The organism is Nonomuraea sp. NPDC050663 (assembly GCF_044456985.1).
Lineage (GTDB): Bacteria > Actinomycetota > Actinomycetes > Streptosporangiales > Streptosporangiaceae > Nonomuraea.
Genome location: NZ_JBITGL010000003.1, coordinates 537,381 through 595,051 on the forward strand (window position 1 = coordinate 537,381; position 57,671 = coordinate 595,051).

42 protein-coding genes (2 of these 42 cut by a window edge) are annotated in these 57,671 nt (G+C 72.3%); 26 read left to right on the forward strand and 16 right to left on the reverse strand.

Annotation, left to right across the window (positions count from 1 at the left end):
- Positions 1-4,077 carry the 5' portion of an amino acid adenylation domain-containing protein gene (locus ACIBH1_RS11475; protein ID WP_397313596.1) on the reverse strand. 804 nt of this gene lie to the left of the window's left edge, so 4,077 of the gene's 4,881 nt are visible here — the first part of the coding sequence; the start codon lies at positions 4,075-4,077; the stop codon falls past the left edge of the window.
- A 171-nt stretch (positions 4,078-4,248) separates the two neighbouring features.
- Between ACIBH1_RS11475 and ACIBH1_RS11480 the strand changes: the two genes are divergently transcribed.
- From ACIBH1_RS11480 to ACIBH1_RS11490, 3 genes are all read left to right on the forward strand, one after another.
- Positions 4,249-4,698 carry a hemerythrin domain-containing protein gene (locus ACIBH1_RS11480; protein ID WP_397313597.1) on the forward strand — a complete coding sequence of 150 codons (450 nt, stop codon included), beginning with the start codon at positions 4,249-4,251 and terminating at the stop codon, positions 4,696-4,698.
- A gap of 110 nt (positions 4,699-4,808) precedes the next feature.
- Positions 4,809-5,213 (forward strand): hypothetical protein, encoded by a 405-nt coding sequence (locus tag ACIBH1_RS11485; protein WP_397313598.1) that lies wholly within the window; start codon positions 4,809-4,811, stop codon positions 5,211-5,213.
- A 57-nt stretch (positions 5,214-5,270) separates the two neighbouring features.
- Entirely contained in the window at positions 5,271-6,398 is a 1,128-nt protein-coding gene (locus ACIBH1_RS11490) for a serine hydrolase domain-containing protein (protein ID WP_397313599.1), read from the forward strand.
- On the opposite strand, the gene ACIBH1_RS11495 is transcribed toward ACIBH1_RS11490, so the two are convergent.
- On the reverse strand, positions 6,370-7,008 hold the full coding sequence (locus ACIBH1_RS11495; RefSeq protein ID WP_397313600.1) for a TetR/AcrR family transcriptional regulator: 639 nt from the start codon (positions 7,006-7,008) through the stop codon (positions 6,370-6,372). The two genes, ACIBH1_RS11490 and ACIBH1_RS11495, sit on opposite strands and share 29 nt — an antisense overlap.
- A 27-nt stretch (positions 7,009-7,035) precedes the next feature.
- Between ACIBH1_RS11495 and ACIBH1_RS11500 the strand changes: the two genes are divergently transcribed.
- Together ACIBH1_RS11500 and ACIBH1_RS11505 are read left to right on the forward strand one after the other, a co-directional pair.
- On the forward strand, positions 7,036-7,653 hold the full coding sequence (locus tag ACIBH1_RS11500; protein ID WP_397313601.1) for a maleylpyruvate isomerase family mycothiol-dependent enzyme: 618 nt from the start codon (positions 7,036-7,038) through the stop codon (positions 7,651-7,653).
- A 123-nt stretch (positions 7,654-7,776) separates the two neighbouring features.
- Positions 7,777-8,013 carry a hypothetical protein gene (locus tag ACIBH1_RS11505; RefSeq protein ID WP_397313602.1) on the forward strand — a complete coding sequence of 79 codons (237 nt, stop codon included), beginning with the start codon at positions 7,777-7,779 and terminating at the stop codon, positions 8,011-8,013.
- Here ACIBH1_RS11505 and ACIBH1_RS11510 read toward each other — a convergent pair.
- Complete coding sequence (locus ACIBH1_RS11510; protein WP_397313603.1) at positions 7,958-8,383, reverse strand: nuclear transport factor 2 family protein; 426 nt, start codon at positions 8,381-8,383, stop codon at positions 7,958-7,960. The genes ACIBH1_RS11505 and ACIBH1_RS11510 overlap by 56 nt on opposite strands.
- A 95-nt stretch (positions 8,384-8,478) precedes the next feature.
- Between ACIBH1_RS11510 and ACIBH1_RS11515 the strand changes: the two genes are divergently transcribed.
- Positions 8,479-9,189 (forward strand): 3-keto-5-aminohexanoate cleavage protein, encoded by a 711-nt coding sequence (locus tag ACIBH1_RS11515; RefSeq protein WP_397313604.1) that lies wholly within the window; start codon positions 8,479-8,481, stop codon positions 9,187-9,189.
- Here ACIBH1_RS11515 and ACIBH1_RS11520 read toward each other — a convergent pair.
- Positions 9,179-10,489, reverse strand: a complete 1,311-nt coding sequence (locus ACIBH1_RS11520) for an MFS transporter (protein WP_397313605.1) — start codon at positions 10,487-10,489, stop codon at positions 9,179-9,181. The two genes, ACIBH1_RS11515 and ACIBH1_RS11520, sit on opposite strands and share 11 nt — an antisense overlap.
- A 161-nt stretch (positions 10,490-10,650) precedes the next feature.
- Positions 10,651-11,025: a MerR family transcriptional regulator gene (locus ACIBH1_RS11525; protein WP_397313606.1), complete on the reverse strand. Its 375-nt coding sequence runs from the start codon at positions 11,023-11,025 to the stop codon at positions 10,651-10,653.
- Positions 11,026-11,097: 72 nt separating this feature from the next.
- Between ACIBH1_RS11525 and ACIBH1_RS11530 the strand changes: the two genes are divergently transcribed.
- A complete protein-coding gene (locus ACIBH1_RS11530; protein WP_397313607.1) occupies positions 11,098-11,727 on the forward strand; it encodes an SDR family NAD(P)-dependent oxidoreductase in 630 nt (209 codons plus the stop codon).
- A gap of 12 nt (positions 11,728-11,739) precedes the next feature.
- Here ACIBH1_RS11530 and ACIBH1_RS11535 read toward each other — a convergent pair whose 3' ends face one another.
- The 4 genes from ACIBH1_RS11535 to ACIBH1_RS11550 form a co-directional block, all read right to left on the reverse strand.
- A complete protein-coding gene (locus tag ACIBH1_RS11535; protein ID WP_397313608.1) occupies positions 11,740-12,765 on the reverse strand; it encodes a LacI family DNA-binding transcriptional regulator in 1,026 nt (341 codons plus the stop codon).
- 62 nt (positions 12,766-12,827) lie between these two features.
- Positions 12,828-15,392 carry a glycoside hydrolase family 3 C-terminal domain-containing protein gene (locus tag ACIBH1_RS11540; protein WP_397313609.1) on the reverse strand — a complete coding sequence of 855 codons (2,565 nt, stop codon included), beginning with the start codon at positions 15,390-15,392 and terminating at the stop codon, positions 12,828-12,830.
- Positions 15,393-15,402: 10 nt separating this feature from the next.
- Positions 15,403-16,065: a DUF305 domain-containing protein gene (locus tag ACIBH1_RS11545; protein ID WP_397313610.1), complete on the reverse strand. Its 663-nt coding sequence runs from the start codon at positions 16,063-16,065 to the stop codon at positions 15,403-15,405.
- Positions 16,065-17,381: a DUF1996 domain-containing protein gene (locus tag ACIBH1_RS11550; RefSeq protein ID WP_397313611.1), complete on the reverse strand. Its 1,317-nt coding sequence runs from the start codon at positions 17,379-17,381 to the stop codon at positions 16,065-16,067. The genes ACIBH1_RS11545 and ACIBH1_RS11550 overlap by 1 nt, the downstream gene beginning before the upstream one ends.
- Positions 17,382-17,625: 244 nt before the next feature.
- Between ACIBH1_RS11550 and ACIBH1_RS11555 the strand changes: the two genes are divergently transcribed.
- The gene (locus ACIBH1_RS11555; RefSeq protein ID WP_397313613.1) at positions 17,626-21,024 is read left to right on the forward strand and encodes a discoidin domain-containing protein; all 3,399 of its coding nucleotides are present in this window, start codon (positions 17,626-17,628) and stop codon (positions 21,022-21,024) included.
- The gene (locus tag ACIBH1_RS11560; protein WP_397313614.1) at positions 21,021-23,150 is read left to right on the forward strand and encodes a discoidin domain-containing protein; all 2,130 of its coding nucleotides are present in this window, start codon (positions 21,021-21,023) and stop codon (positions 23,148-23,150) included. The genes ACIBH1_RS11555 and ACIBH1_RS11560 overlap by 4 nt, the downstream gene beginning before the upstream one ends.
- A gap of 56 nt (positions 23,151-23,206) precedes the next feature.
- Here the strand turns inward: ACIBH1_RS11560 and ACIBH1_RS11565 are convergent, their stop codons facing one another.
- Positions 23,207-26,983, reverse strand: a complete 3,777-nt coding sequence (locus ACIBH1_RS11565; protein WP_397313615.1) for an NB-ARC domain-containing protein — start codon at positions 26,981-26,983, stop codon at positions 23,207-23,209.
- A gap of 482 nt (positions 26,984-27,465) precedes the next feature.
- Here ACIBH1_RS11565 and ACIBH1_RS11570 point away from each other — a divergent pair, with 482 nt between their 5' ends.
- The 4 genes from ACIBH1_RS11570 to ACIBH1_RS11585 are packed head-to-tail and all read left to right on the forward strand — an operon-like array spanning position 27,466 to position 30,966.
- On the forward strand, positions 27,466-28,608 hold the full coding sequence (locus tag ACIBH1_RS11570; protein WP_397313616.1) for a DUF418 domain-containing protein: 1,143 nt from the start codon (positions 27,466-27,468) through the stop codon (positions 28,606-28,608).
- 10 nt (positions 28,609-28,618) lie between these two features.
- On the forward strand, positions 28,619-29,839 hold the full coding sequence (locus ACIBH1_RS11575) for a sensor histidine kinase (RefSeq protein ID WP_397313617.1): 1,221 nt from the start codon (positions 28,619-28,621) through the stop codon (positions 29,837-29,839).
- Positions 29,836-30,468: a response regulator gene (locus ACIBH1_RS11580; RefSeq protein ID WP_397313618.1), complete on the forward strand. Its 633-nt coding sequence runs from the start codon at positions 29,836-29,838 to the stop codon at positions 30,466-30,468. The genes ACIBH1_RS11575 and ACIBH1_RS11580 overlap by 4 nt, the downstream gene beginning before the upstream one ends.
- 42 nt (positions 30,469-30,510) lie before the next feature.
- Positions 30,511-30,966 (forward strand): hypothetical protein, encoded by a 456-nt coding sequence (locus ACIBH1_RS11585; protein ID WP_397313619.1) that lies wholly within the window; start codon positions 30,511-30,513, stop codon positions 30,964-30,966.
- Here the strand turns inward: ACIBH1_RS11585 and ACIBH1_RS11590 are convergent.
- Positions 30,963-32,132 carry a hypothetical protein gene (locus tag ACIBH1_RS11590; protein WP_397313621.1) on the reverse strand — a complete coding sequence of 390 codons (1,170 nt, stop codon included), beginning with the start codon at positions 32,130-32,132 and terminating at the stop codon, positions 30,963-30,965. The genes ACIBH1_RS11585 and ACIBH1_RS11590 overlap by 4 nt on opposite strands.
- Positions 32,133-32,435: 303 nt before the next feature.
- Positions 32,436-32,888, reverse strand: coding sequence for an iron chaperone (locus tag ACIBH1_RS11595; protein ID WP_397313622.1), 453 nt, complete (start codon positions 32,886-32,888; stop codon positions 32,436-32,438).
- 160 nt (positions 32,889-33,048) lie between these two features.
- Here ACIBH1_RS11595 and ACIBH1_RS11600 point away from each other — a divergent pair, with 160 nt between their 5' ends.
- The 7 genes from ACIBH1_RS11600 (at position 33,049) to ACIBH1_RS11630 (ending at position 45,798) form a co-directional block, all read left to right on the forward strand.
- The gene (locus ACIBH1_RS11600; protein WP_397313623.1) at positions 33,049-33,741 is read left to right on the forward strand and encodes an ABC transporter ATP-binding protein; all 693 of its coding nucleotides are present in this window, start codon (positions 33,049-33,051) and stop codon (positions 33,739-33,741) included.
- The gene (locus ACIBH1_RS11605) at positions 33,741-36,179 is read left to right on the forward strand and encodes an FtsX-like permease family protein (protein WP_397313624.1); all 2,439 of its coding nucleotides are present in this window, start codon (positions 33,741-33,743) and stop codon (positions 36,177-36,179) included. Before ACIBH1_RS11600 ends, ACIBH1_RS11605 begins: the two co-directional genes overlap by 1 nt.
- A gap of 48 nt (positions 36,180-36,227) precedes the next feature.
- Positions 36,228-37,229, forward strand: a complete 1,002-nt coding sequence (locus ACIBH1_RS11610; protein WP_397313625.1) for a BtrH N-terminal domain-containing protein — start codon at positions 36,228-36,230, stop codon at positions 37,227-37,229.
- 151 nt (positions 37,230-37,380) lie between these two features.
- The gene (locus ACIBH1_RS11615) at positions 37,381-38,301 is read left to right on the forward strand and encodes a sulfotransferase domain-containing protein (protein WP_397313626.1); all 921 of its coding nucleotides are present in this window, start codon (positions 37,381-37,383) and stop codon (positions 38,299-38,301) included.
- Positions 38,302-38,305: 4 nt separating this feature from the next.
- On the forward strand, positions 38,306-39,466 hold the full coding sequence (locus tag ACIBH1_RS11620) for a peptidogalycan biosysnthesis protein (RefSeq protein ID WP_397313627.1): 1,161 nt from the start codon (positions 38,306-38,308) through the stop codon (positions 39,464-39,466).
- Positions 39,467-39,491: 25 nt separating this feature from the next.
- Positions 39,492-41,159, forward strand: coding sequence for a non-ribosomal peptide synthetase (locus ACIBH1_RS11625; protein WP_397313628.1), 1,668 nt, complete (start codon positions 39,492-39,494; stop codon positions 41,157-41,159).
- The gene (locus tag ACIBH1_RS11630) at positions 41,143-45,798 is read left to right on the forward strand and encodes an SDR family NAD(P)-dependent oxidoreductase (protein ID WP_397313629.1); all 4,656 of its coding nucleotides are present in this window, start codon (positions 41,143-41,145) and stop codon (positions 45,796-45,798) included. Before ACIBH1_RS11625 ends, ACIBH1_RS11630 begins: the two co-directional genes overlap by 17 nt.
- Here ACIBH1_RS11630 and ACIBH1_RS11635 read toward each other — a convergent pair.
- Positions 45,779-46,477, reverse strand: coding sequence for a thioesterase II family protein (locus tag ACIBH1_RS11635; RefSeq protein WP_397313630.1), 699 nt, complete (start codon positions 46,475-46,477; stop codon positions 45,779-45,781). The genes ACIBH1_RS11630 and ACIBH1_RS11635 overlap by 20 nt on opposite strands.
- A gap of 93 nt (positions 46,478-46,570) precedes the next feature.
- Here ACIBH1_RS11635 and ACIBH1_RS11640 point away from each other — a divergent pair, with 93 nt between their 5' ends.
- A complete protein-coding gene (locus tag ACIBH1_RS11640; protein ID WP_397313631.1) occupies positions 46,571-47,293 on the forward strand; it encodes a sulfite exporter TauE/SafE family protein in 723 nt (240 codons plus the stop codon).
- A gap of 3 nt (positions 47,294-47,296) precedes the next feature.
- Here ACIBH1_RS11640 and ACIBH1_RS11645 read toward each other — a convergent pair whose 3' ends face one another.
- The gene (locus ACIBH1_RS11645; protein WP_397313632.1) at positions 47,297-48,208 is read right to left on the reverse strand and encodes an acyl-CoA desaturase; all 912 of its coding nucleotides are present in this window, start codon (positions 48,206-48,208) and stop codon (positions 47,297-47,299) included.
- A 144-nt stretch (positions 48,209-48,352) separates the two neighbouring features.
- On the opposite strand from ACIBH1_RS11645, the gene ACIBH1_RS11650 reads away from it, so the two are divergent.
- From ACIBH1_RS11650 to ACIBH1_RS11665, 4 genes are read left to right on the forward strand one after another with little or no spacing between them, the layout of a single operon-like run.
- Positions 48,353-49,633, forward strand: a complete 1,281-nt coding sequence (locus ACIBH1_RS11650; RefSeq protein ID WP_397313633.1) for a cytochrome P450 — start codon at positions 48,353-48,355, stop codon at positions 49,631-49,633.
- Positions 49,630-51,204: a peroxidase family protein gene (locus tag ACIBH1_RS11655; RefSeq protein ID WP_397313634.1), complete on the forward strand. Its 1,575-nt coding sequence runs from the start codon at positions 49,630-49,632 to the stop codon at positions 51,202-51,204. The genes ACIBH1_RS11650 and ACIBH1_RS11655 overlap by 4 nt, the downstream gene beginning before the upstream one ends.
- A complete protein-coding gene (locus ACIBH1_RS11660) occupies positions 51,201-53,354 on the forward strand; it encodes a hypothetical protein (protein WP_397313635.1) in 2,154 nt (717 codons plus the stop codon). The genes ACIBH1_RS11655 and ACIBH1_RS11660 overlap by 4 nt, the downstream gene beginning before the upstream one ends.
- Positions 53,355-53,369: 15 nt before the next feature.
- Complete coding sequence (locus ACIBH1_RS11665; RefSeq protein WP_397313636.1) at positions 53,370-53,588, forward strand: hypothetical protein; 219 nt, start codon at positions 53,370-53,372, stop codon at positions 53,586-53,588.
- 9 nt (positions 53,589-53,597) lie between these two features.
- Here ACIBH1_RS11665 and ACIBH1_RS11670 read toward each other — a convergent pair whose 3' ends face one another.
- Complete coding sequence (locus ACIBH1_RS11670; protein ID WP_397313637.1) at positions 53,598-56,060, reverse strand: MMPL family transporter; 2,463 nt, start codon at positions 56,058-56,060, stop codon at positions 53,598-53,600.
- A 140-nt stretch (positions 56,061-56,200) separates the two neighbouring features.
- Here ACIBH1_RS11670 and ACIBH1_RS11675 point away from each other — a divergent pair, with 140 nt between their 5' ends.
- Positions 56,201-56,875 (forward strand): TetR/AcrR family transcriptional regulator, encoded by a 675-nt coding sequence (locus tag ACIBH1_RS11675; RefSeq protein WP_397313932.1) that lies wholly within the window; start codon positions 56,201-56,203, stop codon positions 56,873-56,875.
- A 346-nt stretch (positions 56,876-57,221) separates the two neighbouring features.
- Here the strand turns inward: ACIBH1_RS11675 and ACIBH1_RS11680 are convergent, their stop codons facing one another.
- On the reverse strand, positions 57,222-57,671 hold the end of the coding sequence (locus ACIBH1_RS11680) for a hypothetical protein (RefSeq protein WP_397313638.1). 1,002 nt of this gene lie beyond the right edge of the window; 450 of the gene's 1,452 nt are visible here — the last part of the coding sequence; its start codon lies off the right edge, out of view; the stop codon is at positions 57,222-57,224.

Consider the following 57,671-nt stretch of genomic DNA (forward strand, 5'->3'; position numbering starts at 1 on the left):
GCCGTCGTCCATCGGACCGTCGAGGAGGGCGAGCGTGGAGTAGATCGTGGTCTCGGTCGGGCCGTAGGCGTTCCACAACCGCCGCACCCGCGGCAGGAGGTCGCGGGCGAGCGCGGGGTCGAGCGCCTCACCCATACTCAGCACCTGCACCGGCGAGCCCGCCCAGCCTGCGGCCATCAGCATTCTGAGGGTCGTCGGCGTCGCGGTCATCAGGGTCGCGCCCGACGCCTCGATCCTCCTGGCGATGGCGTGGCCGTCGATCGCGCCGTCGCGGTCGAGCAGCTCCAGGCGCAGGCCGCAGGACAGCCCCACCCAGAAGTCGAAGCCGAAGACGTCGAAGGAGAACGGGGTCAGACCCAGCATCACGTCGCCGGGCCGGATGTCCACGGCCTCGCGGACGGCGGCGACCAGCGCCGCCAGGTTGGCATGGGTGACCTCCACGCCCTTGGGGCGGCCGGTCGAGCCCGAGGTGTAGAGCACGTAGGCGAGGCCGTCGGGCCTCGTGGCGATGTCTTCGGCGGTGGCGTCCGGGAGGGTGTCGACGTCGATCACCTCGACGCCCAGGCCCGCCGCCACCGCCCGCGTCTCCGCCGTCGCCAGCACCACCCGGGCGCCTGAGTCGTCGACCTGGAAACGCAGGCGCTCGGCCGGGTGCTCGGGATCGAGCGGCACGTAAGCGGCAGCGGCCCTGGCGATGCCGAGCACGGCCATGGTGAGCCTGCGGTCGCGCGGCAGGCACACGCCGACGACGACCTCGCCGCTCGGATCGGCCGGAGTCGCGCCGGCCGAGCCCGCTCGCGCGCGCCCAGCATGCTCGGCCAGCGCGTGGGCGACGCGGGCCGAGCCTCGGGCCAGCTCGCCGTACGTCAGCGTGGCCGTCCCGTCGTCGACGGCGATCGTGTCCGCGTGCCGTACGGCATGCGCCAGCACGGCGTGCACCGCGGTCGGCGGCACGTCGGCGGGCAGGGCAGGGCCCGTGCCCAGCTCCAGCAACGCGGCCCGCTCCTCCGCGCCCACCAGGTCGAACCCGGACAGCGGCCGGTCGGGCGCGCCGGGCACCTGCTCGACCAGGCGCACGAACCGCTCGGCGAGTTCCTCGGCCGCCGGCCGCCCGAACAGGTCCTCGTCGTACTCGACCTGCACCTCCATGCCGCGCGAGCCGGCGTTGACGAACACCGTGCACGGCGCCTGCGCGCCGCCGCCGCTCAGCTCGCCGAGCAGCTCGACCCCGCCGACGCGCACCGGCACGGCGGGCGGCTGCAGGGAGAGCACCACTGGCGTGAGCATCGCCCCGCGAGGCCGTTCGACTCCGGACACCGCGAGCCGCTCGTGCGCGGGCAGCGCCATGTGGTCCATGGCGCGGGCGGTGGCCGCGGCCGCCCGCGCGATCGCGTCGCGGACGGGCAGATCGTGGTCGAGGCGCAGCCGTACGGGCAGGGCGTCCACCAGCGGTCCGACCAGGCTGTCGAGGCCCGGCCTGGCCCGGTCGGCGACCGCCGCTCCGAGAAGGACGTCCGCCCGGTCGGTCTGGGCGGCCGTCAGCAGCCCCAGGACGGTCAGGTAGACGGAGAACGGCGTGGTGCCGCAGGCCGCGGCCAGTGCGCCGACGGCGGCGGCGGCCCGCTCGGGCAGCGGCAGCGTGACGCGCCCGCCCCTGCCCCGTCCCGGGCCGTCGGCGGCGGACAGCACCTCGTACGGAGGAGCGGCTCCGGCCAGTTCGTCGGTCCAGAAGGCGCGCAAGGGCTCCAGCCCGGCGAGGGCCTGCTGCTCGGCAAGCGCGACGTCGCCCACCTGGAAGGCGGGGGCGCCGGTGGCGGACGCGTGCTCCGCGCCCGGGATGTGGTGGGCGAGCTCGGCCATGAGCAGGCCGATCGACCAGCCGTCGAACGCCGTGTGGTCGCTCGACACCAGCAGGTCGGCGCTGCCGTCGCCCATCCAGAGCAGTTCGGCGCGCAGCAACGGCGTGTCCGCGGTCAGGTCGAACCCGGCCACGGGCAGGGCCCTGACGTAGGCCTCCTGCTCGGCGGCGTCCATCGACCGCAGATCGTGCACCGTTACGGGGACGGGCTCCGGGGCCAGCACCGATGCTTCCGGGGTGCCTCCTGGGCCGGGGACGATGACGCTGCGCAGCACCTCGTGCTCGGCCACGAGCCGGTCGAGGGCCCGCTGGACGGGATCGGGCGTGTCGATGCCGTGCACGCGCAGCCGTATCGCGATCGCCGTGGCGGTGCTGCTCTGGCCGACCTCGCGCAGCAGCCACATGCCGTGCTGGGCGGCGGTGAGGGGATAGCGGGTGCGGCCGTGGTGGCGGGTGAGCGCGGTGGCGGCGGCGGGTTCCAAGGAGGGTCCCGCGGAGGTGACGTAGTCGGCCAGCTCGGCGACGGTGGGGCGGCCGAGGAAGGCGGTGAGGGGGACGCGGACGCCCAGGTCCGTCTCGATGCGGGCGCAGGCCTGGGCGGCGGCCATGGAGTGCCCGCCGAGGTCGAGGAAGTGGTCGTGGAGGCCGACGGGATCCGGCCTGCCGAGCACGCCGGCGACGATGCCGGCCAGGTCCTGCTCGATCGCGGTGCGAGGCGGCGAACCGGGCGCGGTGGAGGGCGCAGGGTCCTGGGCGAGCCGGGCGTCAGGCCACGGGTCGAGGTCCATCGCGGCCAGCCGAGCGCGGTCGATCTTGCCGGTGGGGCCGAGCGGTAACCGCTCCATGACGACGACCCGGGCGGGCACCATATGGTCCGGCAACCGCTCCCGCACCCACCCCCGTAACCCGGCAGGCGTGGCGTCCCCCTCCACGTACGCCACCAGCCGCCGGACCCCGGTGTGGTCGGCGCGGGCGAGGACGGCCGCGTTGCGCACCAGCGGGTGCGCCGCCAGCGCGGCCCTGACCTCGCCGAGTTCGACCCGGAATCCCGCGACCTTCACCTGGTCGTCGTCACGTCCGGCGTAGACGAGGACCCCGCCCTCGATCCGGGCCTGATCCCCGGTCCGATAGTGGCGCTCACCCTCGCTGACGACGAACCGGGACGCCGTGAGCTCGGCCCGGTCGAGGTAGCCGCGTCCGACGAGCGGCCCCGACACCCACAACTCGCCCGTCTCCCCGTCGGCCACGCGACGGCCGTCGGGGCCGCGCACCGACAGCACCGAACCGGCGTGTCCGAGCCCGATCGGGGGCTCCCCGGCGGAGTCGCGGGTGACGTCGTGAGAACCGCAGGTCACGGTGCATTCGGTTGGACCGTATACGTTTACAACGCGGCGCACGCCCGGGTTCGCGTAGATCCGCTCCACCAAGGCCCGAGTCAGCGGCTCGCCCCCTGACACGACGGTCCGCACCCCGGCGGGCAGCGGCTGGGCCAGCAGCGAGACCAGCGCCGAGGGCGCGCCGTACACGGTGGTGACCTCGTCGCGCGCGGGCAGCGTGGGCAGGGCGAGCAGGTTGTCGGCGAGGATCACCGTGCCGCCGCAGATGAGCGGCAGGAACAGCTGGCTGACCGAGGGGTCGAAGCAGATCGAGGTGGCCGCCAGCATGCCCGCGACCTCGTCGGCGAAGAAGCCGGTCTCGGCCGTCAGCAGGGCCATGAGGTTGCGGTGCTCGATGACCACGCCCTTGGGCAGGCCGGTCGAGCCCGACGTGTACATGATGTAGGCGGCGTCGCCGCCGGCGCCGGGCACGTCGGGCGCGTGCGGGGCGGGCGCCGAGTCGTGGGCGAGCACGGCGGGAGTGTCCGCGCCGCGCAGGACGCCGCGCCGCGCCACGTCGGCGGAGGTGATCAGGAGCTTGGCGCCGGAGTCCCGGGCGATGTAGTTGAGCCGCTCGGCGGGATAGGCGGGATCGAGCGGCACGTAGGCCGCGCCCGCCTTCCAGACGCCCAGGAGCGCCGCGAGCATCGTCGCGTCGCGGTCCAGGCAGACGCCCACGGCCGCCTCCCGGCCCGCCCCGTGGCGGCCCAGGTCGTGGGCGATGCCGTTGGCGAGGTGGTCGAGCTCGGCGTAGGTGAGGCGGGTGGTCCCCGCCACGACGGCGGTGCGTTCTGGGGTGTGACGCACCTGCTGTGCAAAGGCCTCGTGGACCCGTAACGCCATAGAGGTCTCCTCATCGATCACATATGACGCCGGTCAGCGTGCCATGATCCCGAGAAGAACGTGATGAGTTGTCGGGTTGCATTACCGTAACGTCATAGGTCAAGTCACCCCCCCGGCACGGCACCGCCGTCGCTCCGTGGCTTCCGCATCACCCGCTGCGATGATGATCGGGTGTGCGACTACTGCGGCTGCCGCGAGATGCCCCTGCTCAAAGAGTTCATCGCCGAGCACGAAGCCATCTACGACACCGCCAGTGACATCCGCCGCGCGCTCGACCACGGCGAACCGGCCGCCGAGCTCGTCGGCCGCCTGCGCGCCCTGTTGGCCCCGCACTTCGTCGCCGAGGAGGACGGCCTGTTCCAGGTCATGGCGGGCCAGGAGGAGTACGCGGGCTACGTCGCGGCGCTCGTGGACGAGCACCGCGAGCTCGACGCGTTCCTGGCCGCCGCCGACCTGAACCGCGAGGACGACCGTACGACGATGCGCCAGGCCGTCGCCCACCTGTGGGAGCACATCCGCAAGGAGGAGGACGGCCTCTTCCCCGCCTCGGTCTCGGCGCTGTCGGCCGCCGAGTGGGACGTGGCGTTCGAGGCGTGGGAGCGGGTGCACCCCGAGCGCTGACACCGCCCCCGGGTGGTGTCAGCGACGTGTCAGGAAGCCGTGGGCGCCGTATCAGGGCGGCCGTCGATCGTAGAGCCATCGACGGAACACCCCTGAAGGAGCGCCCCGGCATGAACACCCTCAACGAGCAGGACCAGATCACCCTGCGGATCGCCGCCTGGGGCGCCGTTTCGCTGATGTCCGCGGCCGGCATCGCCGGTTCGGCCCACAAGGTCGCCACTCACGGCGCCCTGGCGCTGTCGGCGGCGACCGGCCAGGTCGGCCACGTGCTGGCCAAGGCGCCCAAGAGCAAGGACCTGAAGTACAAGACCGTGGCCGAGCTCGCCGATCGCGTGCTGCCTGCCCTTTCCGACTCCATGTCCCTGCTGAAGGCCCACAATCCGGCCGAGGCCGACAACTTCCGCAGCACCGTGATCGTCGCCGTCGACGCGGCGGCCGGTGCGAGCAACGGGCAGCCGAGCCCCGCGTTGACCGAGATGGCCCGCAAGATCACCGCTGCCCTCGACCTCGCCTGACATTTCCCCTGAGACCCCTGGAGACGATCAATCATGAAGGCCAAGACGTTCCGGCGAATGACGGTCCCCTTCCTTGCGGCAGGCCTGCTGGCCACCGCGGTCACGGCGCCCGCCGCGGCTGCCGACCGCCCCGAGCTGCGACAGAACCTGCAGGAGTGGATCGACGCCGGCTTCACCGGCATCCAGCTGCGGGTCCGTGACGAGCAGGGCGAATGGACCGGCAGCGCGGGCGTGCGCAAGCTCGGCGCCTCCGCCAAGCCGCCGACCAACGGGTCGTTCTGGACGGGCAGCGTGACCAAGACCGTCGTCGCCACCGTGGTGCTGCAGCTGGTGGCCGAGAACAGGTTCGCCCTGGACTCCCCGGTGAGCGACCACCTGCCGGAGTTCGGCCTCGACCCGCGGATCACCGTGCGGATGTTGCTGCAGCACACCAGCGGGCTGTTCAACTACACCGGCGACCTGGGCCCCGACGGCACGTGGATGCCCGGCATCACCGCCTCGGGCGACGCCTGGGTGGCGGAGAGGTTCCGCGGCTACACGCCGGAGGAGCTGGTACGGCTCGCGCTGTCGAAGCCGCCGAGGTTCGAGCCGGGAGCCGGGCAGGAGTACTCCAACACCAACTACACGCTGGCCCAGCTGCTGATCGAGAAGGTCACCGGGCGGCCCTACGCCGACGAGCTGCGGGACCGGATCCTGCGGCCGCTGGGCATGCGCGACACCATGGTGCCGGGTGACCGCACGCAGCTGCCCGGCCCGCACGCCCACGGCTATTACCGCGTCCAGGGCAAGGTGGTCGACATCTCCCGCCAGAACCTCTCCCTGCTGACCGGCGCCGGCGACCTGATCACCACCACCAAGGACCAGGCCACCTTCATCTCCGCGCTGAACGGCGGCAGGCTCCTGCCCGCCGCGCTGCTCGACGAGATGCGCAAGCCGTACGGCAAGCTCGGCTACGGCCTGGGCCTGTTCGTGCAGGACCTCGGCCCGGGATGCGGCACCGTCTACCAGCACAACGGCAGCCCGCCCCACGGCTACGGGGCGCTGATGTACAGCTCGCCCGACGGGAAGAAGACCCTGACCGCCTCGGTGACCTGGGTGGACGAGTCACCGGCCCGCGGCGCGGCCCAGCACTTCCAGCGGCTGCTCACGAGCCTGGTCACGCAGGTGTACTGCGACGCCCGCTGACGGCGCCGTACCTCGCGAGGAAGAGCTCGACTCCCTCGGTGACCAGCCGCTCGGCGAGGTCACCGGGGAGGGCGGAGCCGATGGTGCCGGCGATCAGGTGCGGGTAGATCGTGAGCGAGAAGAACTGCACGACGGCCACCTCGCGGTCGGCGATCTCCAGCCGGCCGCGCTCGCACAGGTCGCCGAGGGCCTCGCCCAGGTCGGCCGCCGACCGGGCGGGGCCGCGCGTCAGGTAGGCCTCGCCGAGCTCGGGGAAACGTCGCAGCTCGGCGGTGACGAGGTTGCGCAGGGCCAGCCGCGACGGGTCGGTGGCGGCCTCCACCAGCGCGCGGGCCAGGTGCAGCAGCGCCTCGCGCGCGTCCGCGGTCTCGGCGAGGCGGGCGCGCAGCTCGGCCATCGTGGTGTGGGCCTCGCCCATGGCCTGGCCGACGACCTCGGTGAACAGCTCCTCCTTGCTGCCGAAGTGGTTGTAGACGGTCACCTTCGACACGCCCGCGCGCGAGGCGATGAGGTCCATCCCGGCGTCGAAGCCCTCCGAGACGAACAGCTCGCGCGCGGCGGCGACGATGGCCTGGCGGCTGCGCTCGGCGCGCTTACCCGTTGGCGTCATAGCTGTACTGTACAGTACAGTTCAGGTATGAACACGATCTGGGACGTCGTCCACACCGAACGCGCGGCACTCATCAGCGACCTCGAGCACCTGCCCGCCGAGCGATGGGCCACCCCGTCGCTGTGCCCGGGCTGGGACGTGCACGACGTGCTCGCCCACCTCGTCGACGACGCCAAGACCACCTGGCCCGGCTTCGTGCTCCGGCTGGCGGCCGCCCGGTTCGACTTCGACCGCTACAACAGCGACGGCCTGGCGCGCGAACGGCGCGACGACCCCGGCGCGACGCTCGCCGCCTTCGAGGCGGTCTCGCGACGCACCACCAGCGCGCCCGCGCCGAAGGCCACCCGCCTCGTCGAGGCGTTCGTGCACGGCGAGGACATCCGCCGCCCCCTCAGCCTGGACAGGGCCTACCCGGCCGAACACGTCGCCGCGGCCCTGCGCCACCAGCTCGCCACCGGCGTGGGCATGGGCGGCGGCAAGGAACGCGCCGCCGGGCTGCGCCTGATCGCCACCGACACCTCGTTCGACGCGGGGGAGGGCCAGGAGGTGCGCGGCACCGCCCTGGCGCTCCTGCTCGCCGTGTCTGGCAGGCCCGTCGCCGCCGACGAGCTCACCGGACCCGGCCTCACCGCGCTGACGCGATGAACGCACCGATCACGGCGGCCAGCTCGGGCCCGGCATCCTCCTGCAGGAAATGCCCGGCCCCGGCGATCACCGGATGCTCCAGCCCTCTCGCGCCCGGGATCCGGCAGGGACAAGGTGGCGCGCGTGCTGGCGGCGAGCGCCGGACGGTCGCGGGTCGCCGTCGATCTGCACTATCGCCAGGTCAACGGCGACCCGTCGGTGGTGCTGTTCACCGACGGGACCCCCCTCGCCGTCATGGTGCTCGACCTGGAGGCCGACGGGGAGCACGTGCGCGACATCTACGTGGTGAGCAATCCCGACAAGCTCACTTCCCTGGACGATCCTCGTCGAGAAGACGGACCTCGTAGACCCGCTCGGTGAAGCGCCAGCCGCCGGCGGTGCGCGCGTACCGGTCGTGGTAGATGGCGAAGTTGCGGTGCCACTGGCCGTCGCGTGTCTTGATCACCTCCTGCATGTAGGCGCGGCCGGTCGCGGTGTCGCCGTCCAGCTGGATCGAGCCGGGATGGGTCTGCTGCACGAAAAGCTCGACGAACGCGTCCCGCCGCTCCCGCCAGGCGCGCATCTGCTCGTGGCCGACGAGGTCGACCGGCACGTTGGGCATGCGTAGCGCGCCGTCCGGGGTGAAAAGCGCTGCCAAGCGGTCGAAGTCGCCCATCGTCGCGGCGTCGGTGAACTCGCCGCGCAGCGCCTCGATCTCGACGCGGTCGGCGATGAGCTGGAAATCGGTCATCGTGGATCTCCAAGGTCGGTGGGAAAGACGGTCAGCTCTTCGACGACGCAGCCCGCCGAATGGTGAGGCGGCCCGGTTCTGGGAAGGTCTCGGGCATGTTGCAGGTCTGCCTGAACGGCGCGCGGGACCGCGCCGAGCACGAGCACCTTCCCCTGACGCCCGCCGAGCTGGCCGCGGCGGCGAAGGAGGCGGTCGCGGCCGGAGCCGAGGACATCCACCTCCACCCGAAGGACCACGGCGGAGCCGACACCATGGAGCCGGGTCACGTCGCCGCCGCCGTCACGGCGGTCCGCTCCGCCGTACCCGGCATCCCCGTCGGCGTGACCACCGGCGCGTGGACCGGCGCGGACCGGGCCGGCCACGTGCGGGCCTGGAGCGTGCTGCCCGACCACGCGTCGGTCAACTGGCACGAGGACGGCGCCGCCGAACTCGCCGACACGCTGCTGGAGCGGGGCGTCGGCATCGAGGCCGGGATCTTCTCCGGCACCGACGCGGTCGAGCGGTTCCTGGCCTGGCCGCGCGCCGACCGGGTGCTGCGCGTGCTGGCCGAGATCACCGACACCGACCCCGTCACCGCCCTCGACGCCGCCGCCGAGCTGGTCGAGCAGCTGGTCGCGCGCTCGCACGCACCGATCCTGCTCCACGGCGAGGACGGCGCGGCCTGGGCCGTCCTCGCCATGGCGGCCACCCGCGGCATGCCGGTCAGGATCGGCCTCGAAGACACCCTGCGCCTGCCCGACGGCAGCCCGGCACCGGGCAACGCCGCCCTCGTCGAAGCCGCCCGCCACCTGCTGGCTAGTCTCTGACGGCCTGCCTGACGATGACGGCCGCCGTCAGGCACATCGCCCCGGCCACCGCGAGACCCGGCGCCGGACCCAGCGCCGTCATCACGCCGGTCGCGGCGGCCAGGGTGAAGGTCTCCAGGCTCATCCGGGTCGTGCTGAACAGCGCCGCCCCGGCTCCGCCCCGGTGCGAAGGCACGTGCTTCAGCGCCTGGCCGTCGGGCACGCCCTCGGTCAGGCCCAGGCAGAACCCGATCGCCGCCGCCGCGGCGAGCAGGGCGGCCGGGTGATCGGTGAACTGGAGCACGGCCGCCGTGACGGCGCAGGCGAACAGCGCCACCGTCACCAGCTGCCTGGCCCAGCGCCGCGCGAGCCTGGCCGCGACCAGCGGCAGCAACGTCGACGGCACGGTCAGCAGGCTGAGCATGACCGCCGCCTGGCCCGGCCCCATGCCGCGCGCGGAGGCGAGCTGGGGCAACACGGTCAGTCCGACGACCAGGATGCCCATGAACGCGCCCGTCGCCACGCCGTACGCGCGGTAGGCGGGGATGCGCAGCAGGTCCATGGGGATCGCCGGCTCGGCGGCGCGCCGTTCCACGCGGACCAGGACGACGCCGCAGACCGCGGCGACCACGACGAGGCCGACCGGCGCCCACCACCCGATGCCGGGACCGAGCCCGATCCCGAGCGCTGTGACCAGCGCGGCCACGACCACGCCGAACAACACCGCGCCCGCCAGGTCGAACCGTCCCAGCGGTCCGGGACTGCGCAGGCCGGGCAGGCCGAGCGTGCCCACGGCCGCCAGGGCGGCGACGACCCCGGGCACGACGAAGACCAGGGACCAGCCGCCGACGGCCATGAGCCCCTGGGCGACGACCGGCCCGAGGGCCAGGCTGGTGCCGAGCACGGCGCCGGTGTAGCCGAACACCTGGCGGCGTTCCTCCGGCGGGTAGACGGCCAGGATCATCGCGGAACCGCCCGCCGCGCACATGGCGGCGCCGATCCCGCCCACCGTGCGCAACGCCACCAGCGACGGCAGGTCCGGCGCGAACGCCGACGCCACCCCGGTGACGGCGACCAGGAGGTTGCCCGCGGCGAAGAAGCGGGTGCGTGAGGTGCGGTCGGCGATGGCGCCCGCCAGCAGCAGCGCCGCGGCGAACAGGCCGTTGTAGGCCAGGGCGAGCCACGGGCCGAGGGCGTCAGAGCCGGGCAGCGCGGCGGTCACGGCGGGGACGACGGCCGTCGCACCGGTGATCGCGAGCGGGAAGACGACATGGGAGATCAGGACGGCGAGCAGGACACGCCGGCGCTGACCGGAAGACAAGACGAACAAGGAAGCGCTCCGGAACAGGGGAGTCCGAGCGCCGCAAGGGCGCTCCTGGCCATGGGCTCAGGAGCGACGACGAAGCCTGGTGTTATGCGCCGCCGCCGCTCTCAGCGACGGCGCACCCTGTCCGCTTTGGGCACGGGCACACCCTAACGGAATCACCCTGCTCGGGCGAACGAGTTCAAGGCGCTCGCCAGCAGCCCGTCCAGGGCGCGCTGGGAGGCCTGCAGTTCGGCGATGGTCGCGGCGATCCTGCCGCGTTCGCGCGTGAGCTGCTCCACCAGGCCGGGGCAGGGCGTGGGCACCGCCCGGCCGCCGTCGTCGTGCACGCAGTGCAGCAGCCTGCCGATCGCCACCGTCGGCAGCCCGGCCTCCAGGAGCAGGCGGATGTGCCGCACCGCCACCACGTCGGACTCGGCGTAGTCGCGGTAGCCGTTCGCCTGCCGTACCGGCGTGAGCAGGCCCTGCTCCTCGTAGTAGCGCAGCAGCCGCCGGCTCACGCCGGACCGCTCGGACAGGTCGCCGATGCGCACGGGTTCCTCCAGTTGACCTTCACATGGATGTGACGCCCTAGCCTCCGTGGCAACACGAAGGAGGAGTCGCTTATGTCCGGAGTAGTCATCATCGGTGCGGGCCCCGGGATCGGGCAGGCGGTGGCGCGCCGGTTCGCCCGCGAAGGCCTGCCCGTGGCGCTCGTCGCGCGCAGCCAGGAGACCCTGAGGTCGGCCGTGCCCGGCGCGCTGACCGCCACCGCCGACGCGGGCGACGAGAAGGCCCTGACCGCGGCGCTCGACACGATCGCGGCCGAGCACGGCGTGCCCGACGCGGTCGTCTACAACGCGGCGGTGATCCGCCCCGACCGGCCCGCCGACCTGACACTCGACGACCACCTCGGCAGGTGGGCGGTCAACGTCGGCGGCGCGATCGTCACGGCCGCGCGGCTGCTGCCCGCCATGGCCGGGCGGGGGCGCGGCAGCTTCCTGGTCACCGGCGGCATGCCGGAGCCGAAGGCCGCCTACCTCAGCCTCTCGCTCGGCAAGGCGGGGATCCGCACGCTCGTGACCGCCCTGCACGAGGAGTACGGCCCGGCGGGGGTGCACGCGGCGAGCATCACAGTCGGCGGCGTGGTCGCCCCCGGGACCGCGTTCGACCCTGACGACATCGCCGAGCACTACTGGCGCCTGCACCTCCAGCCCCGCGCCGCCTGGGAACACGAGGTGAGGATCGGCTGCTGAACCCCTGAACCGTCACGCCGACGCGCGCATGATCAGGGCGGGCTCGAAGATCACCGACGTCGGCGCCCGCCCTGGCTCGTGCACGTGCTCCAGCAGCAGCCGCCCCATCTCGGCCGCCATGTCCTCGACCGGATGCCTGATCGTCGTCAGGAGCGGGCGGCAGGCCGTGGCGGCGCTGCTGTCGTCGAAGCCGATCACCGCCACGTCGCCGGGCACCGACCGGCCGTGATGGCGCAGGGCGTGCAGCGCACCCTGAGCCATCAGGTCGTTGGCGACGAACACCCCGTCGAGATCGGGGCGCTCGTCCAGCAGGCGCTCCATGGCCTGCTCGCCGCTGTCGTAGGTGAAGCCGCCCTCGCTGTGCGGGACGAACGCGTGCCCGTGCCTGGCCATCGCGTCCTGGAACCCGGCCAGCCGCGCCTGCGCCGCAGGCACGTCGAGCGGGCCGCAGATGGTCGCGACCCGCCGCCTGCCCAGCTCGACCAGGCGATCTGCGGCCAGGGCGGCGCCCGCCCTGTGGTCGACGTCGACATAGCTGATCGGCACCGGGCGCGCCGGCCTGGCGAACAGCACCGCGGGCACTCCCGCCTCCACCAGCTGCGCGGGCAGCGGGTCGGCGGCGTGCGTGGAGACCAGCAACGCGCCGTCGGCGTCGCCCTGCCGCAGGTAGGACACCACCTCCGCACGGCTGGCGTCGCTCTCGGCGAACATCAGCACCGGATGGATGCCGCGCGGGCGCAGGAAGCTGATGATCCCGCTGACGACGCGGCCGAAGAACGGGTCGGTCAGGATCGGGCTCGGCGCCGAGTCGTCGCCCGCTCCCGACAACACCAGGGCCACCGCGCCCGTGCGCCGGGTGACCAGCGAGCGGGCGGCCCGGTTGGGGACGTAGCCGGTCGTGGCGATGGCCTGGCGAACGGTCTCCTGGATCGCGGGATCGACGTTGCGGATCCCGTTGATCACGCGAGAGACGGTCGCGCGGGAGACACCGGCGACGCGCGCGACGTCCTCGAGTGTGGGAGAGGCCCCTTGTTTCACCCGCTTTTTATAACACGCTGAAGGGAGAGCGCTCTCCTCGGTGTATGAGACCGTTATTGCCGCTAGCCGTACGACACGGTCATCAGCGCCTCCAGCGGCAGGTCCGCCGCCGACCGGCCCGCCCGCACCCGCACCTCGCCCTCGGCCGTGCACCAGGCGCCCGCCCAATGCTGGAACGCCCGCGCCGGCAGCTCCACCACGACCTCGGCCCGCTCGCCCGGCTCCGCCGTGACGGCCGCGAAGCCCGCCAGCCACCGGTCACCGTCGTGCGGCCTGGACAGGTAGACCTGCACCACCTCCCGGCCCGGCCTCGGCCCCGTGTTGCGCACCCGCACGTGCACGCGCACCGGCCGATCGGGCACCACCCTCTCCGGCGCCCACAACTCCTCGTAGGCCCAGCTCGTGTAACCGAGCCCGTGGCCGAACCAGTAGGCCGGAGGTTCCTGCTCCCTGAGCCAGCCGCGGTAGCCGATGTGCGGGCCTTCCGCGTAATCGAGCACGCCGTCGCGCGGCGTGGTCGAGGTGAGCGCGCGGTCCGCCCAGGTCGTGGGCAGCCGCCCGCCCGGCTCGGACCGCCCGAGCAGCACGTCCGCCAGGCCGTTGCCGCCCTCCTCGCCGGGGAGCCAGCCGACCAGCACGGCGGCCACCTCCTCGCGCCAGGGCATCGCCACGGGACCGCCCGAGTTCACCACCACGATCGTCGCCGGGTTCACCGCCGCGACCGCGCTCACCAGGGCGTCCTGGGCGCCGGGCAGCGCCAGGCTCTCGCGGTCGACGCCCTCGCCCTCGGCCTGCTCGGTGGTGCCCACCACCACGACGGCCACGTCGCTCGCCCGCGCGACCTCGACGGCGGCGGCCATCGCCGCGGCGGCGTCCAGCGGAGCGGGCGCGGCGGCCAGAACACACGCCCGGCCGCCACCGGGCACGAGCTCGCGACGGAGGACAACCTCGACGTGCCGCCGTCGCGCGGGGTCGGCCGCGGGGGCGGCGGGGCGATCGGCCATGTGGTCGGCGTGGCGATCGATAGTGGGGTCGGCGGCGGAGTTGGTGGCGAGGTCGGCCGGGGTCAGGTCGGCCGGGGCGAGGTCGGCCGGGACCAGGTCGAGGCGAAGCGTGCGGTACGGCGGTGCCAGGTGGACGGTCGCCGGGTCGTCGGTGTGCCGGGGGACCGTCTCGTCGATCACGGTGCGGCCGTCCACGGTGAGGTGCAGGCGGCCCCAGCCGGCGGCGGCCACGTCCCAGGAGCCCTCCGCACCGGGCAGCAGCGCGCTGATCTCGACCGCGGCCGCGTCGTCGATGGGGCCGCCCGGCTCGGGGAGGCGGCCGCTGAGGCGGTGCTCGGCGTGGATCTCGGCCCCTGCCGCGTCGAGGAGCCGCACCAGGAGGCCGGGCTCGCCGGTGCGGGGGTTGCGGGCGGTGGCGATGTCGAGCGGAGCGGGCGGGCCGTCGAGGTGGACGCCGGTGGCGTGGTGGATCTCGGCTCTGCCGTACAGCGCCGTGCGCAGGCCGTCGAGCGGGGTGACGGGCGCTTCTGGGTAGACGCCCGCGCTGCCGCCGCCCTGGATGCGGGGGCGGGCGGCGTTCGGGCCGATGACGGCGATCCGGGTCAGGGTGCTGGGGTCGAGGGGGAGCAGGCCGCCCTCGTTGCGCAGGAGGACGGTGGACGCGGCGACCACGCGCCGCAGGAGAGCGCGATCCCGCGATGACGCCGTCGGAGGCGCCGGAGCCGTCGCGGTCGTCGCGGTTGTTGCGGCCCTCCCGGTCGTCGCGGTCGTCGCCGGGAGGGCGCCCACGCGCGCCGCCAGCCGCAGCAGCCGCCGTACCTTGTCGTCGATCGCCGACTCCGGCACCTCGCCCGCGCGCACCGCCGCCACCAGCGCCGCCCCCCACGGCGAGCCGGGCCCCGGCATGGCCAGGTCCTGGGCGGCGCGGGCCGACGCGACCGTGGAGCGTACGGCTCCCCAGTCCGACACCACTACCCCGTCGAATCCCCACTCGCCCTTCAGCGGCTCGGCCAGCAGCGGGTTCTCGGACATGGTGGGCCCGTTGACCCCGTTGTACGCCGACATCACCACCCACACCCCGGCCCGCACGGCCGCCTCGAAGGGGGCCAGGTAGACCTCGCGCAGGGTGCGCTCGTCGACGCGGGCCTCCAGGGTGAGCCGGTCGGTCTCGGAGTCGTTGGCCACGTAGTGCTTGGCGGTGGCCGCGACCCCGCGCGACTGGATGCCGACGATCATGGCCGCGCCGATGCGGCCGGTGAGCAGCGGGTCCTCCGAGTAGCACTCGAAGTGCCGTCCGCCGAGCGGGGACCGGTGCAGGTTGAGGGTAGGGGCGAGGACGACGTGCACCCCCTTGCGCCTGGCCTCGTCGGCCAGCAGTTCGCCCATGGATCTGGCCAGGCTCTCGTCCCAGGTGGCGGCGAGGGCCGTGGCGGAGGGCAGCGACAGCGAGGTGCGGCGCTCGTCCCAGCCCTCGCCGCGTACGCCCGCGGGCCCGTCGGAGGTCGCCATGGGCTCCAGGCCGATGGCGGGCTCGGCGGCGGTGCGCCACACGGTCGCCCCGGTGGCCAGCCGGGCCTTGGCTTCCAGGTCCAGCTTGTCGACGAGGCGGTCGAGGTCGTCCACGGGTGTCCTTTCAGGCGGGAGAGCGCTCTACCGGCGGGAGTGCGGCGAGCTGGGTGGTGCGGGCTCGTTCGACGGCCGCGGCCAGGGCCTTGACGTCGGGGTCGTGGCCGGAGAGCTGCTCGGAGCGGGTCACGGACAGCGACTGGCGCAGGTGGGCGTCGAGGTGGCGGGTGAAGAGCGTGTCGAAGGCGGGACCCGTCGTGGCGCGCAGGCGCCGGAGTTCGGGGGCGGTGACCATGCCGGGCATGTCGTGGCCGGCGTGCGGGTTGGTGGCGGGCAGGCCGGTGGCGGCCAGGGTCCGGCGAAGGCGGTCCAGCTCGGCGTGGTGGGCGTCGCGCAGTCGCCGGGCCAGTTGCCGTACGGCAGGCGCGTGGGCTTGGGCGGCGCCCAGGTCGAGGAGGGGGATGACCCGCTCGTCCATGGGGATCATGAGCTGCAGCCAGGCGAGGTCGGTGGGGTTGAGCCGCCCGCTGGGGAGCGGCTGCGCAACGGCAGGGGAGGTGTCGACGGCGGTGTGGTGCGCGTGCCGTACCGGGGGCTCCGAGCGGGCCAGGCACCCGCCCACCAGCGTCGCCGCGAGCCCGAGCAGCACGAGCGGCGCGGCCACGGTGACCGCCCGCCCGCCCCGGCGTCCGGGACGGGCGGGCGGCGCCGGTGTCCCTGCGGAGGACATCAAGGCAGCTCGAAGTCCTCGGTCAGGGCCGCGCCGCGGTGCGGCTTGTACAGGTCGTAGCCGCGCGGGTTGCACTGCAGCCCGCCGTTGATGCAGTGGGTGACCAGCGCGTCGAGGATGCGCGGGTCGTCCCAGGCGTTGAAGAAGTCGTAGTGCCAGGTGTAGCCGCGCCCGCTCGACAGGCGGGCCTGTGACAGGTCACCGCTGGCCGGGAAGGCGATCTTGAATTCCAGCATCGGCACGGCGACCGGGTGGCTCGACGGGCAGTAGCCGCCGGACGGGTAGGCCATGTGGCTCTTGTGGTCGGCGCTGTCGAGGTTGACGCCGTCCCAGCAGCTGGGCGCCTGGAAGCGCACGTTGACCTGGCTTCCCGGCACGCAGTACGCGGGGATGTCCCAGCTCTTGGACAGGTCGCCGCACTCGAAGCCCTCGACCGCGCCCGGGTGGTCGCGGAACTGCGCCAGCGTGGAGGTCGGGCTGCCGGCCACGTAGCGCAGGCCTTGCGGGAAGGGCTGCACTCGCCAGTACTCCAGGATGCCGGACTTGTAGTAGATCACCTGGGGCCCGACGGGCTCGATGAGCTGGTTGCCCTTGTAGAAGCTGGGGAACCAGTAGGCGGACTTGTCGTGGTGGTTGGTGCAGGAGGTGCCGCCGCCGAGCAGGGTCCCGGTGGTGCTGTGGGCGTTGGTGGTGGTGTTGCCGACGAAGGTGTGCATGTGGGAGGCGCCGGGCAGCCCGGGGTAGACGATGGGGTCGTCGGGCCGGTTGGCGGTGAGCGAGCAGTTGGCCTGGAACTCGTGGTGGGTGACCTCGTCGGTGTAGGTCGGCTTCGGTCGGGGCGTGGAGCCGGTGCCTCCGGTGCCGTGCACCTCGAACTCCCATAGGGAGTAGCCGTAGCCGGTGCCGCGTGCGGTGCCGTACATGCGGACGTACCGGCCGCTGCCGGTGACGTTCCACGTGTCGGTGCCGCCGTCGCCGCTGGTCACGGTCTTGAGGTCGGTCCACGAGGCGCCGTCGGCCGACGACTGGATCTTGTAGTCGCGGCCGTAGGCGCCCTCCCAGGTCAGCACGACCTTGCTGAGGGTCGCGCCCGCGCCCAGGTCGACCTGGACCCACTGCGGATCGGCCCAGGCGCTCGACCAGCGGGTGCCCGGGTCGCCGTCGAAGGCGGCTCCGGCGGCGTGCGAGCCGCCTTCCGACGACGACGCCGAGGCCGGCCTGCCCAGGGACAGGACGGTGTCGGCCGCGGCGGGCAGGACCGCGGCCAGGCTGGTGGCCGCCACCGCGGAGGCGATGGCGGCGGTTAACGAGAGCACGGGATTTCTTCGGAAGAAGGGCATGGGTCTCTCCTCTGGGGGGCGGTTAGGAGAGCGCTCTCCATCGAGAGTGAACGCCTTCACCGCGCCTTGTCAAGACCGTGCGCGATGCCACGCCCGCGTTACCTGCACGTTTCGGCCGGACAAACATTTGGGCCTTGACGGGCTTCTCCGCACGATGCAGTCTCTCGGCACGGAGAGCGCTCTCCTCCTGTAGCACCGGCCACTATCGAGGAGAGTCAACGTGTTTCCCGCCCGACATCCCGGCCGGTTCCGGCTCGGCCTGGTCGTCGCCCTGGTGGCGTGCCTGGCCGGACTCGGCCCGGCCCTGGCCGCACCCGCGGCCGCGGTGGCCGAGACCCTGCTGTCGCAGGGCAAGGCCGCCACCGCCTCCTCAGCCGAGGGTGGCGACACCGCCGCGGCCATGGCCGTGGACGGCAATGCCGGCACGCGCTGGTCCAGCACCTTCAGCGACGCCCAGTGGATCCAGGTCGACCTCGGCGCCCCCGCCGCGCTGACCAGGGTCGAGCTCGTCTGGGAGGCCGCCTACGGCCGCGGCTACAAGCTGCAGGGTTCCGCCGACGGGACGACCTGGAGCGACCTGAAGACCGTCACCGACGGCGACGGCGGCACCGACACCCACACGGTCACCGGCGGCTTCCGCCACGTCCGCATGCTCGGCACCCAGCGCGGCACCGGCTACGGCTACTCCCTGTGGGAGATGCGCGTGTACGGCGAGGCTGGCGGCCAGCCGTCCGGATGCGGCACCGCCAACGCCGCCCAGGGCAGGACCGCCACCGCCTCCTCCACCGAGAGCGCCGCCTACCCGGCCGGCGCGGCCGTCGACGGCAACGCCGGCACCCGCTGGTCGAGCGCGGCCTCAGACCCGCAGTGGATCCAGGTCGACCTCGGCTCCAGCCAGAGCGTCTGCCGCGTCACCCTGACCTGGGAGGCCGCCTACGGCAGCGCCTACAAGCTCCAGGGCTCACCCGACGGGACGAGCTGGACCGACCTCAAGACCGTGACCGGCGGCGACGGCGGCACCGACACCCACGACGTGACAGGAACCGCTCGTCACATCAGGGTCCTCGGCTCCGCGCGCGGCACCGGCCACGGCTACTCGCTCTGGGAACTGCAGGTCAACACCGGCGACAGCCCGCAGGAGCCCGGCGACTGGACCGAGGTCTGGCGCGACGACTTCACGGGACCGGCCGGCACCACGCCGAGCACCGCCAACTGGATCAAGCGCACCGGCACCTCCTACCCCGGCGGCGCCGCCAACTGGGGCACCGGCGAGGTCGAGACGATGAGCGACTCCACCGCCAACGTCAGCCTCGACGGCAACGGCTCCCTGGCCATCAAGGCCATCAGGGACGGCGCCGGCACCTGGACCTCGGGACGCATCGAGACCCAGCGCACCGACTTCCAGGCGCAGCCCGGCGAGATGGTCCGCTTCAGCGCCCGGCTCAAGCTGCCCGCCGTCGCCAACGGCCTGGGCTACTGGCCGGGCTTCCGCGCCACCGGCGCCGCCTACCGCGGCAACTACACCAACTGGCCCGGCGTCGGCGAGACCGACATCATGACCGCCGTCAACGGCGCCGACGAGTTCTCCAACACCCTGCACTGCGGCACCGCGCCCGACGGCGTCTGCAACGAGTACAACGGCCGCACCAGCGGCTTCGCGACGTGCGGCTCCTGCTCGGCCGGATACCACGAGTTCTCGCAGGTCATCGACCGCACCAGGACCGACGAGGAGATCCGCTTCTACCTCGACGGCAGGCAGACCTGGGTCGTACGGCAGAGCCAGGTCGGCGTCGCCGCCTGGAGGGCCGCCGTGCACCACGGCTTCTACCTGCGCCTCGACCTGGCCATCGGCGGATCGCTGCCCAACGCCATCGCGGGCGTCACCACCCCCTCTCCCGAGACCACCTCGGGCGGCGTGCTGAACGCCGACTGGGTGAGCGTGTCCAAGCAGACCGGAAGCACCCCCGCCCCGATGACCGACGGACCGGTTCCCGCCGGGCCGAGCGTCGTGCGGGTGACCGGCGGCAACGGCAACTGGCAACTGTCGGTCAACGGCCAGCCGTACCTGATCAAGGGCCTGACCTACGGCCCGCCGCAGTCCGCCGCCGACGGCTACATGCGCGACCTGAAGGCGATGGGCGTCAACACCATCCGCACCTGGGGCGTCGACGACGTCAATACGCCCTCCCTGCTTGACGCCGCCGCCCGCAACGGCATCAAGGTCATCATCGGCCACTGGCTCAACCAGGGCGCCGACTACGCGGGCGACACCGCCTACAAGAACGCCGTGAAGAGCGAGATCGTCGCCCGCGTCAACGCGCTCAAGAACCACCAGGGCGTGCTCATGTGGGACGTCGGCAACGAGGTCATCCTCACCATGCAGGACCACGGCCTGCCCGCCGACGAGGTGGAGCGGCGCCGCGTCGCCTACGCCCAGTTCGTCAACGAGGTCGCGGTCGCCGTCCACGCCGCCGACCCCAACCACCCGGTCACCTCGACCGACGCCTACACCCACGCCTGGAGCTACTACAAGGCCCACTCGCCCGCGCTCGACCTGCTCGCGGTCAACTCCTACGGCGCCGTCCACACGGTCAGGAACGACTGGATCGCCGGAGGGTACGGCAAGCCGTACATCGTCACCGAGGCGGGGCCCGACGGCGAGTGGGAGGTGCCCAACGACGTCAACGGCATCCCCGACGAGCCGACCGACCTGCAGAAGGGCCAGATGTACACGGCCAGCTGGAACGCCATCGCCGGCCACACCGGGGTGGCGCTCGGCGCGACGATGTTCCACTACGGCCTGGAGAACGACTTCGGCGGCGTCTGGCTCAACATCACCCCCGGCGGCTGGCGCAGGCACGGCTTCCACGCACTCAAGCAGGCCTACACCGGTCAGCCCACCGGCAACACCCCGCCGCGCATCTCCTCGATGACGGTCGGCTCGCAGACCGCGGTCCCGGCCGGCGGCACCTTCACCGTCGACACCCAGACCACCGACCCCGACGGCGACCTGATCCGCTACCACGTGATGCTCAGCGACAAGCACATCACCGCCAACCGCGGCTTCCGTCACGCCCGCTTCACCCGGACGTCCGCCAACCGGCTCACCGTCACCGCCCCCGAGCAGCTCGGCGTCTGGAAGGTCTACGTCTACGCCTTCGACGGCCACGGCAACGTCGGCATCGAGCAGCGTTCCTTCCGCGTCGTCCCGCCCACGGTCGACGGGACCGACGTCGCCCGCGGCAAGCCCACCACCGCCTCCAGCTACCAGGCCACCGGCGACGGCGGCCCCTTCAACCCCGACCGCGCCACCGACGGCAGCTTCACCACCCGCTGGGCCAGCGAGTGGTCCGACTCCCAGTGGATCCAGGTCGACCTGGGCGCCGTCACCCCGATCAAGCACGTGCAGCTCGGCTGGGAGTCGGCCCACGCCCGCGCCTACAAGCTCCAGGGTTCCGCCGACGGCAGCACCTGGAGCGACCTGAAGACCGTCACCAACGGCGATGGCGGATTCGACAGCTTCGATCTCACCGCATCTGTCCGCTACGTCCGTCTCTCCCTCACCCAGCGAGCCACCACCTACGGCTACTCGCTCTGGGAGTTTGGGGTCTACCGATGAAACGACCGATCCTCGCCCTCTTGGCCCTCCTGTCCGCCTACGCCGTCTCCACCCCCGCGGCGCACGCCGTCGCCTGCTCCACCACCAACGCCGCACTCAACCGCCCCGCCACCGCCTCCTCGACCGAGGGCGGCGCCTTCACCGCGGCGATGGCCGTGGACGGCAACGCGGGAACCCGCTGGTCCAGCGCCTTCAGCGACCCCCAGTGGATCCAGGTCGACCTCGGCTCGTCCAAGACCGTCTGCCGCGTGGGCCTGCGGTGGGAGGCCGCCTACGGCAAGGACTTCACCATCCAGGCCTCGCCCGACGGCACCTCCTGGACGACGCTGCGCGCCGTCACCGGCGCGACCGGCGGCACGGCCTCCTACGACGTCGCCGGATCCGGCCGCTACGTGCGCGTGCACGGCACCGCCAGGGGCACCGGCTACGGCTACTCGCTGTGGGAGCTGACCGTGAACACCGACGACGGCGGCACCCAGCTGCCGGGAGGCGGCGACCTCGGGCCGAACGTCAAGGTCTTCGACCCGTCGATGCCCGCCTCCACCATCCAGTCGCAGATCGACCAGATCTTCACCCAGCAGGAGGCCGCCCAGTTCGGGCTCGGACGCCACGCGCTGATGTTCAAGCCGGGCCGCTACGACGTCAACGTCAACACCGGCTTCTACACCTCCGTGCACGGCCTGGGCCGCAACCCCGACGACGTCACCGTCAAGGGCGTCAGCGTCGACGCGGGCTGGTTCAACGGCAACGCCACGCAGAACTTCTGGCGGGCGACGGAGAACCTGGCCGTGGAACCGTACGACGGGACCAACCGGTGGGCGGTGGCCCAGGCCGCGCCGTTCCGCCGCATGCACATCCGCGGCGCGCTCAACCTGGCCCCGAGCGGGTACGGCTGGGCCTCCGGCGGCTACATCGCCGACAGCAAGATCGACGGCCAGGTCGGCTCCTACTCCCAGCAGCAGTGGTACACCCGCGACAGCGCCATCGGCGGCTGGTCCAACAGCGTGTGGAACATGACCTTCTCCGGCGTCCAGGGCGCTCCGGCCACGAGCTTCCCCGAGCCGCGCTACACCACGCTCGACACCACGCCCGTCAGCCGCGAGAAGCCCTACCTCTACCTCGACGGCCAGGACTACGCGGTGTTCGTGCCGGGCAAGCGGGTCAACGCCCGCGGCGTCTCGTGGGCCGACGGCCCGACGCCCGGCACGTCCGTCCCGCTCAGCCGCTTCTACGTGGCCAAGCCGGGCGTCACGGCCGCCACCCTCAACCAGGCGCTCGCCCAGGGCCTGCACCTGCTGTTCACCCCCGGCATCTACCAGCTCGACCAGACCGTCGAGATCAACCGGGCCGACACGATCGTGCTCGGGCTGGGCCTGGCCACGCTGGTGCCGCGCAACGGCGTCGTCGCCATGCGGGTCGCCGACGTCGACGGCGTCAAGCTGGCCGGATTCCTCATCGACGCCGGGCTGGTCAACTCGCCGGTGCTGCTGGAGGTGGGCCGTCCCGGCGCGCACACCGACCACTCGGCCAACCCGATCACCCTGCAGGACGTCTTCGTCCGCATCGGCGGCCAGTTCGCCGGCAAGGCCACGGTCAGCGTCGCCGTCCACGCCGACGACACCGTCATCGACCACACCTGGATCTGGCGCGCCGACCACGGCGAAGGCGTGGGCTGGGACGTCAACCCCGCCGACTACGGCCTGCGGGTCCACGGCGACGACGTGCTGGCCACCGGGCTGTTCGTCGAGCACTACAAGAAGTACAACGTCGAGTGGTTCGGCGAGCGCGGCAGGACCATCTTCTTCCAGAACGAGCTGCCCTACGACCCGCCCAGCCAGGCCGCCTACATGAACGGCAGCACCAAGGGCTGGGCCGCCTACAAGGTGGCCGACTCGGTCAACACCCACGAGGGCTGGGGCATGGGCAGCTACTGCGTGTTCACCAGCGACCCCACCATCGAGGTGGACCGCGGCTTCGAGGTGCCCGTCAAGCCGGGCGTGCGCTTCCACAGCCTGCTGGCCGTCTCCCTCGGCGGCAAGGGCAGGTACAACCACGTCATCAACAACACCGGTGGTCCCGCGCAGGGGGTGGAGACGGTCCCGGCCACGGTCACGTCCTTCCCCTGACGGTCCACCGGCTGTGGACCTGCCTCGGAGCAGGTCCACAGCCGGTCAGGGAGCCGCTACGATCCGCCGTCGGTCTCCACCGTCTCGAACCTTTGGTCCGACTCCAGTCCGTTCGCCGTCCTCTCCTGCTCGCCCAGGCGGCGGGAGAGCCGACCCAGGTCGAGCAGCAGCGACACAAGGCTCCGTTCGGCTCCTTTGCGCCGCCGCATCTGCGCAACCGCCTCCTGGTAGGACCCCAGTGCGTCGGCGAGATGGCCTTCTGCCTGCTGAACGTCTCCGATGTGCTTCAGGACCGTCGCGTGGGAACCGGGATCCCTTACGGGGTCGATCAGCTTGGCGGCGTCCTGGAAGGCGACGATGGCCTCCGCGTGGGCGCCCTCGTGACCCGTCCTTCCCAGTCGTTGGAAGGCCTGCCCCAGCTCGAAGAGGTGTACCGCCAGCCCACCCATGCCTCTGGCCTCTGCCAGAAGTCGTTTGGCCTGGTCCAGGATGCGGCGGGCCTCTGCCGGATCGCCCTTGTCGATCAGGAATTCGCCGAATGCAAGCAGGGTCGTCGTCTGGCTGCCGATATCGCCGTCGCGGAGCTTGTGCTCTATTGCCTCCCGGTAACGCGCCATCGCCTGTTCGTTCTCTCCCTGAGCCGCGTGCACGTCGGCGATGTCGTGCAGGATCACTCCGTAGAAGTCGGGCTCGAGGCCTGGATCGATCCAATCGAGCGCCTCCTGATAGCTCGTGAGCGACTGGTGGAAGGCCTCGTCATGGCCGCGCTTGGCCAGGCGCTCGTACCGTCTGCCGAGGCTGTGGGAGCGTCGTCCCCGCTCGGCGAGGTCCGCGATCTTCACCAGCAGTTCTCTGGTCTCGTCCAGGATGAGGCGCGCTTCCGTCAGCTCGCCGGAGTCGATGAGGAAGTCGCCGAGAGTAATCCTTGTGGTGCACAGATCGGCCGGATTGTTGGCGCGTTGCTTGTACGCGATGGCGTCACGGAAGCGGGCAATCGTGTTGTCGCGCTCGCCCTTTGCCCTGTGCACCTCGGCGACGTCATGCAGGATGACTCCGTAGAGACCGGGCTCGTCGTCCGGATCGATGAGCTCGAGCGCCTCAGCGAAACAGGCGAGCGCCTGGTCGAGCGGGGCGAGCTCCGGTGAGTCATGGGCTGGATCTGGCATGTCGGTGTCTCCCTCCACTGATTGGCGGGCCGCCTCCTCGATGAGGAGCCGGCCACGCCGTAGCAACATGCTTCCGAGCTGCCTGCGGCGGTGGTTCGTCTCGTGGTGTCGCTTGCCGAAGATCCGGAGGAATCCCTCGTAGACCTCCCGGGCCGCGGACTCGGCTTCGTCCCATCGGCCCAGTTCCTCCAGCGGGCTGACGATCCAGCCGAGGGAGACGAGGGTGTCGGGGTGCTCGGGGCCTAGGTGCGGTATCTGCCGCTCGGACTGATAGATCGCCTGGAACTCCCGCAGCGCTTCATCCGTGGCGCCCGAAAAATAGAGGCGGGCGGCCAGGCCGGTTCGAGCACCCAGAGTGTCGGGGTGGTCGTCGCCCAGAAGCCGCCGCTGCGCCTCGTAGACCGCCTGGTAGATCTGCTTGGCCTCTTCCGACTCGCTGTCCTGGTACGCGAGTGTGATCGCGAGCTGCTGGTGCGCGTCAAGCACGTCGCGTAGCGGACGGGCGGCAGCGTCCTCCCAGCCGAGGTCGAGGAGAGCGAGCCCCTGCGGGGTCCGCCAGCCGCCATGAGCCAGACGGCCGAGCACCCCGGTGGTGTCTACCTGCTCAAGAAGCTGTTCCCGTGCTGCGCAGAACGCGCGGAAGCGGCGTTCGGCTTCCTCCAGCTGAACACGACGGGACTCCGGGTTCTCGAGGACTCTGTGCGCCTGATCCCTCAGTGTGCAGGCCAGCCAGCCTTCGACTTCGACGATGGCGGCCCGATTGTCCGGCAGCCGCCTGCGCACCTCCAGGACGACACGAAAGGCTGCTTCGGCCTGCTCGTACATGCCCCGGCTCTGCAGATAGGCCGCCGCCGCGAAGGCGGCCGAGGCCGCCTGCTCGCGAACCTCCACGGGAAGCGACGGCTCGCGGTTGCCGGTGAGAGCAGGTAGCAGGTAGGTGCAATGCGGTGCGAGGAAGTGGAGGCGTGCCCACGCCCGGATGTCCTCAGGGCTTCCGCAGTCCTCGGCGGCCGAGTGCACGAGGGTGCTCGCCAGAACGATGTAGGCGACAGCCGAGCCGGGGACATCATTGTCGAAGTGACGGCTGGCGTAGTGGACCAGGGGGTGCATGACAGCCAGGCCAGGCCGCTCGATGACCGCGCCGTCCCAGCCGGGGTCGGCCGATGTGCCTGGTTCATGCAGATCGATCAGGCCGACATCGGCCAGCGCCTCCATCGTCAGGCTCAGCGTCGTGGTGTCGAGGCCCGCGAAGAGCTCCGACCCGGCGAGCGCGGCGGGTTGCAGCAGCAGCTGATCGGGGATCGGCGCGTCGGCCAGGCACGACAGCAGCCTTATGAGAGGCCGGGCATGGACGATCCCGCGACGTTGAAGCAGCTCCAAGGACAGCCGCAGGACACCCTCCAGATCCTGCCTGGTCTCGTCGTCCTGTAGATGGTGAACCTTGTCGTCGTCGAGAGCTCTGGCGTACTCCGCGAACGTGGCAGGGATCCGGGGATCGGGATAGCGGCTTCCGGCCGCCCGCGCCAGGTGCTTGCCCGCCAGCCTCAAGGCCAGAGGCAGATGGCCGAGCCGGGCGGCCAGTGATTGCGCCTCGGCACGGGTGCCCGCCCGATCGGCGACGTAGTCCAGCAACACGTCGGCCGCGTCCCCAGGCTCGAGCCTGCCGATCTCCTGACGATCCCACCAGGTTCCCCAGGCATCGGGTCTCTCGTCACGACTGGTCAGCACGATCAGCCCGCGGCTTCCTGCCCGCAGCGGCCGGATCCATCCCGTGCCGGCGGGCAGGTCGTCGGCGCCGACTGAGAGCAGGGCCGGATCGGCGTTGTCCACCACCAGGAGCCAGGGCCTGGCCCGGCCCGCCAGTCCGCGCCACAACTTCTCCGCCACGGTGAGGTTCGCGTGGGCCTCCTCCACCGACACGATTCTGCGGGCCACCTCCTCCAGGCTGGTCTCCAGGTGGAGGAGGTTGGTCGCGTTCACCCACCACAGGTCGACGTCGATCTTCCGCTCGGCGGCCTGGAGGCCGACCTCGTGGGCGATCTCCTGGGCGATCGACGTCTTGCCGTACCCGCCGGGCCCGAACAGCAGGACCACCCGCGATGAGGTGTCGTCACCCGGGTTGATCAATCGGGAGACCAGACGCTCCACCAGTTCCTCGCGGCCCCGGAGGCGTCGATCCTGTTCTCGCAGGTGAAGGGGTTGAGGCGGCGTAAGTGAGACCATCGGGACAGCAGGCGCGGCGCCGCCGAGTCGGCGGACTTCTGGAGCGGCGTCGGGTGGTTGCTGCCCCGGCCCCACCTGATCCGGCGTGGCGAGCCGGGGAGGGGGAGCAGACCGGGACCGGCGACCACCCCGGTCAGGGTGGCGCTCGCGCCAGGCCTCGGCGCGCAACAGCTCGAACTGTCCTTCGGAGAGCGGGCGATAGTCGCGATCTCTTGCGCGGGCCTTGCCCGCCAGATAGGTCACCAGGAACCGCAGGGCCGGCCGCTTGCGCGCCGAGGGGACGCTCGTGCCGTTTCGCCAGTCACTCAGCGAGGTCGACGTCAGGTTGAGCTCTCCGCCCCTCTTGATCAACACCGCGTAGGTCGGCTTGCCCGCGTGCTCGTACAGGTCGCGAAGCGCGTCGACGAAGGCCTGCGCCGCAGGGCCGAGTATGTGACCGTCCACCCATGCCACTCCTTCAGACTCCGGATCCGGACCGAACCAAATCCGAAAAACTCCCCGAGTCGAGGCAGCGTGCCTAGGACGAGCATGCACCAGGTCTCCGAAGAATGCCGGAAACCGACCGAATCGGCTGGATCGGTACCACCAATGCGCCCCGCCCGGAAAGGCGGGCGCCCGATCCGGAGGTGCTCCATGGTCGTCATTGCCCAGTTCGCAGCCCTTGCGGGCGCGGTTTACGCCGTCGCCGTCACCGCGGTCTCCATGGTCGCCGTCGCCGCGCGGTCCCCCCGCCGGCGCCGTGACGCGCAGAGGACCCTCGAGATTCTGCTCAGAAGGACCGAAGCGCGATGAAGACTGCCGTCATCCTCCGAATGGAGGATGACGGCCATCGTCCGTCCGCTGCCGATCCGCGCACGGACGCACGATTCGGCGACCCGGTCTCTCCCCGCAGACTCGGAGCACACCCACCGAGCCGAGGAGAGACCGTGGTTGCCACCCTGGGGTTGCGGCCGGTCGGAGAGACCGAGCGCCAGCTCGCCCCCGACCTGGCCAGAGGGATCATGCTGGCCCTCATCGCCGTCGCCAACTCCGCCGTCTACCTGTACGGCAGGCCGTACGGCATGCGGCAGCACATCATCGAGCACGACCTGATCGACCGGCTGGCGGCGCTGCTGACCATGTCGCTCGTCGACGGGCGCGCCTACCCCATGTTCGCCGCCCTGTTCGGCTACGGCATGGTGCAGATCTGGAACCGGCGGCGCGACGACGCCGAAGGCCTCCGGGTGCTGAGGCGGCGCAGCCGGTGGCTGCTGCTGTTCGGCCTGGTCCACGCCGTGCTGCTGTTCTCCGGCGACGTGCTCGGCGTCTACGGGCTGGTGGGGCTGCTGCTGTGCCGGATGCTGCGCGTGCGTGACCGGACCCTGCTGGTGCTGGGCGGCATCTGGCTGGTGCCCGTCGCCCTGCTGACCGCGCTGGCCTACACCACGCCCGAGGGGGCGAGCGAGCGCACCATCTTCTGGTCGCTGGCCACCGACGACGCGGCGACCGCGCTGATGCTGCGCCCGCTGGAGTGGGTGATGACGCCCCTCGGCATGACCGGGGTGTTCACGGCGGCGCTCGTGGGGGTGTGGGCGGGCCGCCGCGAGCTGCTGGCCGTACCCGACCGGTGGGTGCGACGGGCCGCAGTGTGGGGTCCGCTCATCGGGCTGGCGGGCGGGCTGCCCGTGGGCCTGGCGGCGACGAAGTTCGTCGAGGTCGGCGGCCCCGGCGCGGTGGTGGCGCTGAACGCCCTGCACGTGGTGTCCGGCATCGCCGCCGGGCTGGGCTACGCGGCCCTGATCGCCGTGGCCGCCCAGTGGATCGGCGCGCGGCGCGGCCCGATCGTGCGCGCCCTGTCGGCCACCGGCCAGCGGTCGATGACGTGCTATCTTCTCCAATCCGTTGGGTTTGTCGCGCTTTTGCCCCCTTATACGCTCGGGCTTGGCGGGGTGCTGGGCTCGGCCGCTACGCTCGCCCTGGCCGTCGGCATCTGGGCGGCGACCGTGGTCGCCGCCGAGCTGATGCGCAGGGCCGGGCGGCGCGGCCCCGCCGAGTCGCTGCTCCGGCGCCTGACCTATCCGCGCCGATGAGGGAGGGGCCATGCGGGTCGACGACTGGAACCGCGCCTGGCGCGCTCTGCCGCTGATCCTGCTCGTCGTGGCGATCGTGATCGCGGCCATCGACGCGTCCGTCCCGCCACCCGAGCGGCTGCTCACGGCGGCGCTGTCCGTCGCGGCAGGCGTGTGGCACTGGTGGATGGTGATGGCCCACCCGCACTGGCCGGAGCGGGTGGCCGCGCCGATGGTCGTCTACTTCGCCGTGCTCCTGGTGATGGCGGCCGTGTTGTCGTCGCGTCACCCCGCCTACGGACTGCTGGTGCTGGCCTGCTTCCCCACCGCCTTCGCGACGCTGCCCGGCTGGTACGCCTACGTCGGCGTGGCCGCCACGGCGCTCGTCGTCGTGGGCGGCCCCGCCGCCGTCCTCGACGCCGGAAGCCCCTGGTCCATCCCGTCGGCCATCGCCGGCGGCGCGCTGGCCGCGTTCATCGGCTGGTGCATCAGGGCCATGGAGGCCGAGGTCGAGCGCCGCCTGGCCGCCAACCGGGCGCTGGAGAGCGCGAACCTGCGCCTGGCCCAGCTCAGCGAGGAGAACGCCGAACTGCAGGGCAGGCTGCTGACCGCCGCCCGCCAGACCGGCGTCACCGGCGAACGCAGCAGGCTGGCCAGGGAGATCCACGACACCGTCGCCCAGGGCCTGGCGGGCATCGTCACCCAGCTCGAAGCCGCCGAGGAAGCCGCGAGCGACCCCGAGGCCGTGCGGCGGCGCCTGGCCGTCGCACGCGACCTGGCCAGGGAGAACCTGTCGGAGGTGCGCAGATCCCTCGACGACCTGCGCCCTGGCCCGCTGGCCGGCACGACCCTGCCCGAGGCGCTGACGGCGCTGGTGTCAGGATGGAGCGGCGTCAACGACTCGCCCGCCACCCTCACCGTCACCGGCACCGCCCGGCTCCTGCACCCCGAGGTCGAAGCGGCCCTCTACCGTACGGTTCAGGAGGCGCTGGCCAACGTGGCCAGGCACGCCCGGGCCCGTAAGACAGGAGTCACGCTGTCATACATGGAGGACGTGGTGGTGGCCGACATCCGCGACGACGGCGCGGGCTTCAACCCTTCGCAGGTGCGGGGCACGGGCTTCGGGCTGACCGCGATGCGGCAGCGCGTACTCAGGCTGGCCGGAACCGTCGAAGTCGAATCGTCCCCCGGCCAGGGCACCGCGATCAGCGTGAGCGTCCCCGCCATCCCGGCCGACAGGGAGGCCCGATGACCATCAGGCTGGTGATCGTCGACGATCACCCCGTCGTGCGCGACGGCCTGCGCGGCATGCTCGTCGAGCAGCCCGACCTCGACGTCGTGGGCGAGGCCGACAACGGCGAACGCGGCCTGGCCGTGGCCACGCGCGAACGCCCCGACGTGGTCCTCACCGACCTTCGCATGCCGGGCCTGGAGGGGCCGGAGTTCATCAGGCTGCTGGCGCAGCGGGTGCCGTCAGCGCGGGTGCTGGTGCTGACCACCTACGACGGCGACGACGACGTGCTGCCCGCGCTGACCGCGGGCGCGATCGGCTACCTGCTGAAGGACTCCCCGCGCGAGGAGGTCTTCCGCGCCATCCGCGCCGCCGCGGTGGGGGAGACGGTGCTCTCCCCGGCCGTGGCCGCCCACGTGCTCAACCGGGTCCGCACGCCCGCCCCCGCCGAGCTCAGCGACCGCGAACGAACCGTGCTCGAGCTCGTCGCCCGCGGCTCCACCAACAAGGAGGCGGCCGCGGCGCTGTTCATCAGCGAGACGACCGTCAAGACGCACCTGGCCCACATCTACACCAAGCTCGGCGTCTCCGACCGCGCAGCCGCCGTCGCGGCGGCCTTCAACCGGGGGCTGCTGCCAAGGCAGCGCTGAGGCTTGGCCGCACGCCGAGAACGATCACTATGGTGTGAACCCGTGAACGTCATCGAGTTCCGCGTCGTAGCGCCCGTCGCTCCAGCCGCATTTCCGCACCTCGACATCCTGATCGACGACATCAACCTCACCGAACACGCCCGTCGGGTCGAACTGCCCTTCAGCGCCGACCTGGCCGGCTCCTACACCGGGCTCTGGAACGAGGTCTTCTGGCCCAGCCGTCACCTTCTCGGGGAGCCGAAACACCGGTGGTTCGACGACGGCGACACCGTGCTCCTGGGATGCAAGTGCGGCGAATGGGGATGCTGGCCGCTCACCGCGCAGGTCGAGGTGACGGATGAGACCGTCACCTGGTCGGCGTTCCGCAACGGCCATCGTGCCACCTGGGACCTCAGCGCACTCGGTCCCTTCATCTTCGACAGGCAGCAATACGAGACGGCCCTCCGCCGTACCTCTTCGGCTGCTCCGCCGAACCCCGATCTTGGGATCGGTTCCTAGCCCGCGACGGCGTGCGCGGACAGGACATCGGTGGCGGTGGTGAACAGTTCGGACGCGCCGGTCGCCGGGTCGATGACGGCCACGTCGGCGGTCAGGTTGTCGAGGGCCACCACGAGCCGTTCGCCGCTGAAGGCGACGCCGCCCTCGACCGGCGACTGCAGATGCGCGCCCGTCACGGTGCGGTCCTGGGCAGGGGAGCGCGGTGACAGCAGCAGGGCGGCGGGTTCGTTCGGGTCGGTGCCCACGGCGGCGAGCCTGCCGTCGGGGGAGGCGGCGAGGTAAGCGTCCCACGGGGGTTTCAGCGACGTCACCGTGCGGACGGGCTCGAGATCGGGGCCGTAGAGCTGGAGGGTGCCGCATTCCGGTGTGAACACGGCCACGCCCGTGCCCGGCACGTGGGCCAGGCTCCGGCCGAATCCCGCGCAGGGTTTGCCGTCGCCGTGCCGGGGCTGCGGGAGCTTGGCGCCGGTGAGCCTGGCGGCGGTGACGTCGTGCACCACCGTGACCGCTCCGACGGGGCGGTAACCGGGGTCGGATTCCTTCGCTTCGTCGGGGTCCTGGCGGCCGGGGCCGTCGTCGTACTCACCGCTCGCCCCGACGATCAGGCCGATGCCGCCACCGTCGAGGGGGCCCAGGGCGAGCCGGTCGCCGAAGGCGTCGCCGAGCTCGGAGGTGCCGGGCACGCCCAGGGTGTTCTGGGTGATGCGGCGGATGGGCCAGCCGTTGCGGAACAGGTAGACGGCTCCGCCCGGCTTCTCGCCCGGTGCGCCGATCGCGATCAGGTCGCCGTGGACGGCGACGGCCTCGCCGAAGCCCGCGTCCTGGGCGGGCCGGGTGGAGACGAGTTTCCTGGGAGGGGCGGCGCCCCCGCCGTACAGGACGTGGACCGCGCCTGCCGCCTCCTTGCCGTCCACGGTGAGGGTGCGGCTGCCGACCAGCAGGTCCGCGCAGCGGTCGTCGTTGATCCTGGCCATGGTGACCGACCAGCCATAGCCCTTCATCCGCACGCCCGGCGGCGTGGGCACCCGCACGAGCCTGCCCTCGGACAGCAGACGCACCTGGCCGGTCTTGCCCAGGTAGCCGATGGCGATGTCGTCGCGGCCGTCGCCGTCGAAGTCACGCTCGCTCGCCCGGTCACACCCGCGCTCGACCAGACCGGTGACCACGGGGCGTTTCGCACTGGGAGGCGGTGCCGTGACTGTGGGCTGCGACGCGCTCGGGGGGCGGGCCGTGACGCCGGGTTGTGACGCGCTCGGGGGCGAAGGGCTGACCTCGGGCCGGGAGGAGGTTCCAGGCAGAGGCGTGGGGATCGGCGAGTGGGTGGGGAGGGCGGCGGGGGTCGGGGATGAGCAGGCGGTCAGGACGTAGATCAACATGGCCGCCGGGAGGCGGGCGGAGGGTGGCATCGAGCAACACTCCCTTGTCGTTCGGGCCATCCTCGCCGCCGCCACGATGATCGGCAACTCGCTTCAGCTCACCGCCTGCTTGATCAGGGCGGCCAGGCGGGCCTCGTCGGCCTCGGTGAGGGTGGTCAGGGCGTAGGAGGTGGGCCACATGGTGCCGTCGTCGAGGCGGGCGGCGTCGTTGAAGCCGAGCGTGGCGTAGCGGGCCTTGAACTTGGGCGCGGGCTGGAAGAAGCAGACGATCTTGCCGTCGGCGTGGGCGTAGGCGGGCATGCCGTACCAGAGCTTGGAGATCAGGCCGGGGGCGGCGGACTTGACGATCGTGTGGACCCGCTCGGCGATGACCCGGTCGGCCTCCTGCATCTCGGCGATCTTGGCGAGCACCTCGGACTCGGCGTCGCCCTTGGTCCCGCGGCGCGAGGTCGCCTTGAGGTCCTCGGCGTGGGCCTTCATCGCGGCGCGCTCCTCCTCGGAGAAGCCGTCGTAGGTCTTGGTCGCGGTGGTGGTCTTGGCGGTCATCTCGGGCTCCTTCGTCGTCGTGCTGACAACACTCAGGTTGCCCGGCCGGGTTGATACATCGGCGATGCGTCCGCGATGCGGCGGGCACGTCCGGCATATCGCGGGCGTATCGAAAACCCGATACACGCACGCAACACCGCCTCGCCTTGACTTCACGACCATGATGCGAGCCGCTCGGGGCGACCTGGCCGCCAGCGCCAGGAACCTGACCAAGACCTACGGCCGGGGCGAGACCGAGGTCCACGCCCTGCGCGGCATCGACCTCGACCTGCCGCGAGGCGGGTTCACCGCGATCATGGGGCCGAGCGGGTCGGGCAAGTCCACGCTGATGCACTGCCTGGCGGGACTCGACCAGGCCGGCGACGGCACCGTCACGGTGGCGGGCATCGACCTCGGATCGCTGGACGACGACGCGCTGACGGTCTTCCGCCGCGAGCACATCGGTTTCGTGTTCCAGTCGTTCAACCTGCTGCCGATGCTCACCGCGCTCCAGAACATCGTGCTCCCGCTCGAACTGGGCGGTCGCCGCGTCGACGACGCGGCACGCGAACGCGCGCACCTGCTCGCGGAGACGCTGGGCGTGGCCGACCGGCTCGGCCACCGGCCCGCCGAGCTGTCGGGCGGCCAGCAGCAGCGGATCGCGATCGCCAGGGCTCTGGTGACCGAGCCCGACCTGCTGTTCGCCGACGAGCCCACCGGCAACCTGGACAGCGCCTCGTCGGCCGAGGTGCTCGGCCACCTGCGCCGGTCGGTGAGCGAGCTCGGCCAGACCGTCGTCATGGTCACCCACGAGCGGGACGCGGCGGTGTACGCCGACGACGTGGTCACCCTGCAGGACGGGCGGATCGCCTGATGCGCACCGTCCTGCTGGCCTCGTTGCGCGTCCACGTGCGCAGGTACGTCGCCGCCGCGATCGCGGTCGTCGTGGGCGTCGCCTTCGTCGTCGTGGTGGGGGTGCTCACCTCCGGGGCCAGGAGCGGGCTCATGGACGGCTTCGGCGCGCCGTACCGCGACGCCGATCACGTGGTGTCCGGGCTGGGCGCGGGGGACGCGATCGCCCTCGCCGAGCGGCACGGGCCGAACGCGTCCGCGATCGGCCGCGCCATGCTGCCGATGCGCGCAGGCGACCGCCTCTTCCCCGACACGGCCGTGGGGCCGGTCGCTGTCGCGCAGGAGATGCGCTGGCAGAAGCTCGTGTCGGGGAGCTTCCCGGCCAGCGAGGGCGAGGCGGTGGTGGACATCTGGGTCGCCGAGTCCAGGGAGATCGCGGTCGGTGACCGGCTCCTGGTCGGCGAGGGCGCCGCCGCGGCCGATCTGCGGGTCGTCGGCGTGGTGGAGTCGCCCTCGACCTCGGCCCAGGCCTCCGTGTACGTGTCCTGGGCGCGGCTGGTGCGCTGGCGCGAGGAGCCGACGCTGTCGCTGAGCCGCGTGGCGGTGCGCGGGCAGGTGGGCCCGCTCCCGGCGGGCGCGAGGGTGCAGTCGCCCGAGGAGTTCGTCACGGAGAAGCAGACCGAGCTCAACAACCGGGTCGACGCGCTGTCGGCGATGCTCCTGCTCTTCGCCGGGGTCGCCCTCGTCGTCTCGGTGCTGGTCATCGCCAACACCTTCTCCATCCTGTTCGCGCAGCGGTCGCGCGACTTCGCGCTGCTGCGCTGCGTCGGCGCGACCCGGCGGCAGGTAGTCGGCGCGGTCCGCCGGGAGGCCGTCGCCGTGGGAGTGCTCGCCTCGCTGGCGGGGGTCGTGGTCGGCACCGGTGCGGGCTACGGGCTGCTCGCGCTGATCAACACGCTCGCGCCGACCGTCACGATGGGTACGGCTTCGCTGCCCGTGCCCTGGTTGGCGGGCGGGTTCGTCACCGGCGTGGTGGTCACCGTGGTCGCCGCCTGGTCGCCGGCCAGGCGGGTGGTCAGGGTGAGCCCGCTGGCGGCGCTGCGCCCTGAGGCCGCGGGCGGTGGGCACGCCGCATCAGGACCCGCTCGCCTGGTGCTCGCCGTGCTCCTCCTGGTCGTCGGCCTGGCGCTGCTCGGCGTGGCGATGGCCCAGGACGACACGGCGTTCATGGTGGCGGGCGGGGCGACGATGTTCGCCGGGGTGCTGCTCTTCGGGCCGGTGCTCGTGCCGTACCTGATCAGGGCCGCCGGAGGGCTGCTGGGCCCCGCCGGGCGGCTGGCGACGGCGAACGCCGTGCGCGACCCGCGCAGGACCGCCACGACCACCGCCTCGCTGCTGATCGGCGTCACCGTGACGAGCGCGGCCCTCACCGGGATGGCCACGACTCGTGCGGCGCTCGACGAGGCACGCGACCGGCGCCATCCCGTCGACGCCTCGCTCACCTCGCCCAGGAACCGGGTCACCGACGGGCTCCTCGACCGCGTGCGCCGCACCCCCGGCGTGGAGCAGGCGTTGCCGGTGTACGGTGTCACGGCTCTCGTGGCGGGGCTCGACGAGCCGATCCCGGTGGTCGCGGCACCGGACGCGGGACTGGTGGCCCGCGACGGCGGCGCCTTCGCCCAGGTGGGGCCGGGGGAGATCAGGATCGATTACGCGGCCTTCCGCAAGGACCTGGGTCTGCGTCCCGGCGATCACGTGGCGGTGCGCGCCGGGGAGCGGCTCATCGTGCTGCGGGTCGCCGGCGGCACCGGCTGGGGCCGCGTGGGCGTCGTCTCCTCCGAGACCCTGGCCGTCCTCACCGGCCTCTCGTCCAGGGTGCCCAGCAGACCGGGGGCGCCCACCGGCGGGATCGAGACCCAGGCGCTGTGGATCAGGGCCCAGTCCGCCGCCGACCCCATGCGGCTCGTCGAAGCCCTCGACGACCTGGCCGATCCGGCAGGCCTGCAGGTCGACAACGGCCTGCAGGCCAGGGAGACGGAGGAGCAGCAGCTCCGTGTCCTCACCTGGTCGGTGCTCGGCCTGATCGCCATCGCGGTCGTGATCGCCCTGGTCGGCATCGCCAACACCCTGGGCCTGTCCGTGCTCGAACGGGCCCGCGAGCACGCGCTGCTGCGCGCGCTCGGCCTCACGCGCCGCCAACTGCGGCGCATGCTGGCCGCCGAGGCGCTGCTGCTGTCGGCGGTCGCCGCCCTGCTCGGCACCGTGATCGGCATCGGGTTCGCGTGGGCGGGTCACGAGACGTTCGTGACGCGGGCGCTGGCCGGCGCGACCCTGCGCGTGCCCTGGCCGTCGCTCGGCGCCGTCGTCGTCATCGCCGCCCTGGCCGGGCTCCTGGCCGCCGTCCTGCCCGCCCGCCGGGCCGCCCGGGTGACCCCCGCCGCCGGGCTGACGCTCGACTGACCGCCGCCCGCTGGACTCTCCCACGGAGGGAGGCCTCATGCTCGGAACATGACGGCAACCATCGTGAAGGACATCGAGCCCAGGGGCACGCAGCACTGCGAGACGACGGCACTGGGGGTGCTGCTGCGGCACCAGGGGCTCGACCTGCCGGAGCCGATGTTGTTCGGGCTGGGCTCCGGGCTGTCGTTCGTCTACTGGGACGGCAAGGGCATGCCCTTCCCCTTCCTCGGCGGACGCGTCAAGCCCTTCGAGCTCACCAGGAACCTGGCCGCGCGGCTGGGGCTGACGCTGACCGTCCAGGAGACGGCCTCGGCGCGCAGGGCATGGGAGAACGTCGCCGCGCCCATCGAGGCCGGTCGCCCGGTCGGGCTGCAGCTCGACAGCTTCCACCTGGAGTACTTCGGCTCCAAGGTGCACTTCGGCGGCCACGTCGTGGCCATGTACGGCTACGACGAGCACGACGCCCTCCTCGTGGACACCGACCAGCAGGGCGGCGGCGTGCGCACCAGCAGGGCCAGCCTGGCTGCGGCCCGCTCCGAACGCGGCCCCATGACCGCGCGGAACCGCTCGTTCACCCTCGACGTTCCCGCCGACGCGCGGCCGTGGCAGGAGCAGGTCGTGCCCGCCGTGCGTGCCTGCGCCGAGGCCTTCCTGGCGGCTCCCATCGCCAACCTGGGCCATCGCGGCATCGAGAAGGCGGGCAAGCAGGTGCCGGGCTGGATGAGCCGTGCCGGCGACCCGGGCCGCGACCTGGCGCAGGCCGCCCTCCTCATGGAGAGGGCCGGCACGGGCGGCGGGCTGTTCCGCGCGATGTACCGCGACTTCCTCGGCGCGTGCACCGGCCTGGTCGACGACCCCCACCTGCGGACGGGCCACCGGCTGTACGGCGAGGCGGCGGCCTTGTGGACGGAGGTCGCGGCGCTCATCGCCAAGGCGGGGGAGAGCGGTGACGCCACGCTCCTCGACCGGGCCGGCACCCTGCTGCGCGACCTGTCACGGATCGAGCACGACGCCATGCATGCGCTGCGCCAGACGGGGAAGGGGCGGTGACGGGGCGCCACCCGACCTCTCCTGCCAGCAATAACGCCAAACCGAATCCGAACTCGCGAAATTACCAGATAATTTCCGCCGTGTCAGATAGAGAATATCGTTAATGTGACATGCCTTTCTTTGCGCAACATAAGGTATTAAAGTCGGATCAATGACGACGGATTTAGCCCGTTACCTCACACCGATGGAGGACAGCTCCCGGTGGGAGGGATTCGAATTCCGCCCCGGCGACATCGTCATCAATTCGCCCGCAAAGTGCGGCACCACCTGGACCCAGATGATCTGCGCCCTCCTGGTCTTCCAGACGCCCGACCTGCCCGCCCCGCTGACCAGCCTGTCACCCTGGATCGACATGCTGGTGCGCCCCAGGCAGGAGGTCTGGGCCCAGCTCGCCGCCCAGCGGCATCGCCGGTTCATCAAGACCCACATCCCCCTCGACGGCATCCCCACCGACCCGCGCGTCACCTACATCACCGTGGGGCGCGACCCCCGTGACGTGGCCATCTCCCTGCGCAGCCACGGCAAGAACCTCAAGCGCGAGGTGATCCGCAAGCTGATCCACCAGGCCGCGGGGGCGGGCGAGGTCGAGGTCGACGGCCACGACGACAGGGACCTGCTCGACGAGCGCGCCTACCTGCTCCAGTGGGTCGACACCGACGACTCGCCCTACGAGAACCTCGACTCGCTGCGCGCCCTGATCTGGACCCAGAGCCGCGCCTGGGTGCGCCGCGCCGACCCCAACGTGATCCTGCTGCACTACAGCGACCTGTCCGCCGACCTGGCCGGGCAGATGCGCCGCCTGGCCGTACGGCTCGGCATCGAGATCGACGAGCGCACCTGGCCGCGCCTGATCGAGGCGGCCACCTTCCAGCAGATGCGCGAGCGCGCGGACGACCTGGCCCCCGACGAGCAGCTCGGCTACCTGCGCGATCGCGAGCGGTTCTTCCGCAGCGGCAAGACGGGGGAGTGGCAGCGGTTCCTGACCGCCGAGGACCGCGCGCACTACGAGCGCCGCGCGGCCGAACTGGCGGAGCCCGACCTGCTCGAATGGCTCCATCACGGCGCCGGATGACCGCATGGTCGCGGTGGTGGTCGAGCACCTCTCCTCGGTGGACGACGTCGCCGGGTCCGCGTGGGACGGCGTCGCCGACCCGCGCGAGCTGTTCCAGAGCCGTGCCTGGCTGCGCGCTCTCGAACGGTCCGGCGACGCGCCCGTCACGTACCTGATCGCCCGGCAACGCGGCGATCCCCGCATCCTGGCGGCCCTGCCGCTTCACGAGGTGCCGCCCAGCAGGGGCGACTACCTGTACTGGCCGGAGCTGCACTTCCAGGACCTGCTTTCGCACTCGCGCGGCGGACGGCTCGGCTTGCTGGCCGGATCGTGCGCGGGATTCGGCGCCAGGCTCATCCTGGACCGCGGCCTGCCGGCCCCCGTCAGGACGGCCGTCCTGCGCGCGTTACGCCAGGCCGCCGACGCCGTCGCGGCGGAACGCGGCCTGCCCTACACCTGCTTCCTCTTCCTCGGTCCCTCCGCGTGGAGGGACCTGGCGCCGGTCACCGGCGCCGGTGACGCCGTCCGGCTGGCGGGCGTCGCCCTGACCGAACTGGAACTGCCCGGCAAGGACTTCGACGACTACCTGGCGGCGCTGCCGCGCAACACCCGCACCAGCGTCCGCAGGGAGTCGGCGGCCTTCGCCAGGGAGTGCGAGAGCCTGACCGTCCCCCTGAGCGAGGCGCTCGCGACCGTCGCACCGATGATCGTCAACGTCCGGGCCAAGCACGGCATGGCCTACGGCGAGGCCACGGTCAGGCGACGCCTGGCGGCGTACGCGGCCGCCCTGGGGGACGAATCGGCCACGGCCCTGCTCTGCCGCGTGCGGGGCCGTACGGTCGGCGCGGCGGTCCTGTGCCGCTGGCACGACCGGCTCCACGTCACCGACTTCGGGCGCCTGGACGACCAGGCGCCCGACCCGTTCGTGTACTTCAACGCGGTGATCTACGAACCCGTCAGGCACGCCTACGCGGCCGGGCTGTCGAGCGTCGTCACCGGCGCGGGCGCCGAGCTGGGCAAGGCCAGGCGGGGCGCGGCCATCCACCCGCTGCTGCACCTGGCCTGGACGGCCGACGCCGATCGCCCGATCGACACCGCGCCCGCGGACCAACGCGCGCACCACTGGCGCACCCTGCGCGGCGCCCACCCCGGGTACTTCCACCCCGCCTGGGACGAGCTGCTGTGATGCGACCATTCAGGGAGACGACAGCGTGACCATCAGCACCGCCGCGCCGGCGCTCATCGGCCGGACCCCTCGAGACCAGGACAGCGTCGCCCTGGTCTGCGAGGAGCGTGAATACACCTTCGGCGACGTCGCCGCGCTCGGCGAGAGCACCGCCGACCTCGTGCGCGCCCACGGACTGGGCGGCCGCGTGGTCGGCGTTCCCGCCGAGCGCACCCCGGAGTTCGTGGCGCGGATCATGGGGCTCTGGAGCGCCGGGGCGATCCCGGCGATCCTGGGCGACTGGAGCCCCGAGCGCACCCGCGCCGCGCTGGCCGCCACCGGCGCCGCCGCCCTCCTCGGGCCGTCACTGGAACTCCTCGACACCGCCGCCGCGCCGTACGGCCGAGGGCCGCTCGACACCGTCACCATGCCGTACGGCCAAGGCCCGCTCGGCACCGTCGTGCCGTACGACCCGGGGCTGCTCGGTGAGGCCTGCCACATCCTGTTCACCTCCGGCACGACGGGCCGGCCCAAGGGGATCGTCGTCGGCCGCGCCGCCTTCGAGGCGGCGAGCCTGGCGTTCTTCAAGGAGCTGCCCGTCGACGAGTCCGACCGGGTCGCCTTCCTCAGCAGGCCGGGCCACGACCCGAGCCTGCGCGAGCTGCTGGCCCCCTGGCTCACAGGCGCGACGCTGGTCATCCCCGGCGACCGCGTCGCCGCCGATCCCCGGCTGGCGGCGGCCTGGCTCGCCGAACGGTCCATCACCGTGCTCCAGGCGACGCCGGTCCTGCTCCAGCTCATGGCGGGCGCGTCGGACGGTCCCGTCGAGAGCCTGCGCCTGGTCTGCTCGGTGGGGGCCAGGCTCACCGCCGCCGCGCTGCGGTCGGCGGCGGCGCTCGCGCCGCGGGCGGTCGTCGCCAACTGCTACGGCGCGTCGGAGACCCCGCAGGTGTTGTGCATGCACCGCCTGGAGCCCGGCGCCGTCGCGGACGATCCGGTGCCGATCGGGCGCCCGCTCGGCCACGCCGCCGTCCGCGTCGATCCGGAGGGCCGCCTGCACGTCGAGGCGGCCGCCTGCGCGCTCGGCTACACCGACGGCAGCCCGCTGCTGGCGGCCGGCCCCGACGGCGGCCTGTGGTACGACACCGGCGACATCGTGACCCGCCTGCCCGACGGCTCGTTGTGCTTCGTACGGCGCGCCGACCGGCAGGTCCAGGTCAACGGCGCCCGCGTGGAGCTCGACGAGATCGAGCGGGCGGCCATGCTCGTCCCCGGCGTCGTCGACGCGCAGGCGAGCTTCACCGAGGACAGCACCGGCGTGGGCTCGGTGCGCCTGACCGTCGTGCGCACCCCTGAGGCGACCGCCGGGGTCGACGAGCTGCGCGCGATGCTGCGCGCCTGCCTGGACCCCGCGGTCCTGCCGTCGAGCATCGAGGTGAGCGACCCGCTCTCCGATCCGCCAGGGCGAGACGAGGCGCAGGACCTGTGGGACGTCCTGCGCGACAGCGCCAGGTCGGCGCTCGGCCACGACCGGTTCGACCCCGACGAGGGCTTCTTCGAGGCCGGGTTCACCTCGATGTCCCTGATGCGTTTCGTCGCCGAGGTCTCCGCGCGGCTGGGTGTGGAGATCTCTCCCGTCCTGGTCTTCACCTGCCCCAATCTCAGAGCCTTCGCCGACCACCTGAGGGAGGACCACGATGGACAACCTCGCTGAGCCGATCGCCATCGTCGGGATGGCGGGCCGTTTCCCCGGGGCGCCCGACACCGCGCGGTTGTGGAGCAACCTTGTCGAAGGCGGGGAGGCGGTGCGTTTCCCCTCCGAGGACGAGCTCAGGTCGAGCGGTGTGTCAGGGGAGGCGCTGGCCGACCCGGCCTACGTGCGGGCGGTGGCGGAACCGGAGGGCCTCGACCTGTTCGACGCCGGTTTCTTCGGTCTGACCAGGCGTGAGGCCGAGGTGTGTGACCCGCAGTTGCGCCTCTATCTGGAGACCTGCCACGCCGCCGTCGAGAACGCCGGTTATGACGCCTCGGCGCTCGGCAGGGCGGGCGTGTTCTCCTCCGTGGCCGCCAACCGCTACGGCATCGGCCGGGTCCTGAAAGACCTGGAGGCGCTCAGGAGCGCCACCGGCATGGCCGTCGGCATGTGGAACAACCCTGACAGCGCCTCGACTCTCGTGTCGTACAAGCTCAACCTGCACGGCCCCAGCATGACCGTGCAGACCGCGTGTTCGAGCTCGCTCGTGGCCGTGCACCTGGCCGTGAACGCGCTGCGCCTGCACGAGTGCGACGTCGCCCTGGCCGGCGGCGCCGACGTGGAGTTCCCGGTCGGCCACGGCTACCGGTGGGCCCAGGACGGCCCGCTGAGCCGCGACGGCCACTGCCGTCCCTTCGACGCCTCCGCCACCGGCACGATCTTCGCCAGTGGCGCGGGCGTGGTGGTGCTCAAGCGGCTCGCCGACGCCGTCGCAGACGGCGACCGGGTCGTGGCCGTGATCCGGTCGGTGGCGGTCAACAACGACGGCGCGCACAAGGTCGGCTTCGCCGCGCCGAGCGCCGACCGGCAGGCCGAGGTGGTCCTGCGCGCCATGGAGGTCGCGGGTGTACGGCCGGCCGACATCGGCTACGTGGAGGCCCACGCCACCGCGACCCGGCTGGGCGACGCCATCGAGATCGCGGCGTTGCGCAAGGCGTTCGGCGCGCTGGAGCCCGGCAGCTGCCCCATCGGATCGGTCAAGGGCAACGTGGGGCACCTGGGGCACGCGGCGGGCGTCACCTCGCTGATCAAGGTCGCGCTGTCGCTGCACCACGGCCAGATCCCCGCCAGCATCAACCTCGACGAGGTCAACCCCTTCCTCGACCTGGGCGCCTCGCCGTTCTTCGTCAACGACGCGCTCCGGCCGTGGCCCCGATCGGGCGAGCGGCGGCTGGCGGGGGTCAGCTCCTTCGGCATCGGCGGCACCAACGCCCACGCCATCCTGGAGGAGGCCCCTGTCCGCGTCGCCGAGCCGTCGCCCGCCTCGCCGCAGCTGATCGTGTGGTCGGCCCGCACACCGGCCGCCGCCGAGGCCTACCCCGGGCGGCTGGCCCGCGCATTCGAGGAGGGCTCGGAGCCGCTGGAGAGCGTCGCGTTCACGCTCCAGCAGGGGCGCACGCCGCACCCCGTGCGTGGCGCGGTGGTCGCCGAGAGCCCGGCCGACGCCGCCCGCGCCGTCCGCGACGACGACAGGCGCATCGTCACGCCGCAGGAGCAGGTGGACAGGCGCGTGGTGTTCCTCTTCCCCGGCCAGGAGGCGTGCCACGACGGGATGGCGGCCGAGCTGCGGCGCACGGAGCCGGTGTTCGCGGCGGCCTTCGACGAGGCCATCGCCCACTTCGACGCCCCGGGGGCCGCGGAGGAGCTGTTCAGCGCCGACTACGCGCTGGGCCGGCTCTGGCTGTCGCTGGGCGTCGAGCCTGACGCGCTGCTCGGCGACGGCGTCGGCGAGCTGGCCGCCGCCGCGCTCGCCGAGGTGCACACGCTCGCCGAGGCCGCGCGCCTGGTGGGCGGCGCCACCGGCATCGAGGCCCGCCGCCCGTGCTGGCCGGTCCATCCGGCGGGGGAGCTCGACGCGGTGCTGGCCGACGGCGATCTGATCCTGCTGGAGGCGGGCCCCGGCCGCACGCTCACCACGCGGGCGCGCAGGCACCGCGGTCACGTGCTGGTGCCGACGCTGCCGAGCGGGCCGTCCAGGGCCGCCACCGAACGTGCCTCGTTCCTCAACGCCGTGGCCACGATGTGGACCCTCGGCGCGCGGATCGACTGGTCGTGCCTGGGTACGGCAGGCGCGCGCGAACGCGTGCCGCTGCCCGGCTACCCGTACCAGCGCGAACGCCACTGGATCGACCGCGTCAGCGCACCCGCCGCCCCCAGCGCCCCCGCGGCCGACGAGCTCGGCGAACCCGCCGGCCGCCCCGTCTTCCGCCTGCCCACCTGGGTGGAGACCGCCCCCGCCGCCCACCACGACACCGCCGTCCGGCCGCCCACCCTGGTGGTCCTGCCCGGCGACCCCGGCCGCGCGGACGAGCTGGCCGCCCTGTTCGGCCGCGCCGGATGGGACGCCACCTTCGTCCGGCACGACGACGACCTCGCAGGCGTCCTGGAGCAGCCGGTGCACTACCCCGAACTGGTCGTCGACGCCTCCCAGCTCGGCGACCTGGCGGAACCGGACCTGGACGGCATCGACGGCCAGCTCGACACCGGCTTCCACCGCGTCGTCACGCTGCTGCGCGAGGTGGCGTTGCGGGCCCCCGACAAACGTGCGCGCGACGTGGTCGTCGTCACCGCGCAGGCCGCCGACGTGACCGGCGGCGAGGCCGTGCACCCGGTGCGCGCCATGCTCCTCGGCCTGCTGCGCAGCCACATGCTGGAGAACCCGCGCGCCACCTGCAAGCTCGTCGACGTCCAGGACGGCGTGCTCGACGACCGCCTGATCGCCGAACTGGGCACGCTCAAACGGTCGGAGATCGTCGCCCTGCGCGGCGACCGGCGCTGGGTGCCGGGCGAGCGAGAGCTCCTTCCCGACGGCGCGGGCCCCGCCGAACTGCGCCGCGGCGGGGCCTACGTCATCACCGGCGGCCTGGGCGGCCTCGGGCTGGCGGTCGCGCGCGGCCTGGCCGGGACCGGGCTGCGGCCCCGCCTGCTCCTGCTGGGCCGTACGGCAGGCGAACGCGAGCCGGGCGAGCTCGCCGAGGTCAGGGCGCTCGGAGCCGAGTGCCACGTCGAGGCCTGCGACGTGACCGACGCCTCCGCGCTGCGCCGCGTGCTCGACTCCTTCGGCCACGTCGACGGGGTCTTCCACCTGGCGGGCGTCGCGGGCGACGGCATGATCCCGTTCAGGACCCGCGAGCAGATGACCGCGACCCTCGCCCCCAAGGTCCACGGCACGCTGGCGCTCATCGAGGTCCTGCGCGGGCGGCCCGACCTGGCCTTCTTCGTGGCCTTCTCCAGCCGCGCCGCCCTGCGCGGCCTGGTCGGCGGCGCCGACTACGCCGCGGCCAACGCCTTCCTCGACGCCGTGATGCGCCGCGGCCCGCTGGAGGGCTGCGCCTCGGTCACCGTCAACTGGCCGTCGTGGGCGGAGGTCGGGATGGCCGCCCGCCAGGTGCGCGATCCCGGCGTGCGCCGCTGGTCGGTCCCGCTGTCGACCGAGGACTACCCGATCCTCGACGAGCATCGCATGGACGGCATCCCCGTCCTGCCGGGCACGGCGCAGGTCGACTTCGTCCTGCGCGCCTTCCGCGAGAGCGTCGGGCAGGCGAACGGGCGGGCGGCGCAGGTGCGCCACATGGTCTTCCGCCGGCCGATCACCGCCCCCGGGCCGGTGACGCTCGAGGTGGGCTTCGAGCCGCACGACGACCTGTGGCGCTTCACGGTCCGCACGACGCACGCCGGAGGCTCCCACGTGCACACCACGGGCGAGATCCGCCCGGCGGACACGCCGGCCGCCACGGTCGACCTCGACGGGCTGCGCGCGTCGCTGCCCGACCGGCGCGTGCCTGTGAACGACGCGGGGAACCGGATGTTCACCATCGGCCCGCACTGGCCGGGCGAGGAGTTGTGGTCGTCCGGCGACGACCTCACCACCAAGCTCGCCGTGCTGACCTTCCCCGAGGCCTTCCGCCACGAGCTCGACGAGCACGCGCTGCACCCCACCCTGCTCGACGCCGCGGTGTCGCTGGCGCGCGACCCCGACCGCGAGCCGCCGCACGCGCCCTTCGCCTACCAGTCGATCGTGGCGCACCGCCCGATCCCCGCGCTCGCCTACAGCCACATCCGGCGCCGCCCGAGCGGGCCGGGCACGATCGTGGCCGACATCGACGTCGTGACGCCGCAGGGCGAGGTCGCCGTCGAGGTCAGGGGCTTCACCATGCGCCGCGTCGACGAGTCGATGGTCGCCGACCGCGACGACCCCGTGGAAGGGATCGTGCCCGCCGACGGGGTCGAGATGCTGATGCGCCTCCTGGCGGCGCCCAGCCATCGTCAGGTCGCGGTCACGATGGCGGGCCAGGACGCGGTGCTGAAGGAGGTGCCCGGCCGTACCGTGCGCGAGCGGCCCCAGGCGCCTGCCGCGGCGCCGGACTCGGAGCAGGCGTCGGTCGAGGAGCGGCTGGCGGCGATGTGGTGCGCGGAGTTCGGCCTGGACTCGATCGGCGACGACGAGGACTTCTTCGAGCTGGGCGGCGACTCCTTCACCGCCGTGGGGCTGGTGGAGGAGATCCGCAGGGAGTTCGGCGTGGACGTCGGCATCGCGGTGATCTTCGACCATCCGACGGTGGCCGCGCTGGGGCTGGAGCTCAAACGGCTGACGGGGTGAGCTCGGCGATCCACCCGCGCAGCGTCGCGGCGGCCACCTCCTCCACGATCTGGTGGCCGCCGTCGACCAGGTGCACCGACAGCCGTCCCGTGGTGTACCGGCTCCAGTCGCCCAGGCATTCGGCGTTCCAGGAGCTGGCATCGTGGCGCGCGCCGACCGCGACGATCGGCGCGTCGAGCACCGGGTGCGGGTCGGCCTCCAGGTAGCGGTTGAGCAGGTGGTACTCCGAGCGCCACAGGCGGGCGTAGTCGGCGAGCGCCGCCGTACCCACGATGTGCGGCGGCGCCTCGATCTCCTCGGCCAGCGCCCGGTCGGGCAGCTGCGCCAGCGGCGACAGGGGCGTGCGGTGGGGCGGGTACTGGCACATGACGACGACGCCGCGCAGCCGCCCTCCCAGGCGACGGCCGGCCTCCAGGCAGACCAGCGCGCCCATGCTGTGGCCGACGAGGACGACGCCGCTCACGTCCGCCGCCACGACCAGGGAGGCGAGGGCCGCGCCGCGCTCGTCGACGGAGGGCACCCGCATGGGCTCGCTCCAGCTGGCGCGGCGGATGACGGGGCTCGGGCCGGGCTCGTTCCACCGGTCGACGAACTTGGTGCGGCCTCCCAGTCCCGGGACGAAGACGATGGCCTCCGCGCTGTCGAATGCGGGGCTGACCACGTAATTCGCGGGCTCCATCTCGCGGTCTCCTATTCGCCGAATTGACCAATTTCCCAGTTCTTAGTAAATCCTGGCACATTTATATGGATCTATGGCAAAGTGAGAGAAGTGATGACGACGTTGCTTGCCGCCGCCGTGATCATTCTGATCGCCTCGACGGTGCATGCCGTGACCGGATTCGGATACGCCCTCGTCGCCACTCCCCTTCTCGCTCTCGCGGTCGACCCGCACACCGCCGTGGTCGCCACGACGCTGTCCGCCCTGGCCATGACCGTCACCATCGCCGTGCGCCAGCGCGAGCACGCCGAGTGGAAGGTCGCCATGATCGCCATGATCGGGATCGTGCTCGGCATGCCCCTCGGCCTGTGGGTGTACGGCATCGCCTCGGAGCAGGTGCTGACCGTGCTCATCGCGGTCGGGGTGCTCGTCTGCACGCTGATGGTGTGGCGGCAGGTGAAGGTGCCGGGCAGCGTCCCCGTCCTGGTCGGGGTCGGCGCGCTGTCGGGCGCGCTGTCGACCTCCACCGGCACCAACGGCCCGCCGATGGTCGCCGCCTTCCAGGGCATGGGCTACGACCCCGCCACCTTCCGCGCCACCCTGTCGGCGGTGTTCGCGGGCACCAGCGTGCTCAGCCTCGTCGGCTTCGCCGTGGCGGGCAAGGTCAACGCCGAGTCGTTGTGGATCGGGCTGGTGGGCGTGCCGGTGGTGCAGGTCGGCTACTTCCTGGGCGATGCGATCTTCAGCCGCATCGATCCTGACAAGTTCCGCAAGGTGCTGCTGGCCGCGCTGATCGTGAGCGCGATCGTCACCTTCGGAGCCGCGCTCAGCCGCTGACCTTCACCTCCGTTGCCTCTTCTCCATCCGCGCGGGATCCGGCCAGCGCACGTCGAAGGCCCAGCCGGCCCGTTCGAAGAACCGGATCAGCAGCGCGCTCGGGTCGAGCTGTCCCCGTAGCACGCCGTGGCGGGCGCACGTCGGCTCCGCGTGATGCCAGTTGTGCCAGCCCTCGCCCAGGGTCAGCAGCGCCACCCACCGCAGGTTGCTCGACCTGTCGCGGGTGCGGAAGGGCCGGTCGCCGAAGGTGTGCGCGAGCGAGTTCACCGACCACGTCACGTGATGCACCACGGCGTACCTGACGAAGCCGCCCCAGAACAGGGCCGTCCAGGCGCCCTCCCACGACATCGACCAGAGCCCGCCCGCCGCCGCGGGCAGGACGAAGGACAGGACCACCACCACGGGATAGGCCGCGTCGAAGCGCCGCACGTCGGGATCGGCCAGCAGGTCGGGCACCCAGTGGGCGCGGCTGGAGCGCCTGCGCGCGGTGTAGAACCAGCCGACGTGGGCGTGCAGCATCCCGCGCAACAGCGCGAAGCCGCTGTCGCCGTACCGCCAGGGAGAGTGGGGATCGCCCGGCTCGTCGGCGTACTTGTGGTGGCGGCGGTGCTCGGCCGCCCACAGCGTGACAGGACCTTCCACCGCGAGCCCACCGGCGATCATCAGGGCGATGCGCAGCGGCCTGCGGCACCGGAAGGCACGGTGGGTGAAGTGCCGGTGGTAGCCGACGGCGATGCCGAAGATGCAGACCACGTACAGCACGGCCATGATCACCAGATCGCGCGCCCCGATGCCCCAGCCCCAGACGGCGGGGATGGCGGCGGCCAACGCCACCACCGGAAGGATCAGGAGAATCAGCAGGTAGGCGGTTCGGCGTCCGGCGGTCACCGGCACGGTCTCCTCGGAAGGGCTCACCAGATCGATTCAACGACCCCGGGCCAGGAGACGTAAGTTTCCGGATGGTGATCGCACTGTCACTCTTCGGAGTCATTACTCCACCGATCTTCCCGGAGATCCTTACCAGGAGTCAGGTACGGATCCGGATCCAGGGGGCGCGTGGTGCAGGGTGGATTCCTCCGGCAATACGAGGCGGCGCTGGGCGAGAACCCGGCGAGCGCCGTCGTCCAGGCCCACGGATGGATGCGCACGCAGTGGCGGGACTTCTTCGCCGAGCTGCGGGAACACCGTCCCGTCTTCGTCACCCCCGCCTTCACGGTGGTCACCACGTACGCCGACGTGCGCGAGGTGCTCTCCCTGGAGCGGGTCTTCAGCGTCCGCGCGTTCGGCCCCCGCCTGGAGGCGGCGCTGGGCGGGCCCTTCATGCTGAGCAGGGACGCCACCCCGGTGAACTGGCGCGAGAAGGGCCTCATGCAGGCCATGCTCAGGCCAGAGGACGTCGAGGCGGTGCGGAAGCTGGCTGGACGAGCCGCCGACGAGGCCCTGGACGCGGCCGCGCCCCTCGGCCGGATCGAAGCGGTGCACGAGCTCTTCCGGCACGTGGCCCTGCGGGTGTGCGCCGACTACTTCGGCGTCCCCGGCCCCACCCCGGCGCAGCTGGGCGCCTGGACCAGGGCGATCATCGTGGACGGCTTCGCCAACTACCTGGGTGACCCCGCCCTTCGGGAGGCGGGCGAACGGGCGGGCGCCGACCTGCTCGGCTACCTGCGGGTGCTACTGAAGGAGCGGCGCGCCGCCATCGCTGCGGCCACGGGCCCGCCGCCGCAGGACATCGTGGCCCGGCTGATCCGCACCCGCCTGCCGGACGAACTCGGCGTCGACGACGAACGGCTGATCGTCAACCTGGCCGGGCTGCCGCTCGGCTGGGTGGAAAGCGGCCCCGGCGCGATGGCCGAGGCGGTGGAACAGCTCCTGCTCCGTCCGCAGGTGCTGGCGGCGGCCGTGGAGGCGGCCGACGACCCCGACCCGGGCCGGTTCGATCCCTACGTCTGGGAGGCCCTGCGCTTCAGTCCGTTCTTCAAGCTGATCCCGCGCGTGTGCGAGCAGGACCACGTCCTGGCCGCCGGCACGCCGAGACAGACCCTCATCCCGGCCGGGACCTTCGTGCTGGCGGCGCCGTGCTCGGCCATGTTCGACGCCGGCGCGGTGGAGAGCCCGGAAGAGTTCCGCACCGCCCGGCCGCACCACGAGCGCCTGTTTTTCGGGATGGGACACCACGCGTGCCTGGGCGCCGACCCGGCGGCGGCCGTCGTCTGCGAGGTCGTGCGCCGGCTGCTGAGACGAGGGGTCGCGTCGCTGCCGTCGCCGGAGGGCGATCCCGTACGGCTCGCGCATACCTTCCCCGACAGCTACCGGCTCGCTCTCCGGACGGAGGCCCGATGACGAGCAAGGCCCGGACCATCGCCACCGACGGCGCCGCCAACCGTCTGAGGTTCCTGGCCCTCACCCACGGCAAGCCCCTGTGGGAGGCCATCCAGCACGTGGAGCCGGTACGGCGGCGCCTCAACGCGGCCCTCATCGACAAGGCGATCCGCGAGATGCCGCCGCGCCCGGAACCGCTGAGCACCATGGCGCCCTACACCTCCTGGGACTCCCTGACCGACAGGACCTACGCGGGACGGCACCTGCCGCCCAGAGCTCCCTCGCCCGGCCTGCCGTCGCCGGAGCGCGCGGCCGCGCTGTTCGCGCGCGGCGAGAGCATGATCCCCTGCCCCCGCTCCACCGTGCTGTTCGCCTACTTCGCCCAGTGGTTCACCGACGGCTTCCTGCGAGGGGACTCGTCGACCCCGCGTGACCCGCGCAGGAGCACCTCCAACCACCACATCGACCTGAACAACCTCTACGGCCTGGACGGCGCGGCCACGGCGGCGCTGCGAACCTTCGAGGGCGGCCTGCTCAAGAGCCAGCGGATCGACGGCGCGGAGTTCCCGCCGTATCTGTGCCAGGACGGCAGGATCCGGCCGGAGTTCTCCCCGCTTTCGGTGATCAGATTCGAGGCGCTGACGCCCGAGCAGCGGGCCACGCTCTTCGCGCTCGGCAGCGACCGCGGCAACGGCCAGATCGGCTTCACCATGCTCACGGTGCTGTTCCTGCGCGAGCACAACAGGATCGCGCGCCTGATGGCGGAGCGGTACCCCGGATGGGACGACGAGCGGCTGTTCCAGACGACGCGCAACGTGCTCATCGTCCTGCTCATCAAGCTGGTCGTCGAGGAGTACATCAACCACATCACGCCCTACCACTTCCGCTTCTCCCTGACCCCCGGCCTGACCACCGCGCTGGCCGGGGTGCCCTGGCAGAGGGAGAACTGGGCGTCGGTGGAGTTCAACCTGGTCTACCGCTGGCACAGCCTCATCCCTTCCACGCTGGCGGTCGGCGGCTCCCACGTGCCGCTGGCCGGGACGTTGTTCGCCGGGCCGCTGCTGGTGAAGGGCGGACTCGGCGCGGCCTTCGAGGAGGCGTCTCTGCAGCGGGCCGGCCGGATCGGCCTGTTCAACACCGACCCGGCCCTGCTCCCGGTGGACCTGTCCAGCATCGTCGACTCGCGCGTGCTGGGCCTGGCCTCGTACAACAGCTACCGGAAACACTGCAGCTTCCCGCCCGTGCGCCGCTTCGAGCAGATCTCCGGCGACCCACGGGTACGGCACGCGCTGGGCGAGCTGTATCGGAGCGTGGACGACGTGGATCTCTACGTGGGCCTGTTCGCCGAGGAGCCCGGTTCGCCCGACGCGATCCTGCCCCCGCTGCTCACCAAGATCATCGCTATCGACGCCTTCTCCCAGGCGCTGACGAATCCCCTGCTCGCCCCCCGCGTGTTCACCCCGCAGACCTTCTCACCGCTCGGCATGGAGATCATCGCGACGACGCGCACGCTGTCGGACGTCCTGAACCGCAACATCCCGGAGGAGCCGAGCACCCGCTTCGTCAGCATGACGCGCAAGGACAGGCCGTGAACGAGGGCCACGCCCACCCCGACACCGCGGGCCACCCCGACGCCGTGGCCGACGCCGAGCCGCTCAGGGCGGCGGCACGCGTGTTCGTCGAGGTCGCCACGGCCGTCCATGAGGCCTGCGCGCACGCCACCGCCGCGCTCACCGACAGCCGGACCCTGCGCGCCTCCGTCCGCGCGCCGCTGCCCTGGTACCAGGCCGAGAGAGCCCTGGTGCGCGCCCTGACCAACGAGCGCGGCCTCGGCCACGCCATGACAGGCGGACGCCTGGGCGGGCTCGCGGCCCGCCTCGGCGGCGTGCTCGGGCGGGAGAGCCTGGCCGTCCTGCTGCTGGCCACATCGCTGCGCCTGCGCATCGCCGCCGTCGCGCTGCACCACCCCGAGCTCCACGCCGACGCCCACCTGCGCCGGCTGATCACGGCAATCTCCGACGACCGCGACCTCGCCGCGCTCCGCGCCCTGCGAACCCTGCTGAAGGACCGCGGCGCGGTGCGCGCCCTGAGCGACCTGGCGCCGGTGTTCGGCGAGGTGCTCGCGCTCAAGGCGCTCCTGGACGAGAACCCGCTCAACGACCGCACCGCCTGGCTGATCGCCACGGGGACACGCTACGCCGACGCCGACCCGGTGCTCGGGATCAGCAACGGCCTCGTCGCCGCCCTCGACCGGGGCCAGGGAGCCGCCCGGCGCGCCGAGCCCGGCCCCGGCGAAGCCGCCAGGCTACGCGCCCGGGGCTCGCTGCTCGACTTCCTGGCCAACATCGGCACGCTCGGGCCCACGGGCCGCGTGCTGATCCAGTCGATCACCGGACCGGACGGCGTCGAACGGCACGTCGTCCAGGCGCCCGGCATGCGCATGGGCAGGCCCGACACCGACTCGCCCCAGGACCTGCTCGGCGCCTTCAGCAGTTCCGTGCTCGCCAGCAGCCCTTTCAGCAGGGCGCTGATCAAGGCGGTCGACGACTTCGGCATCCCGCACGGCGGCGAGCTCGCCCTCGTGGGACACAGCGCGGGCGGCTCGGCCATCATGAACCTGGTCCAGGACCCAGGCTTCTGCGCCAGGTACACCGTCACCCACGCCGTCGCGGTCGGCTCGCCCATCGACTTCAAGCGGCCGGCCGACCCGCGGACCTGGGTCGCCAGCGTCACCAACCAGCACGACATCATCCCGACGCTCGACGGACAGGGGGCGGGAACCTGCTTCGACCTGCACCCCGACTGGTACGTCGTCGACTACTTCGACCCCACCCACCTGTTCCCCGCCTGCCACTCGATCGAGCACTACTGCGCCAACCTGACGCGCGACCTGCCCGAGGCCCGCGAGCACATCGACGACCGGCTGTCCCCCTACCGGGGAGAGGTCACGCGCAGCCAGCTGTACCGGCTCTACGACGAGCCGCCCCGCCCCGACGGCTATCCCTTCCTGAGCGTGCCGACCCGTCGCGAACAGGGTCTGGAGATGCCGATCAGGTGCCGCACGGGCCGCGCGGTGTCGGTCTTCTTCGCCGCCGACCCCCGGGCCGCCGCGGCGCTCCTGGAGGAGCACGGCCTGGGCCGCAGTGTGCGTCTGGGCGGGCGCGCCCTGGTGGTCCTGCACGTGGGCGCCCACCAGGACACCAGCGCCGGGCCGTACCGGGAGGTGATGCTCGGTGTGGTCGTGCACGACCCGTGGGGCGCGCGCCCGCTGCGGGCCTGGTCCGACCTGGCCAGGTCGGCGCCGTTCCGGCGCTCGGGCCTCTGCCTGCTGGCGTCGGCCGTCGACAACCGCGACCTGGCCGACCACGCGGGCTCCCTGTGGGGGTACCGGCCCGCCTTCACCGACGTGCGCGTCGCCGTCGGAGGCGGCAGGGTGGACGCCCGGGTCGGGCCCGCGCTCAGCCTGCGAGGACGCCTTGGGCCGGCCCTCGGCGTCGCCTCAGGCGACCTGGTCGGCTTCGCCCGTGACGGCCGTGCGGCCTACCGGTCGGTGATCAGGAGCGCGCGGCGCGCACGCGTGCATCCGGCGCCGACGGTACGGCTGAGCATCGCAACAGCCGCAGACCCGCTCACCCGCCTGGCCGGCGAGCTCGGGCTGGACGGCAGGCGCGCCCTGTTCTGCACCTCCGTGCCCGTCCACCAGAGCCTGCGCGACGCGGGCGTCCCCATCCAGACCATCTGACCACGGGGGGAGTCGATGACCGCTTCCGCCCGGGAGCACGCGGAAACGCTGGAGAACGACGCCAGGATCGTGACGGAATGCCGGGCACGGCTGGCGGAGGTCCTGACCGGTATGGGCGACGACGCCCCCACCTGGCTGCGAGAGCTCGTCGAGGCGCACATGGCCGCGTGCGAGGTCGCTTCCGGCGACCTCGCCGCGGCCGCCGGGCGGCTGCGGCGCCTGGCGGAGAGCTGACGTCTCCCGTCAGCGCATCGCCGCCTCGCGCGGCTCGGCGCGCTCCACCTGGTGGTGACGCTCCAGCTTGGCGCCCTCGACGTCGACGTCCGGCAGGATGCGGTCCAGCCAGCGCGGCAGCCACCACGCCTTGTCGCCCGCCAGGTGCATGACCGCCGGGATGATCAGCATGCGGACCACGAAGGCGTCGACCAGCACGCCGAAGGCCAGCGCGAACCCGACGGGCCTGATCATCGTCATGTGGGAGAACATGAACCCGCCGAACACCGAGATCATGATGATCGCCGCGGCGGTGACCACCGCGCGCCCGGCGCGCACGCCCTCGGCCACCGCCAGCCTGGCAGGTGAGCCGTGGGCGTAGGCCTCGCGCATGCCCGAGGTGAGGAAGAGCTGGTAGTCCATGGCCAGCCCGAACAGGATGCCCACCATCAGGGTCGGCAGGAAGTTCAGGATCGGGCCCGGGTCGGTGACGCCGAACACCTCGCCGAGCCAGCCCCACTGGTAGATGGCGGTGACGCCGCCCAGCGCCGCGAACAACGACAGGACGAATCCGGCCGTGGCGATCAGCGGCACCAGGATCGAGCGGAACACCACGATCAGGATGAGCAGTGACAGGCCGATGACCAGGGCGAGGTAGGTCGGCAGGGCGTCGGAGAGCTTCTCGGAGATGTCGATGTTGGCGCTGGCGCTGCCGGCGACCGACAACGTCGCGTCCTGCCCGTCGACGCCGAGCGTACGGCCGCGCAGATCGTGGACCAGTTCCTCGGTCGACTCCGAGGTCGGCCCGCCGGTCGGGACGACCTGGAAGACCAGGACCGTGCCCTCGTCGTTGGCGCCGACGGGGGCGACGGCGGTCACGCCCTCGACGCCCATGAGCTGCTTGCCGAGCTCGGCCTGGGCGGGCACGAGATCGTCGCCGGCCACGCCCTTGCCCAGGTCGGCCACGACCACCAGCGGACCGTTGGCGCCCTCGCCGAACTCCTTGGCGGTGGTGGTGTAGGCCCGGTACTGCGTGGAGTCGGCCGCCTCGGTGGCGCCGGTCGGCAGGCCCAGGCGCATCGACAGGGCGGGGATCGCGATGACGGCCAGGACACCGATGCCGGCCACGATGCGCACGACGGCGCTGCCTGCCGACATCGTCTTGACGGGCTTGCCGGAGGTGGCCGCGTGGGCGCCCGACGGCGTGCCGCGCCGGGGCAGCACCCGGCGGCCGAGCAGGCCGAGCAGCGCCGGGGTCATGGTCACGGCGACCAGCACCGCGACGGCGATGGCGACGGCGCCGATCGTGCCCATGAGGGCCAGGAACGGGATGCCCGTGACGTTCAGCGCCAGCAGGGCGATGAGCACGGTGCTTCCGGCGAAGACGACGGCGTTGCCGCTGGTGCCGTTGGCCAGGCCGATCGACTCCACCACCGGCATGCCGGCCTTCAGCTGCCTGCGGTGGCGGTGCAGGATGAACAGGGAGTAGTCGATGCCGACGGCCAGGCCGAGCATGGCGCCCAGGATCGGCGTCACCGAGGTCATCTCGACGGTGCCCGACAGCGCCATGGCGCCAGCGACGGCCACGCCGACGCCGAGCAGCGCGTTGAGGATCGGCAGTCCGGCGGCGACCAGGGTGCCGGTCATGATGATCAGCACGAGCGCCGCGACGGCCAGGCCCACGGCCTCGCCGACCCCGCCGATCTGCATCTCGCCCTGCATGATCTCGGCGGAGTAGTCTGCGGTGACGCCGTCGGGGAGGGCGGCGTCGATGGCCGTGGTGACGGCTTCCTTCGTCTCCGGGGTGATCTCCTGCTGCGGCTTGTCGAACACGACGGTCGCGATCGCGGTCGAGCCGCTGGCGGAGACGGTGCGCAGTTCCTCGGAGATGGACAGCAGGTCACGGCCCTGGAGCAGCTGCTGCTCCGACTCCTTCAGCGTGTCGCTCTGCTTGTCGAGCTCCTCCTGCTGGGCGTCGAGGCCGGCGACGGTGGCCTCCAGTTGCGGGGTGGACCCGGCCTGCTCGATGGCGGCCTCGGCCTGGGAGCGGGCCTCGTCGAGCTGCTCCTGGCCCTTGTCCAGCTGCTCGCGGCCCGCGTCGACCTTGGCCAGGCCGTCCTCGACCTTCTTGGCCTGCTCTTCGCGCATGCCGGCGGTGGTGAACGGGTCGGCGACCTGGTCGACGCCCTCCAGCCCGTCGACCTCGCGCAGCGTGTCGCTGATGGCCTCGCGCTGGGCGTCGGTGAGGGCGGAGCCGTCCTTGGCGTGGAAGACGACCGTTCCGGTGCCGCCGCTGGCGACGGGCAGCTCGGACTTCAGCCGGTCGGTCACCTGGGCGGTCGGCGTGCCCGGGATGGTCATGGTGGAGCTCATCGTCCCGCCGAAGGCCAGGAACGCTCCAACGGCCAGGGCCAGCGCGAGGATCCAGGCGATGATCACCCACCAGGCTCTTCGGGCGGAGAACCGGCCCAACCGGTAGAGCAGCTCAGCCATCGTCGACCTTCCGAAGTGCGGGCAAATAACCGGATAACGGGTATCCGATTGTGGAGTCTAATGCGAAGTGGATGATGCTCATCCGCTTCGGTCTGTGATGTTGATCCCACCTATCCGCTTGGGGGTACTCTCGACCCGTGATGCCACCACGACCCGACACCGCCAAGCGCGGTGCGCTGCGGCGCGACGCCGAGCGCAACCGGGAACGCGTGGTGCGCGCGGCACGCGAACTGTTCGCCGAACGCGGCCTGTCCGCCGGCTTCAACGAGGTCGCCCACCGCGCCGGCGTCGGCGTCGGCACCGTCTACCGGCGCTTCGCCGACAAGGACGAGCTCATCCGCGCAGCCCTGGAAGAACCGCTGCACGAGCTGATCGAGGTCGCTCAGCGCGCCGTCGAGGCCTCGCGCGCCTGGGACGGCCTGGAGCTTCTGCTAGAGAGCATCACGCAGCTGCTTGTCGACAACTTCGGCCTGCGCGACGTGGCGCTCGGCGGGGGAGCGTGGGACCTCGGCGTCGACGAGGTCGAACGCGTCGCCGAAGTCATGGCCGCCCTGCTCGAACGCGCCGGGGTGGAGGGCGACCTGCGCGAGGGTGTCCAGGGCGACGACGTGGTGATGGTGTTGTGGCTGGTCACCGACCTGGCCCAGCACTCCGCCCAGGTGCGCCCCGGCCTGCACCGCCGCTACCTGCAGGTCCTCCTCGACGGCCTCCGCTCGGGCCCCGGCCGCGCGCCCCTGGTGGAGGGCTTCACCGGAGAGCAGGCCCAGTCGATCTGCCGCCGCTGGGCGGGCGCACCCACCGCCGAGGAGAACTGACACGCATGGCGTTACTCCGATGCCTGGCCCTGGGCCTGCTGGCCGGCGCCGCGCTGGCCCTGGTCCTGGGAGTCCAGCGAGGGAGCGGCCTCGACCACGTGCGGCTCGCCTTCCTGATGGGCCTGATCTTCGCCCAGGTCGTGACCGTGCCGCTCGGGCTGCTGATCGGAGGGGTGCTCGCCGCCCAGCGGGCGTGGGCGCGCACGCCCGGCTACCTGCTGAGCGTGGTCACCCTCGCGTTCGGCCTGTTCGTCGCGACGCAGGCGGGTATGGCGCAGGACTGGCTCGACGGCCGGCCGGGCGGTGTCGGGGATCCCGACGGCGAGTACGTCATGACCGTGCTGGCTCAGCTTTCCGGGGTCTTCACCGTGGTCGTCGGGGTGGTCGTGGCGCTCGTGCGGTGGGCCGTTCCGACGGCGAGTGCGGCCCAGGCGCAGGTGACCGCGAGGCCTGCCCACGGTGGCAGCGGGTAGTAGCCTCCCAGCAGCGACGTGTCCGCCTCCACGTGGGCGAATGTGGGCACGCTCTGCGTGATCGCGAATCCGGCCGCCGGGGTGAACAGCAGCAGCCAGGGCGCCACGCCCGCACCGGCCAGCAGGTACGGGACGACGACGAGGGTGACGGCCAGCACGATCGCCGTCACTCGCCGCCTGAGCAGGGCGGCCAGGCCGTACGCCAGCACCGCGGCGGCGGCGGTGAGCGCCGCGAAGCCGACGATCAACCGCAGTTCGGTGGCCCAGGTGAGCGGCTGGATCCGGTTGTCGTTGGCCCGCAGGAGCGCGAGGCCGGCGGGGAC

Excerpts from the sequence above, each read along its gene's own strand:
- ACIBH1_RS11575 (WP_397313617.1), top strand. The coding sequence starts at position 28,619 with ATGCGGGTCGACGACTGGAACCGCGCCTGGCGCGCTCTGCCGCTGATC.
- ACIBH1_RS11665 (WP_397313636.1), top strand. The coding sequence starts at position 53,370 with ATGACCGCTTCCGCCCGGGAGCACGCGGAAACGCTGGAGAACGACGCC.
- ACIBH1_RS11485 (WP_397313598.1), top strand. The coding sequence starts at position 4,809 with ATGAACACCCTCAACGAGCAGGACCAGATCACCCTGCGGATCGCCGCC.
- ACIBH1_RS11580 (WP_397313618.1), top strand. The coding sequence starts at position 29,836 with ATGACCATCAGGCTGGTGATCGTCGACGATCACCCCGTCGTGCGCGAC.
- ACIBH1_RS11560 (WP_397313614.1), top strand. The coding sequence starts at position 21,021 with ATGAAACGACCGATCCTCGCCCTCTTGGCCCTCCTGTCCGCCTACGCC.
- ACIBH1_RS11635 (WP_397313630.1), bottom strand. The coding sequence starts at position 46,477 with ATGGAGCCCGCGAATTACGTGGTCAGCCCCGCATTCGACAGCGCGGAG.
- ACIBH1_RS11495 (WP_397313600.1), bottom strand. The coding sequence starts at position 7,008 with ATGACGCCAACGGGTAAGCGCGCCGAGCGCAGCCGCCAGGCCATCGTC.
- ACIBH1_RS11490 (WP_397313599.1), top strand. The coding sequence starts at position 5,271 with ATGACGGTCCCCTTCCTTGCGGCAGGCCTGCTGGCCACCGCGGTCACG.
- ACIBH1_RS11605 (WP_397313624.1), top strand. The coding sequence starts at position 33,741 with ATGCGCACCGTCCTGCTGGCCTCGTTGCGCGTCCACGTGCGCAGGTAC.
- ACIBH1_RS11670 (WP_397313637.1), bottom strand. The coding sequence starts at position 56,060 with ATGGCTGAGCTGCTCTACCGGTTGGGCCGGTTCTCCGCCCGAAGAGCC.
- ACIBH1_RS11640 (WP_397313631.1), top strand. The coding sequence starts at position 46,571 with ATGACGACGTTGCTTGCCGCCGCCGTGATCATTCTGATCGCCTCGACG.
- ACIBH1_RS11595 (WP_397313622.1), bottom strand. The coding sequence starts at position 32,888 with ATGACCGCCAAGACCACCACCGCGACCAAGACCTACGACGGCTTCTCC.
- ACIBH1_RS11600 (WP_397313623.1), top strand. The coding sequence starts at position 33,049 with ATGATGCGAGCCGCTCGGGGCGACCTGGCCGCCAGCGCCAGGAACCTG.
- ACIBH1_RS11655 (WP_397313634.1), top strand. The coding sequence starts at position 49,630 with ATGACGAGCAAGGCCCGGACCATCGCCACCGACGGCGCCGCCAACCGT.
- ACIBH1_RS11515 (WP_397313604.1), top strand. The coding sequence starts at position 8,479 with ATGTTGCAGGTCTGCCTGAACGGCGCGCGGGACCGCGCCGAGCACGAG.
- ACIBH1_RS11510 (WP_397313603.1), bottom strand. The coding sequence starts at position 8,383 with ATGACCGATTTCCAGCTCATCGCCGACCGCGTCGAGATCGAGGCGCTG.
- ACIBH1_RS11530 (WP_397313607.1), top strand. The coding sequence starts at position 11,098 with ATGTCCGGAGTAGTCATCATCGGTGCGGGCCCCGGGATCGGGCAGGCG.
- ACIBH1_RS11545 (WP_397313610.1), bottom strand. The coding sequence starts at position 16,065 with ATGTCCTCCGCAGGGACACCGGCGCCGCCCGCCCGTCCCGGACGCCGG.
- ACIBH1_RS11615 (WP_397313626.1), top strand. The coding sequence starts at position 37,381 with ATGACGACGGATTTAGCCCGTTACCTCACACCGATGGAGGACAGCTCC.
- ACIBH1_RS11675 (WP_397313932.1), top strand. The coding sequence starts at position 56,201 with ATGCCACCACGACCCGACACCGCCAAGCGCGGTGCGCTGCGGCGCGAC.
- ACIBH1_RS11610 (WP_397313625.1), top strand. The coding sequence starts at position 36,228 with ATGACGGCAACCATCGTGAAGGACATCGAGCCCAGGGGCACGCAGCAC.
- ACIBH1_RS11630 (WP_397313629.1), top strand. The coding sequence starts at position 41,143 with ATGGACAACCTCGCTGAGCCGATCGCCATCGTCGGGATGGCGGGCCGT.
- ACIBH1_RS11620 (WP_397313627.1), top strand. The coding sequence starts at position 38,306 with ATGGTCGCGGTGGTGGTCGAGCACCTCTCCTCGGTGGACGACGTCGCC.
- ACIBH1_RS11500 (WP_397313601.1), top strand. The coding sequence starts at position 7,036 with ATGAACACGATCTGGGACGTCGTCCACACCGAACGCGCGGCACTCATC.